Source organism: Stenotrophomonas sp. BR163 (assembly GCF_047520985.2).
GTDB lineage: Bacteria > Pseudomonadota > Gammaproteobacteria > Xanthomonadales > Xanthomonadaceae > Stenotrophomonas > Stenotrophomonas sepilia.
Window position 1 is genome coordinate 1 of sequence record NZ_JAXBRE020000001.1, and the last position, 56,261, is coordinate 56,261.

At 64.1% G+C, this 56,261-nt stretch carries 53 protein-coding genes, 1 tRNA gene and 1 pseudogene (1 of these 55 running past the window's edge); 21 read left to right on the forward strand and 34 right to left on the reverse strand.

The window, feature by feature from the left end:
• Positions 1–48 precede the first annotated feature (48 nt).
• The 5 genes from ACM0PY_RS00005 to ppsR form a co-directional block, all read right to left on the reverse strand.
• Positions 49–1,410 (reverse strand): MATE family efflux transporter, encoded by a 1,362-nt coding sequence (locus ACM0PY_RS00005; RefSeq protein ID WP_088496175.1) that lies wholly within the window; start codon positions 1,408–1,410, stop codon positions 49–51.
• Between the two features lie 117 nt (positions 1,411–1,527).
• Positions 1,528–2,142 (reverse strand): DUF2239 family protein, encoded by a 615-nt coding sequence (locus tag ACM0PY_RS00010; RefSeq protein ID WP_134972108.1) that lies wholly within the window; start codon positions 2,140–2,142, stop codon positions 1,528–1,530.
• 143 nt (positions 2,143–2,285) lie between these two features.
• Entirely contained in the window at positions 2,286–2,774 is a 489-nt protein-coding gene (locus ACM0PY_RS00015) for an NUDIX hydrolase (protein WP_088496173.1), read from the reverse strand.
• Between the two features lie 42 nt (positions 2,775–2,816).
• Entirely contained in the window at positions 2,817–3,326 is a 510-nt protein-coding gene (locus ACM0PY_RS00020) for a DUF1249 domain-containing protein (RefSeq protein WP_180883981.1), read from the reverse strand.
• A gap of 177 nt (positions 3,327–3,503) precedes the next feature.
• Positions 3,504–4,325: a posphoenolpyruvate synthetase regulatory kinase/phosphorylase PpsR gene (gene ppsR / locus ACM0PY_RS00025; protein WP_005417170.1), complete on the reverse strand. Its 822-nt coding sequence runs from the start codon at positions 4,323–4,325 to the stop codon at positions 3,504–3,506.
• Between the two features lie 144 nt (positions 4,326–4,469).
• Here ppsR and ppsA point away from each other — a divergent pair, with 144 nt between their 5' ends.
• On the forward strand, positions 4,470–6,848 hold the full coding sequence (ppsA, locus tag ACM0PY_RS00030; RefSeq protein ID WP_134972106.1) for a phosphoenolpyruvate synthase: 2,379 nt from the start codon (positions 4,470–4,472) through the stop codon (positions 6,846–6,848).
• A gap of 142 nt (positions 6,849–6,990) precedes the next feature.
• Positions 6,991–7,890 carry a mechanosensitive ion channel family protein gene (locus ACM0PY_RS00035; protein ID WP_180883979.1) on the forward strand — a complete coding sequence of 300 codons (900 nt, stop codon included), beginning with the start codon at positions 6,991–6,993 and terminating at the stop codon, positions 7,888–7,890.
• A 130-nt stretch (positions 7,891–8,020) separates the two neighbouring features.
• Here the strand turns inward: ACM0PY_RS00035 and ACM0PY_RS00040 are convergent, their stop codons facing one another.
• From ACM0PY_RS00040 to tadA, 4 genes are all read right to left on the reverse strand, one after another.
• Positions 8,021–9,136: an alkene reductase gene (locus ACM0PY_RS00040; RefSeq protein ID WP_180883977.1), complete on the reverse strand. Its 1,116-nt coding sequence runs from the start codon at positions 9,134–9,136 to the stop codon at positions 8,021–8,023.
• Between the two features lie 139 nt (positions 9,137–9,275).
• The gene (locus ACM0PY_RS00045) at positions 9,276–10,151 is read right to left on the reverse strand and encodes an EcsC family protein (protein ID WP_180883975.1); all 876 of its coding nucleotides are present in this window, start codon (positions 10,149–10,151) and stop codon (positions 9,276–9,278) included.
• A gap of 143 nt (positions 10,152–10,294) precedes the next feature.
• Positions 10,295–10,867 (reverse strand): oligoribonuclease, encoded by a 573-nt coding sequence (gene orn, locus ACM0PY_RS00050; RefSeq protein ID WP_053499815.1) that lies wholly within the window; start codon positions 10,865–10,867, stop codon positions 10,295–10,297.
• A gap of 75 nt (positions 10,868–10,942) precedes the next feature.
• A complete protein-coding gene (gene tadA / locus ACM0PY_RS00055) occupies positions 10,943–11,467 on the reverse strand; it encodes a tRNA adenosine(34) deaminase TadA (protein WP_180883973.1) in 525 nt (174 codons plus the stop codon).
• A gap of 184 nt (positions 11,468–11,651) precedes the next feature.
• On the opposite strand from tadA, the gene ACM0PY_RS00060 reads away from it, so the two are divergent.
• Positions 11,652–12,089: an acetyltransferase gene (locus tag ACM0PY_RS00060; protein ID WP_180883971.1), complete on the forward strand. Its 438-nt coding sequence runs from the start codon at positions 11,652–11,654 to the stop codon at positions 12,087–12,089.
• A 34-nt stretch (positions 12,090–12,123) separates the two neighbouring features.
• Here ACM0PY_RS00060 and ACM0PY_RS00065 read toward each other — a convergent pair whose 3' ends face one another.
• A complete protein-coding gene (locus tag ACM0PY_RS00065) occupies positions 12,124–12,630 on the reverse strand; it encodes a GNAT family N-acetyltransferase (RefSeq protein WP_180883969.1) in 507 nt (168 codons plus the stop codon).
• A gap of 259 nt (positions 12,631–12,889) precedes the next feature.
• On the opposite strand from ACM0PY_RS00065, the gene ACM0PY_RS00070 reads away from it, so the two are divergent.
• Genes ACM0PY_RS00070 through ACM0PY_RS00080 form a run of 3 tightly spaced genes read left to right on the forward strand, consistent with a single transcriptional unit; the run spans position 12,890 to position 15,568 of the window.
• On the forward strand, positions 12,890–13,546 hold the full coding sequence (locus ACM0PY_RS00070) for a hypothetical protein (RefSeq protein WP_065196162.1): 657 nt from the start codon (positions 12,890–12,892) through the stop codon (positions 13,544–13,546).
• A gap of 43 nt (positions 13,547–13,589) precedes the next feature.
• Entirely contained in the window at positions 13,590–14,243 is a 654-nt protein-coding gene (locus tag ACM0PY_RS00075; protein WP_065196095.1) for a hypothetical protein, read from the forward strand.
• The gene (locus ACM0PY_RS00080; RefSeq protein ID WP_180883967.1) at positions 14,240–15,568 is read left to right on the forward strand and encodes an XVIPCD domain-containing protein; all 1,329 of its coding nucleotides are present in this window, start codon (positions 14,240–14,242) and stop codon (positions 15,566–15,568) included. The genes ACM0PY_RS00075 and ACM0PY_RS00080 overlap by 4 nt, the downstream gene beginning before the upstream one ends.
• A 52-nt stretch (positions 15,569–15,620) precedes the next feature.
• On the opposite strand, the gene ACM0PY_RS00085 is transcribed toward ACM0PY_RS00080, so the two are convergent.
• The 17 genes and pseudogenes from ACM0PY_RS00085 to ACM0PY_RS00165 form a co-directional block, all read right to left on the reverse strand.
• Positions 15,621–16,889, reverse strand: a complete 1,269-nt coding sequence (locus tag ACM0PY_RS00085; RefSeq protein ID WP_235646692.1) for a hypothetical protein — start codon at positions 16,887–16,889, stop codon at positions 15,621–15,623.
• 97 nt (positions 16,890–16,986) lie between these two features.
• Positions 16,987–17,994 (reverse strand): XVIPCD domain-containing protein, encoded by a 1,008-nt coding sequence (locus tag ACM0PY_RS00090; protein ID WP_180883963.1) that lies wholly within the window; start codon positions 17,992–17,994, stop codon positions 16,987–16,989.
• Positions 17,995–18,051: 57 nt separating this feature from the next.
• On the reverse strand, positions 18,052–18,588 hold the full coding sequence (locus ACM0PY_RS00095) for a hypothetical protein (protein ID WP_180883961.1): 537 nt from the start codon (positions 18,586–18,588) through the stop codon (positions 18,052–18,054).
• Positions 18,589–19,104: 516 nt separating this feature from the next.
• Positions 19,105–19,644 carry a DUF4189 domain-containing protein gene (locus ACM0PY_RS00100; protein WP_180883959.1) on the reverse strand — a complete coding sequence of 180 codons (540 nt, stop codon included), beginning with the start codon at positions 19,642–19,644 and terminating at the stop codon, positions 19,105–19,107.
• 40 nt (positions 19,645–19,684) lie between these two features.
• The gene (locus ACM0PY_RS00105; RefSeq protein ID WP_414609386.1) at positions 19,685–20,833 is read right to left on the reverse strand and encodes a TrbL/VirB6 family protein; all 1,149 of its coding nucleotides are present in this window, start codon (positions 20,831–20,833) and stop codon (positions 19,685–19,687) included.
• A 71-nt stretch (positions 20,834–20,904) separates the two neighbouring features.
• Complete coding sequence (locus ACM0PY_RS00110) at positions 20,905–21,750, reverse strand: hypothetical protein (protein WP_180883957.1); 846 nt, start codon at positions 21,748–21,750, stop codon at positions 20,905–20,907.
• Entirely contained in the window at positions 21,747–24,191 is a 2,445-nt protein-coding gene (locus tag ACM0PY_RS00115) for a VirB4 family type IV secretion/conjugal transfer ATPase (RefSeq protein ID WP_180895419.1), read from the reverse strand. The genes ACM0PY_RS00110 and ACM0PY_RS00115 overlap by 4 nt, the downstream gene beginning before the upstream one ends.
• A gap of 81 nt (positions 24,192–24,272) precedes the next feature.
• Complete coding sequence (locus ACM0PY_RS00120) at positions 24,273–24,581, reverse strand: VirB3 family type IV secretion system protein (RefSeq protein WP_019660289.1); 309 nt, start codon at positions 24,579–24,581, stop codon at positions 24,273–24,275.
• Positions 24,574–24,981, reverse strand: coding sequence for a TrbC/VirB2 family protein (locus ACM0PY_RS00125; RefSeq protein WP_046431329.1), 408 nt, complete (start codon positions 24,979–24,981; stop codon positions 24,574–24,576). The genes ACM0PY_RS00120 and ACM0PY_RS00125 overlap by 8 nt, the downstream gene beginning before the upstream one ends.
• 567 nt (positions 24,982–25,548) lie before the next feature.
• Positions 25,549–26,026 (reverse strand): annotated as a pseudogene (locus ACM0PY_RS00130) (lytic transglycosylase domain-containing protein); the annotation flags it as partial.
• A 3-nt stretch (positions 26,027–26,029) separates the two neighbouring features.
• Positions 26,030–27,073 (reverse strand): P-type DNA transfer ATPase VirB11, encoded by a 1,044-nt coding sequence (gene virB11, locus ACM0PY_RS00135; protein WP_021202793.1) that lies wholly within the window; start codon positions 27,071–27,073, stop codon positions 26,030–26,032.
• A gap of 14 nt (positions 27,074–27,087) precedes the next feature.
• Positions 27,088–28,341: a TrbI/VirB10 family protein gene (locus ACM0PY_RS00140; RefSeq protein WP_180883952.1), complete on the reverse strand. Its 1,254-nt coding sequence runs from the start codon at positions 28,339–28,341 to the stop codon at positions 27,088–27,090.
• The gene (locus ACM0PY_RS00145; RefSeq protein ID WP_014037652.1) at positions 28,338–29,117 is read right to left on the reverse strand and encodes a TrbG/VirB9 family P-type conjugative transfer protein; all 780 of its coding nucleotides are present in this window, start codon (positions 29,115–29,117) and stop codon (positions 28,338–28,340) included. The genes ACM0PY_RS00140 and ACM0PY_RS00145 overlap by 4 nt, the downstream gene beginning before the upstream one ends.
• Complete coding sequence (locus ACM0PY_RS00150; protein ID WP_111127294.1) at positions 29,114–30,169, reverse strand: VirB8 family type IV secretion system protein; 1,056 nt, start codon at positions 30,167–30,169, stop codon at positions 29,114–29,116. Before ACM0PY_RS00150 ends, ACM0PY_RS00145 begins: the two co-directional genes overlap by 4 nt.
• An 89-nt stretch (positions 30,170–30,258) precedes the next feature.
• Positions 30,259–30,705, reverse strand: coding sequence for a hypothetical protein (locus ACM0PY_RS00155; protein WP_180883991.1), 447 nt, complete (start codon positions 30,703–30,705; stop codon positions 30,259–30,261).
• Between the two features lie 424 nt (positions 30,706–31,129).
• Positions 31,130–32,809 carry a type IV secretory system conjugative DNA transfer family protein gene (locus ACM0PY_RS00160; protein ID WP_061480696.1) on the reverse strand — a complete coding sequence of 560 codons (1,680 nt, stop codon included), beginning with the start codon at positions 32,807–32,809 and terminating at the stop codon, positions 31,130–31,132.
• 35 nt (positions 32,810–32,844) lie between these two features.
• The gene (locus tag ACM0PY_RS00165) at positions 32,845–33,102 is read right to left on the reverse strand and encodes a hypothetical protein (protein WP_414609385.1); all 258 of its coding nucleotides are present in this window, start codon (positions 33,100–33,102) and stop codon (positions 32,845–32,847) included.
• 130 nt (positions 33,103–33,232) lie between these two features.
• Here ACM0PY_RS00165 and ACM0PY_RS00170 point away from each other — a divergent pair, with 130 nt between their 5' ends.
• The 7 genes from ACM0PY_RS00170 to ACM0PY_RS00200 all read left to right on the forward strand — a co-directional run bounded on the left by ACM0PY_RS00170 (position 33,233) and on the right by ACM0PY_RS00200 (position 38,218).
• A complete protein-coding gene (locus ACM0PY_RS00170) occupies positions 33,233–33,652 on the forward strand; it encodes an HD domain-containing protein (protein ID WP_005417250.1) in 420 nt (139 codons plus the stop codon).
• Positions 33,653–33,779: 127 nt separating this feature from the next.
• A complete protein-coding gene (locus ACM0PY_RS00175; RefSeq protein WP_180883950.1) occupies positions 33,780–34,991 on the forward strand; it encodes an MFS transporter in 1,212 nt (403 codons plus the stop codon).
• A gap of 143 nt (positions 34,992–35,134) precedes the next feature.
• Positions 35,135–35,404: a hypothetical protein gene (locus tag ACM0PY_RS00180; protein ID WP_072168098.1), complete on the forward strand. Its 270-nt coding sequence runs from the start codon at positions 35,135–35,137 to the stop codon at positions 35,402–35,404.
• Between the two features lie 124 nt (positions 35,405–35,528).
• Positions 35,529–35,774: a hypothetical protein gene (locus ACM0PY_RS00185; RefSeq protein WP_414609384.1), complete on the forward strand. Its 246-nt coding sequence runs from the start codon at positions 35,529–35,531 to the stop codon at positions 35,772–35,774.
• A 113-nt stretch (positions 35,775–35,887) separates the two neighbouring features.
• Positions 35,888–36,136 (forward strand): hypothetical protein, encoded by a 249-nt coding sequence (locus ACM0PY_RS00190; protein WP_005417258.1) that lies wholly within the window; start codon positions 35,888–35,890, stop codon positions 36,134–36,136.
• Positions 36,137–36,152: 16 nt separating this feature from the next.
• Complete coding sequence (locus ACM0PY_RS00195) at positions 36,153–36,329, forward strand: hypothetical protein (RefSeq protein ID WP_005417260.1); 177 nt, start codon at positions 36,153–36,155, stop codon at positions 36,327–36,329.
• 185 nt (positions 36,330–36,514) lie between these two features.
• Positions 36,515–38,218, forward strand: coding sequence for an ATP-binding protein (locus ACM0PY_RS00200; RefSeq protein ID WP_180883947.1), 1,704 nt, complete (start codon positions 36,515–36,517; stop codon positions 38,216–38,218).
• An 8-nt stretch (positions 38,219–38,226) separates the two neighbouring features.
• Here the strand turns inward: ACM0PY_RS00200 and ACM0PY_RS00205 are convergent, their stop codons facing one another.
• Positions 38,227–39,750, reverse strand: coding sequence for an FAD-dependent monooxygenase (locus ACM0PY_RS00205; RefSeq protein ID WP_180883945.1), 1,524 nt, complete (start codon positions 39,748–39,750; stop codon positions 38,227–38,229).
• A gap of 79 nt (positions 39,751–39,829) precedes the next feature.
• Here ACM0PY_RS00205 and ACM0PY_RS00210 point away from each other — a divergent pair, with 79 nt between their 5' ends.
• Positions 39,830–40,474: a TetR/AcrR family transcriptional regulator gene (locus ACM0PY_RS00210; RefSeq protein WP_134970666.1), complete on the forward strand. Its 645-nt coding sequence runs from the start codon at positions 39,830–39,832 to the stop codon at positions 40,472–40,474.
• Positions 40,475–40,546: 72 nt separating this feature from the next.
• The gene (locus ACM0PY_RS00215; RefSeq protein WP_180883943.1) at positions 40,547–42,688 is read left to right on the forward strand and encodes a TonB-dependent siderophore receptor; all 2,142 of its coding nucleotides are present in this window, start codon (positions 40,547–40,549) and stop codon (positions 42,686–42,688) included.
• A 49-nt stretch (positions 42,689–42,737) separates the two neighbouring features.
• Here ACM0PY_RS00215 and ACM0PY_RS00220 read toward each other — a convergent pair whose 3' ends face one another.
• From ACM0PY_RS00220 to ACM0PY_RS00230, 3 genes are all read right to left on the reverse strand, one after another.
• The gene (locus ACM0PY_RS00220) at positions 42,738–44,060 is read right to left on the reverse strand and encodes a Smlt3024 family type IV secretion system effector (protein WP_180883942.1); all 1,323 of its coding nucleotides are present in this window, start codon (positions 44,058–44,060) and stop codon (positions 42,738–42,740) included.
• A gap of 31 nt (positions 44,061–44,091) precedes the next feature.
• Positions 44,092–44,955, reverse strand: a complete 864-nt coding sequence (locus ACM0PY_RS00225) for a Smlt3025 familytype IV secretion system inhibitor (RefSeq protein WP_180883940.1) — start codon at positions 44,953–44,955, stop codon at positions 44,092–44,094.
• Positions 44,956–45,031: 76 nt separating this feature from the next.
• Positions 45,032–45,364, reverse strand: coding sequence for a hypothetical protein (locus ACM0PY_RS00230; RefSeq protein ID WP_495493226.1), 333 nt, complete (start codon positions 45,362–45,364; stop codon positions 45,032–45,034).
• Between the two features lie 710 nt (positions 45,365–46,074).
• Here ACM0PY_RS00230 and ACM0PY_RS00235 point away from each other — a divergent pair.
• Entirely contained in the window at positions 46,075–46,524 is a 450-nt protein-coding gene (locus ACM0PY_RS00235; protein WP_180883939.1) for a DUF3592 domain-containing protein, read from the forward strand.
• Between the two features lie 69 nt (positions 46,525–46,593).
• Here ACM0PY_RS00235 and ACM0PY_RS00240 read toward each other — a convergent pair whose 3' ends face one another.
• Positions 46,594–46,941 (reverse strand): winged helix-turn-helix transcriptional regulator, encoded by a 348-nt coding sequence (locus ACM0PY_RS00240; protein ID WP_072168105.1) that lies wholly within the window; start codon positions 46,939–46,941, stop codon positions 46,594–46,596.
• Between the two features lie 101 nt (positions 46,942–47,042).
• Between ACM0PY_RS00240 and acuI the strand changes: the two genes are divergently transcribed.
• From acuI to ACM0PY_RS00260, 4 genes are all read left to right on the forward strand, one after another.
• On the forward strand, positions 47,043–48,032 hold the full coding sequence (gene acuI / locus ACM0PY_RS00245) for an acrylyl-CoA reductase (NADPH) (RefSeq protein WP_180883937.1): 990 nt from the start codon (positions 47,043–47,045) through the stop codon (positions 48,030–48,032).
• A gap of 151 nt (positions 48,033–48,183) precedes the next feature.
• Positions 48,184–50,937, forward strand: coding sequence for a UvrD-helicase domain-containing protein (locus ACM0PY_RS00250; RefSeq protein WP_180883935.1), 2,754 nt, complete (start codon positions 48,184–48,186; stop codon positions 50,935–50,937).
• A gap of 441 nt (positions 50,938–51,378) precedes the next feature.
• Complete coding sequence (locus ACM0PY_RS00255; protein ID WP_180883933.1) at positions 51,379–52,416, forward strand: Fic family protein; 1,038 nt, start codon at positions 51,379–51,381, stop codon at positions 52,414–52,416.
• An 854-nt stretch (positions 52,417–53,270) separates the two neighbouring features.
• Complete coding sequence (locus tag ACM0PY_RS00260) at positions 53,271–54,020, forward strand: hypothetical protein (protein WP_180883931.1); 750 nt, start codon at positions 53,271–53,273, stop codon at positions 54,018–54,020.
• 166 nt (positions 54,021–54,186) lie between these two features.
• Here the strand turns inward: ACM0PY_RS00260 and ACM0PY_RS00265 are convergent.
• Positions 54,187–54,276: transfer RNA gene (locus ACM0PY_RS00265), tRNA-Ser, on the reverse strand.
• Positions 54,277–54,400: 124 nt separating this feature from the next.
• Between ACM0PY_RS00265 and ACM0PY_RS00270 the strand changes: the two genes are divergently transcribed.
• Positions 54,401–55,474, forward strand: a complete 1,074-nt coding sequence (locus tag ACM0PY_RS00270; protein WP_180883929.1) for a DUF4241 domain-containing protein — start codon at positions 54,401–54,403, stop codon at positions 55,472–55,474.
• Positions 55,475–55,529: 55 nt separating this feature from the next.
• Here ACM0PY_RS00270 and ACM0PY_RS00275 read toward each other — a convergent pair whose 3' ends face one another.
• Positions 55,530–56,261 carry the 3' portion of a LysR family transcriptional regulator gene (locus ACM0PY_RS00275; RefSeq protein WP_005410175.1) on the reverse strand. It continues 261 nt past the right edge of the window, so only the last 732 of its 993 coding nucleotides appear in the window; its start codon lies off the right edge, out of view; its stop codon occupies positions 55,530–55,532.

Genomic DNA, 56,261 nt, shown 5'->3' on the forward strand with positions numbered 1-56,261 from the left:
GCTGGCCGGCACTCCGGAATGGCAGGGGCAGCCGGCCAGCGGCCGGCACTACCCAGCCTGCACCCGCCGCCAACGCGCGAAGCACAACACCTGCATCACCAGCATGGCCAGCAACCCCAGCGGCCACGCCCACCACACGCCGGCCAGCCCGTGCTGCGCCTGCATCCATATCGCCAGCGGCAGTTCCACCAGCAGCACCGCTGCCATACCCAGCAACGCTGGCAACCATACCGTGCCGCTGCCGCGCATCACCCCGACAAGCACCGCGCTGATTCCCATCGCCAGCACGCCCCACACCACAGTGCGCAGCTGCAACGCAGCCAGCTCGCGCACGTCGGCTGCCGCCAGGATCAGCCCGGTCAGCCCGCGCGCCAGCGCCACAACCAGCACCACCACCACGCTCAGCGTCGCCAGCGCCACCAGCACACCCGTCCGGGCGATGGCCGGCAGCCGTGCTGTACGCCCGGCGCCCATCGCATGCGCCGCGAGGATGGTGGCGGTGATCCCCAACGACATTGCCGGCAACTGCACCCAGTTCATCAGCTGGTTGACCGCACCGTAGGCGGCCGTAGCGGTGTAGCCGTAACGGTTGATCCAGCCCAGCAACACGATTTCGGCGACGGCCAGGCTGAGCATCTGCAGCGAGGAGGGTATGCCGATGCGGAGCATCGATCGGATGATCGCGCCATCGAAACGAATGGCATGCAACAACTCAGGGCCCGGTGCCAAGGGATGTCCTGCCCGATGCCAACGCAACAACAGCCAGCCCAGGGCCAACAGCGAGGCAAACGCCGCCGACACCGCCGCACTGGCCGATCCCAGCCGCGGCAGGCCGGCCCAGCCCAGAATCAGCAGCGGCGTGCACAGCAGGCCCACCGCCGTGGCCAGCAGCAGCGCATGCAGCGGCGTCTTCGCATCGCCTACTGCGCGGCTCACGGCAGTGGCCAGCCACAGCAGGAAGAACGCCGGCGCCGCCAGCAGCAGCACGCGCGCGTAGACGATGGACTCACCGAGGATCGGTGCCGGTGTACCCAGTGACATCAGAAGCTGTGGTGCGAAACCGCTCCCCAGAGCCATCACCAGCACCGACAGCACAAGGATCAGCGCCACCGCACTGCCAGCCACCGCGCGCACCTGCTGCGGCCGACCCGCGCCCCAGGCGTGCCCGATCAGCACCATCGCGCCGGTCGCCAGGCCCATCACCAGGGCCAGCAGCAGGAAGAAGACCGGGAAGAACGCAGCGGCCACGGCCACCGCCTGGGTACCGAGCAGATGGCCGAGGTAGATGTTGTCCAGCGTGCCTGCGGCCAGCTGCAGCGCATTGGTCAGCAGCATCGGCAGCAGCAGGGCCAGGTAGGTGCGCCACAGAGGCGGCGCGACCAGGGGCGTGGGATGTACAGGGGAGTTCATGGGGTTCTCTGGGCAAGGCGCTGCCCTGCCCGGCGTTTCCACCAGCAAAGCAAGCACAGGGGACCGGGCCGCAGCCCGCGATCAGGTGGCGCCGCCGCTCAACGACGGCGCGATGGTTCAGCCGTCAGCGCTGTCGAACGCCAGACGCAGGGCGTGGTCGCGCACATCCCTGGGCCAGGAATGCAGCACCGCTTCAAGGCCCGTACGGTCGTGCGCGAACAGCACGCGGATGGCCTCCTCGAAGCCCGGCAGGTCACCGGCGATGGTCTGCAGGAAGAGATAGGCGCGCTCGGCATCGCGACGCCGGCGGTCCTTGTCCGCACCGGCGCGGCTGGCCGCCTCCACCAGTTTTCGCAATGCCACCGAGGCGCCGCCCGGCTGCTCGGCCAGCCAGGCCCAATGGCGCGGCAGCAAGGTCACTTCACGGGCGACCACGCCCAGCTTGGGGCGGCCACGGCCACGCGGGGTCGCAGCGTCTTCGGCAGTGATTTCGGCATCCGCCTCGCCAGAGGGGGAAAACGCTTCGGTTACCCGCGCCAGCAGTTCCTCGTCACTGCCGCGCGTATCGAAATCGCGGGTGCGACCGGTGGCGTTGTCGAACACCAGCAATGGGCCGGCAGCGTTGTCGGCGCGCAGCCGCTTGAGCGCCAGTGCCGCCACTTCCGGGCTGCCGCAGGCAACGAGGCGATGGCCGTCGAAACAACTGAAGGGAGGGAGTCGGGACGCAGGCATGGCAATGGCATCAGAGGTGATGCGCAAATATTGCCCGGGTAATTTATGGTCGTCAATATCGCCCGGGTATTAATTGACCGAAAGAGCCTGCCAACCCGGGTTGGCACCCACCGGAATGGTTGGCACCTCCCCGATTCGCCGGGTCACAGCCGGCTGTAGGACCAACTGACCATGCGCCCGTCCTTGTACGGCATCACGCCGTGGAACGGGCGCGGGTCGGCGTCGAACACCAGCGGCAGGAAGTTGCGGTCGCCTTCCCACATCGGCAGCGTGTCCAGCTTGTCCAGATCTACCCACTCCAGCGTACCTTCGTGGTTGCCGCCGTGCGGGGTACCTTCGAAGCTGTCGATGACGAACACGAAGCCCAGCCAGTCTTCGCCGTGCCTGCCGAAACCGGGCCAGCTGAGAGTGCCGCGCAGGCGCATGCCGGTGCAGTCGATGCCGGCTTCCTCGGCAATCTCGCGGCGCATGCTGGCCGCCACGTCCTCGTCCGCTTCGATCTTGCCACCCAGGCCATTGTACTTGCCGAGGTGATGGTCACCGGGGCGCGTATTGCGATGGATCATCAGCACCTGGCGACGATCGGGCGACAGTACATAGCCCAGCGTGGCGACGATCGGGGTGTACGGCATGGGGCGGTATCCAGCGGCAGGTCAGCCCTGGATTATGGCCGATCAGCGCACCAGCGACAGGCGGCGCTCGGCAGGTGCACCGGCGCCATCGGGGTCACGGCGCAGCGTTGCGACGCCGTGGCCGCGCTCGGCCAGGTATTCCAGCCACTTGCCGAGGAAGGTGTTCATCCGCATGCGATGGCTGATCAATTCCGCCGGTGGCGGGTACAGGCCCATGGTGTCCTGCCAGCGGCGGCCGACGTAGCAATGGGTGGTCTCGGCCTGGCGCGCGTCACGGTACAGGCGAACATAGGCCGAAGGATCCGGCTCGCCGGTGACCGGGTCGGCCAGGTCGTAGGTCAGCCGCAGTTCCACCGTGTAGCGGTGGCACTCGATCACGTCCAGGCGGATATCCAGGCCGTCGCCGATCGAGGAAATGTAGCTGCCCGCCGCCAGTCCCGCCGGTTCGAACAGGCGCACCAGATGGCGGTAGTTCTCCGCGTACAGGCCCATCAGCCAGCTCAGCCGGCTCAGGCGGGGAATGCGTTCGGTACGGGGCAAGGCTCGGGCCATGGGTCGATCCTACACGTTGGTGCTTCAACGTGGGGGCGCCTCAAGCCACAGCCAACCCGACGACGACGATCCCCCTGCAGGGCCGAGACCACGCTCGGCTGCGCTTCGGCCAGAACCCGGTGGCCCAGCCGAGCGTGGGCTCGGCTCTACGGGCGCAGCCAGGCGCGCCGGAAAGGATCAATACAGCTCGCGCTGCAGCCCCAATGTGGCCAGCACCTTGCTGGAAATCTCCTCGATCGAGGTGTGGGTGGTGCTCAGGGTCGGGATCCGCTCCATGCGGAACATGGTCTCGGCCGCGGCCACCTCGCGCTTGCAGGTGTCCAGGTTCGCGTAGCGCGAGTTCGGACGGCGCTCCTGGCGGATCTGCTGCAGGCGGTCCGGATCGATGGTCAACCCGAACAGCTTGCGCCGGTAGTTGCGCAGGCGCGGCGGCAGGCGGTCGCTTTCCAGGTCTTCGTCGGTCAACGGGTAGTTGGCCGCGCGCACCCCGTAATGCAGAGCCAGGTAGATGCAGGTGGGCGTCTTGCCGGCGCGCGACACCGCCACCAGGATCACGTCGGCATCGTCATAGTTCACCGCGATGCCGTCGTCATGGGTCAGGGCGAAGTTCATCGCGTTGATGCGGCGGTGGTACGTGTCGAAATCGACCATGCCGTGGGCCTGTCCGACCCGGGCCAGGCGCGGGCTGGCCAGTTCGCGCTCCAGCGGCTCGATGAACGGCGCGAACACATCCAACATCAGGGCACCGCTGTCGGCCAGAATCAGGCTCAGGCTCTGGTCCACGCAGGAGTTCACCACGATCGGCCGGACCTGGTACCGCTCCCCCGCCGCCTGGATCCGGGCGCAGGCTTCACGCGCTTTTTCAGGGTCGTCGACAAACGACATCCGATCGGTAATGAAGCTGAACCCGGAGAACTGGGTCAGCAGGCTATGCCCAATGGTTTCAGCGGTGATACCGGTTCCATCGGAAACGTAGAACACCGGACGGATGGTCGACATGCGCGCTTTTACCCCCTACGAAGCTTAAAAAGGCCGCCAGCACAAGCTTGTGCCGACGGTGCTCTGCCCGGCATCATATCGGCTTCTTCCTACGGACGCGGCCACTCAGCCCGCCTCGGGCGATGGCCAAACGGAGCATCGCGCTTGAACGAGAACATCCTGTGGTTGCACGAACTGCGTCTGGCCGATCTGGCCCGCGTAGGCGGCAAGAATTCGTCCCTGGGCGAGATGATCGGCAACCTGGCCGGTCTGGGCGTTTCGGTGCCGGGCGGTTATGCCACCACCGCTGAAGCCTTCAAGGACTTCATCGCGCACAACGACCTGTCCAAGCGCATCTTCGACAGGCTGGCCACGCTGGACGTCGAGGACGTCAATGCGCTGACCGCCGCCGGCAAGGAAATCCGCGGCTGGGTAATCGACGCCCCGCTGCAGCCGCAGTTGGACCAGGACATCCGCACCGCCTACGCCAAGCTGAGCGCCGAGAATGGCGGCGGCGACGTTGCCGTGGCCGTGCGTTCGTCTGCCACCGCCGAGGATCTGCCGGATGCGTCCTTCGCCGGCCAGCAGGAAACCTTCCTCAACGTGACCGGTGCCGACGACGTCGTGCACAAGGTCAAGGAAGTGTTCGCCTCGCTGTACAACGACCGCGCCATCGCCTACCGCGTGCACCACGGTTTCAAGCATGAGGACGTGTTCCTGTCCGCCGGCGTGCAGCTGATGGTGCGTTCGGGCGTCGGCTCCTCCGGCGTGCTGTTCACCCTGGACACCGAGTCCGGCTTCCGCGACGTGGTGTTCGTCACCTCCTCGTTCGGCCTGGGCGAGATGGTCGTGCAGGGCGCGGTCAATCCGGACGAATACTACGTCTACAAGCCCACCCTGCAGGCCGGCAAGCCGGCGATCCTGCGCCGCTCGCTCGGCAGCAAGGCGATCCGCATGGTGTATTCGGATGTCCCCGGTGAGCGCGTCCGTATTGAAGACACTCCGGCCGAACTGCGCACCACCTTCTCGATCAGCGACGAGGACGTGCAGGAACTGGCCAAGCAGGCGCTGGTCATCGAAAAGCACTACGGCCGCCCGATGGACATCGAGTGGGCCAAGGACGGTGTCAGCGGCAAGCTGTTCATCGTGCAGGCGCGCCCGGAAACGGTGAAGTCGCGCAGCCACGCCACCCAGATCGAGCGCTTCGCGCTGACGGAGAAGGGCGGCAAGGTGCTGGCCGAGGGCCGTGCCGTCGGCGCCAAGATCGGTTCGGGCGTGGCCCGCGTGGTGAAGACGCTGGACGACATGAACCGCGTGCAGCCGGGCGACGTGCTGATCGCCGACATGACCGATCCCGATTGGGAACCGGTGATGAAGCGCGCCTCGGCCATCGTCACCAACCGCGGTGGCCGCACCTGCCACGCCGCGATCATCGCGCGCGAGCTGGGCGTGCCAGCCGTGGTCGGTTCGGGCAACGCCACCCAGGTCATCGAGGATGGCCAGCTGGTCACCGTCAGCTGCGCTGAAGGCGATACCGGCTTCATCTACGAAGGCAAGCTCGGCTTCGAACGCACCACGACCGATCTGGGCAACATGCCGCCGGCCCCGCTGAAGATCATGATGAACGTGGCCAACCCGGAACGTGCCTTCGACTTCGGCCAGCTGCCGAACGCCGGCATCGGCCTGGCCCGCCTGGAAATGATCATCGCCAGCCACATCGGCATCCATCCGAACGCGCTGCTGGAATACGACCGCCAGGACGCGGCAACGAAGAAGAAGATCGACGAGAAGATCGCCGGCTACGGTGATCCGGTCAGCTTCTACGTCGACCGCCTGGCCGAAGGCATCGCCACCCTCACCGCCTCGGTTGCACCGAACCCGGTGATCGTGCGCCTGTCGGACTTCAAGTCCAACGAGTACGCCAACCTGATCGGCGGCAGCAACTACGAGCCGCACGAAGAGAATCCGATGATCGGCTTCCGCGGCGCCAGCCGTTACGTCGACCCGAGCTTCTCGGCCGCCTTCGCGCTGGAGTGCAAGGCCGTGCTGCGCGTGCGCAACCAAATGGGCCTGGACAACCTGTGGGTCATGATTCCGTTCGTACGCACCCTGGAAGAAGGCCGCAAGGTCATCGAGGTGCTGGAACAGAACGGCCTGAAGCAGGGCGAGAACGGCCTGAAGATCATCATGATGTGCGAAGTGCCGTCCAACGCACTGCTCGCCGATGAGTTCCTGGAGATCTTCGACGGCTTCTCGATCGGCTCCAACGACCTGACCCAGCTGAGCCTGGGCCTGGACCGCGACTCGTCGATCGTCGCGCACCTGTTCGACGAACGGAACCCGGCAGTGAAGAAGCTGCTGTCGATGGCGATCAAGGCAGCACGTGCCAAGGGCAAGTACGTTGGCATCTGCGGCCAGGGCCCGTCCGATCACCCGGATCTGGCCGAATGGCTGATGCAGGAAGGCATCGAGTCGGTGTCGCTGAACCCGGACACCGTGGTCGATACCTGGTTGCGCCTGGCCAAGCTGAAAGCCAACGGCTGATGCCGTGATGGGCTGACGTCGCTTTCATCGACGTCCGCCCATACTGCTGCACGCAAGCCCCGCCTCTGCGGGGCTTGCTGTTTCTGGCGTCCACGCACGCCCGGCCCCACGCAGACATCGCTACGCAGCAAAGGACTTCCGCATGATCGCCGCCGCACCTCCCACCCCCGCCCCCGCCGCAACGCCCTGGTTCCACTCGCTCAACTGGGAGCGCCTGCTGGAAACCTATGGTGTGCCGTTACTGGCCGCCATCGTGGTGCTGCTGGTGGGCCTGTGGGTGGCGCGTCGCCTGTCCAACGCGATGCCGCGCGCCACAGCGCGCATGGGCGTGGACCCGATGCTGGGCAGCTTCCTGCGCAACGTGGTGTACGCCGCATCGCTGGTGATCGTGGTGGTGCTGTCCATCGGCACGCTGGGCGTGCAGATCACGCCGCTGCTGGCCGTGCTCGGCACCGCCGGCCTGGCCGTTGGCCTTGCCCTGAAGGATTCGCTGTCCAACATCGCCTCGGGCGTGATGCTGGTGACACTGCGGCCGTTCCGCGTCGGCGATGTGGTGACCGTGGCCGGGCAGACCGGCACGGTGCGCGAAGTGCGCATCTTCCAGACCGTCATCACCGGTGCCGACAACCAGCACACCACCATTCCGAACACGCTGATCACCGCCGCACCGATCATCAACCTGACGGCCGAGCCGACCCGCCGCGTCGAACTGGTGATCGGCATCGGCTACGAGGACAACATCCAGCTGGCACGCGACACCGCGCTGGCGCTGATGAAGGCGGACCCGCGCGTGCTGCAGACGCCGGCACCGGACGTGGTGGTGTACGAGTTGGGGGCGCACGCGATCAACCTCGGCATCCGCTGCTACGTGAAGTCGGCCGACTGGTTCGGCACCAAGGTCACGCTGCTGGAGCAGCTGAAGCTGGGCTTTGACAGGGCCGGCATCAACATCCCGTATCCGCAGCAGGACATGCACCTGTACCTGCATGGGAAGGATGGCGGTGTGGTCGAGGCGGACGCGCTGGTGCGCGACAAGCCTTGATCCATGCCGGTAGTGCCGACCAACGGTCGGCCCCCATCCATCGGCGATACGACATTGAAATGCCGGCCAGCGGCCGGCACTACCCCTCGCCCGCTGGGTAGGTGCCGACCGTTGGTCGGCACTGGCGCATTCAGGCCTCGGCAACCTCTTCCAGCGCCGGGTAATCAGTGAAACCCTCTGCACCACCGCCAAAGAACGTCGCCCGATCCGGCGGGTTCAATTCCGCCCCCAGTCGCAGGCGCTCAGGCAGATCCGGGTTGGCGATGAACGGCCGGCCGAAGCCAATCAGGTCAGCCCAGCCTTCGGCCAGTGCCTGCTCGGCACGCTCGGCGGTGTACTTGCCGGCATAGATCAGCGTACCCGGGTAGACCATGCGCAGCGCCTGCTTGAACGCCACCGGCATCAGCGGTGCATCGTCCCAGTCGGCTTCGGCGATGTGCAGGTAGCCCACGCCCAGCTCACCCAGCAGGTGCGCCGCGGCCAGATAGGTCGCCTGTGGCGTATCGTCCACCGCGCCCTGCAACGTCGTCAGCGGCGCCAGACGGACACCGACGCGGTCACCACCGGCTACGGCCGTCACCGCCTGCACGACCTCGCGCAGGAAACGCAGCCGGTTCTGCAACGCGCCGCCATAGCCGTCGGTGCGCTGGTTGGCCTGCGAGTCGATAAACTGGTTGATCAGGTAGCCATTGGCCCCGTGCAGTTCGACGCCGTCGAAGCCTGCGTCCAGCGCGTTGCGTGCCGCCTGGGCGTAGTCGGCGACGATGCCCGGAATCTCGTCTTCGCGCAGCGCGCGCGGCATCGAATGCTGGATCATTTCGCCCACCCCGGCTTCGGGACCTGCCCCGGTCGGGTCGACGAACACCTTCACGCCTTCCGCCAACAACGCCGACGACGACACCGGCGCGGCGCCACCCGGCTGCAGCGCCACGTGCGAGACCCGGCCGACATGCCACAGCTGGGCGTAGATGCGACCACCGGCAGCGTGCACGGCATCGGTCACCTGCCGCCAGCCCTGCACCTGCTCGGCGCTGTGGATGCCCGGGGTCCAGGCATAGCCCTGGCCCTGCGGGCTGATCTGGGTGCCCTCGCTGACGATCAGGCCGGCACTGGCGCGTTGGGCGTAGTAGGCGGCCATGTCCGCGGTGGCGACGTTGCCGTCGGCGGCACGCGAGCGGGTCATCGGCGGCATCACGATGCGGTTGGGCAGGGTCAAGGCGCCCAAGCGGTGGGGAGTGAACAACATGGCGGCGATCTCTTGCGGGGGGACTGCCGCAAAGGATGGGGATGCCAGCTGCAAGGCAACAGGCATGCACTGGCAAAACAATTGTTCCCCGAAGGCAAGGATCACCCCGTACGAGGGCTCATCCACGCATGGCGTGGATCTACTCCACCCTTGGCTCGATCTTTACCGCACCGTGTGCCACGCAGTCATAGCAGGTGCGCACCACATCTTCCCCGTACTTCAACTCCAGCCGGCGCACGATGAAGTGACCACGCGCCATGTCCTGGTAGTAGTCGGTGAACATGGTGTTCAGCGTTGCACCCGCGGCGGCACCAACGATCGGCACCGCCTGCGCGGCGAACTTCTCGGTAACGACCACGCCAAAGCGCGCCGCCACCTTCTCCACCATCTTCGCCAGCAGCTTGCCGGCTTCCTTCGGCGCCACGCCCAGGGTCAGGTCGCGGCCGGTCACCACCCGCCCGGCCAGCTCGGCCGACAGGTGGCGCATCACATCGGTGGTGAAGCCGCGGGCCAGGTAATAGCCTGTCTCGCTGGCGTCATCACGCGGCGAGTTGCCGCCCAGCGCGAACACCTCCAGGCACGCCTGGCGGGTGCTGAACTCGGACAGGTCAAACCCCTCGCTGCGGGCGACGTCGGCCACCGCACGCATCATGATCGTGGTCGACACCGGCAACTCGATGAGCAAGGCGGCAAAGCCGAAGGCGCCGCCGACCGCACCGGAGGTGGCTGCCGCCAATTTGTGCCAGCGGGTCGACGCTCCCTTGCCGGGCGAGTTGTCCATGCTCCACAGGGCTGCCTGCGCCGACTTGGACAGTGCCGCCTGCACCGCACCGTGGATGCGGTTGGAGACCGAACTGGGCAGCGCCTTCACCGCGAACTCCAGCGGCGTACCGACCAGGTTCGCCATGCGCGCGGTCAGGGTCGGCGCTTCCAGCAGCGCCACCGCGCGCTGCAGGTCGGACCAGTCGCGGGCGTCATGGGCGATGTCGCGGGGAAGCAGGATGGGCTCGTTCATGGCGCCGATGTTAGCGCCCGGAAGTTGAACGGTTCGTCGTGGGTCACGACAGAAGGCGCGGATCCGGCGCCTTGCCGGCCAGCGGCCGGCACTACCCGTTGGTGTGTCACCCGGTAGCGCCGGGCCATGCCCGACGGCGTCGTTCAGGCAGCCGGCAGGCCCGACAGCGCACCCATGAACTGGCGGTAGTGACGCAGCTCGGCGATTGAATCGTGTACATCGCTCAGCGCGGTATGGTTGCTGTTCTTGCCGACGCCGGCGGCCACGCTCGGCGCCCAGCGCTTGGCCAGTTCCTTCACCGTGGACACGTCCAGGTTGCGGTAGTGGAAGTACTTCTCCAGCCTCGGCATCTGGCGGTGCAGGAAGCGGCGATCCTGGCAGATCGAGTTGCCGCACATCGGCGAAAGGCCGGCCGGAATCCACTGCGCCAGGAAGTTCACCGTCTGCGCTTCGGCCTGGCCCAAGGTGGTGGTGCTGTCCACCACACGCTGCCACAGGCCCGAACGACGGTGCTGGTTGCGGTTCCACTCATCCATCGCCTCCAGCGTTTCCAGCGGATGGTGGATGGCAAACTCGGGGCCTTCAGCCAGCACATTGAGCTGGGCATCGGTGACCACCGTAGCGATCTCGATGATCGAATCGTTGTCGGTATCCAACCCGGTCATCTCCAGGTCGATCCAGATCAGTCGCTCGTTGGCCGCGCCGGTGTCCGCCATTGTGTCGCCTCGTTGCTGGGCAGGCGCGCGGCCTACCGGTAAAGGAAAGAGGCGCCCATCATACCCGTTCGCCCCTCAGCCCTCGCCCGCATGGTCTTCCAGCAGCAACGGCGGCTTGCCGCGCTTGGCGCGGAAATAATTGGTCAGGCGCATGCTGGCCTCCTTGGCCAGCACCCCACCGTGGATCTCCACCCGGTGATTGTGCCGGGCATCACCCAGCAGGTCGAACACGCTGCCGCAGGCGCCGGTCTTGGGGTCGCTGGCGCCGTAGACCAGGCGGGCAACGCGTGCATGCACGATCGCCATCGCGCACATCGCGCAGGGTTCGAGGGTCACGTACAGGGTGCTGCCGAGCAGCCGATGATTGGCCAGCCGCGTGCCGCCGGCGCGCATGGCCACGATCTCGGCATGCGCACTGGGATCGTGCGAGGCGATGTTGAGGTTCCAGCCCTCACCCAGCAGCTGGCCATCGGCGCCCACCAGTACCGCACCGACCGGAATCTCGTTGAACTCGCGCTGCGCACGCTCGGCCAACGCCAGCGCATGGCGCATCCAGTGTTCATCGGCGTCGTGCACCGGTACACCCAGGGCATCGGTCATGGCGGTTCTCGCGTGTCTGCAGGGCCAGGATGGCCGCCGGGGCCGCATTGTACGCCTGCAGCCGTACAGGCGGCGCGGGTATCGGCGGTGCCATTGCGCGCGACCGGCGGTTCAAGCAGCGAGTGCGCTGAAGCCAGTCTGCAGGCCTCATACTGCGCCTTTCCGCAAGCACCTTGGTGAACCCATGACCACCCTTCGCCCCTCGCGTGCCGACGACGGCGCCGCCCTCATCGATGTCTGGCGCCGCGCCGTCGATGCCACCCATGACTTTCTCAGCGCCGAAGACCGCCAGGCCATCGATGCCGAAGTCGCCAGCTTCCTGCCGCAGGCACCGATGACCGTTGCGGTCGATGCACAGGATCGGCCACTGGGCTTCATGCTGATCGACGGCACGCACATGGAAGCGCTGTTCATCGATCCGGACGTGCGCGGCACTGGTATCGGCCGGCAACTGCTGCAGCACGCGCTGGCCCAGCATCCGCAGCTGAGTACCGACGTCAATGAGCAGAACGCACAGGCCGTTGGCTTCTACCTGCGCATGGGCTTCGTTGAAACCGGACGTTCACCGCTGGATTCGCAGGGCCGCCCGTATCCGCTGATCCATCTCCGGCACAACGGCTGACATTCGACGGATGTTCGAGGCCCGCCCCCGATCATCAGGCCGTGGTTTCGAATGCCGGTGAGTACTGCACCTCTCCCTGCGCCATCGACGGCCTCAGGTGCAGCGCCTGGAAGTACTCTGGCGGCACACCCGGCAGCACCAGGCCGGGCTCGGCGCAGAATCCGAATCGACCGTAATACGCGGGTTCTCCCAGCAATACGCAGCCCTGCGCCCCCTGCTCACGCAGTGCATCAAGCGCCGCATGCATCAGCGCCGCGCCGACACCCTGCCCCTGCCATCCGGGCAGCACCGAGATTGGTCCCAGGCCAAACCAGCCCGTACTGCCATCGCTGATCGTCACCGGCGACAAGGCAACATGCCCGACGACCTGCCCGTCCCTCTCGGCGACCAGCGAGAGACTCAGCTCTCCACGCGAACGCAGTGCATCCACAATGAACTGCTCGGTATGGCTGCTGTGCGGGGCTTCGCGGAAGGCTGCCTCGGTGAGTGCGTGGATGACAGCACGGTCTTCGCGGTTTTCAGGGCGGATCATGCAGTTCAAGGAAAGCCTTCTATAAAGTGATGGACATGTGAATGATTGATTTCGGTCACGGATTCAGCCGCAGACATGTCTCCGGCAGCAATGCCAACGTGACGATCGCGAGCCTTTTGCGGCAAGCGATCCGCCCGGGCAATGCTTCCCCGGGGCGTCAAAAATCCGTCTCCAAGGGTGGCACAGCGCTCCCGGCACGTTCCATAATCGAGATACCTGCCACCCAGGAAGGATAGATGGACATGGACGCACGATGCAGGCTCGCGCCATGGGTGTAGCTCGCCCCGAACCCAGGGGGCGGCCGCTCCTGGCATTGCTCGCCCTCGTCCCGCTGGCGGCATGTTCGCCCTACGCCGATGCCGAGCGCGACGTCGCCGCGGGTGGACGCGGCCTGGCCAAACTCAACCCGGCGCCGAAGCAGGCCTACGAACTGGTGCTGACACTGAAGGACGCGCCGGGCCCGTTCGCGATCGTGGAGGGCGTGGCCCAGTACGACGTCAGCAACTACGAAGACTGCGGGCGGATACTGCCTGCAACAGGCACTGCGGGCCGCATCACCAGCCAAGAGCCCGTCACCCTGCACAAGGTCAGCGAGAACGAGTACCGCGGTACGTTCTACCTGGACCGCATGCTGGATGAGGACTACTACGGGCGCGGCGCCTGCGTTTGGACGCTGACGGGCGTCGGTGCGATGTTGCGCGCCACGACCAGCAAGGCGGATACGCGATTCCTGACGTTCGTCGACAAGAAGCGCATGGAGAACGACTCGCCTCTGACGCTTTATTACCCGAACCTTGTCTATCCGCGCGCCGACACTGTCGCCAATTTTGGTGCCAGTGGCGAGGAAGCTCCGTCGGGGTACAGCGAAGATCTGCGCGACGCGCTGTTCTCAACCACCACTACTGTGCAGAAGCTCACGCCATGAGCTGCCAGTGCCTCATTCACCCGTATCCCCAAGGAGGCCGACATTGCGCCACAAGATGATTCCGTGCCTTGCTCTGCTTCTGTTGACCGCCTGCCATCCGGAGACCGCCATGAACCAGGAACGTGCCGCTGCTGAAGCCGATGTCGCCCAGGGTGGGCGCGGGCTCGCAAAGCTCAACCCCAGCCCGCGCAAGGCCTATGAACTGGTGCTGCGCCTGAAGGACGCCCCGGGTGATTTCGCTGTGGTTGAAGGCGTGGCCCAGTACGACGTCACCAACGAAGACCAGTGCGGCCACATCGAGCCGGCCACCGGCACGGCCGCGCGCATCACCAGCCAGGAGCCGGTGGAACTGCGCAAGGTCGCTGATGGCGAGTACCGCGGCACGCTGTATGTGGACCGCATGCTGGACGAGGACTACTACGGCCGCGGCGTGTGCCATTGGGAGTTCACTGGCGCTGGGGCGATGTTGAAGGCGACGGGCGCTGAAGGCGAGACGCGCTTCCTGTCATTTATTGAAGCCTCGGCCCTTATCGAAGGCCACGTCGAGACCCGCCACTATCCGCGTGCCGACTATCCCCGAGTCAGCGAGATTCCGGACTACGGTGCAAGTGGCCAAAAGGATCCGACAAAGTTTCGCCCTGAACTGCGGAATGCGCTGTTCTCCGCTTCGCTTGAAGCCAGCGAGGTCCGCCAATGAGCCTCAACAGCCAAGACTACGCTGCGCTATCCGAAGATGCATACAAGGATTACGCGGTCGGTCGTCGAGCACCGGGCCAAGAAGAAATCGTTCCAATCAACGGGCACAAGTACAAGATCCTAGAGCACGTTGATAATCGGCTGAACGGTTATCAGGGAACGATCTACCAGCGAGTCGACACCAATGAAATTGTCGTCGCACATCGCGGAACCGAACAAATCGCACGCGATGCGATTCTGACCGATGGTGGCATGGTCGTCGCCCGTACCAATGTGCAGGCGCCAGACGCAATCGCGCTGACCCAACGCGCCCTCGCTTACGCCAAGAAGGAGGGGCAGGATCTCGGCCAACGTCCGCCGGAGGTCACCGTCACCGGTCACTCCCTCGGCGGCGCGCTGGCGCAGATCACCTCGCACCATTTCAACGTCAAGGGCGAAACCTTCAACGCCTATGGCGCGGTCAGCCTCAGCTACCGCATCCCGGAAGGCGGCAACACCATGATCAACCATGTCATGGCCTCCGATCCGGTCAGCGCAGCGTCGCCGCACTTCGGCCAGGTGCGCATCTACGCCAGGCCGAATGAAATCAGCACGCTCGCCGCGAACGGTTTCAGCAATCACTCGTTGCGCGCCCTTATCCCCGACCGGCCGATCATCGCCGCAGGCAGCTCGTTCGGCGCGCACAAGCTGGGCAACTTCCTCGGTGACGGCTCGGTGCTGCAGCACCCGGAAACGCAGAAGCTGGCAAAAGACAACGCCAGGATGATCGAGGAGTACCGCGACGACGTTGAATCACTGCGCCGTGGTGTCACCCGCGCGGCACGCGGCATCCCGGGCGGCGCCGTCGACCTGTACGACCACATCCGCGGCCCGCTGCAGCCCGGTGAGCCGGCACGCCGCGAAGCGGAGAAGAACGGCCATCACACCAGCATGCTGCGAATGGACGATGCCAACCATGTGGGCAACCCACTGTTCAACGACGCGATCCGTGGCGTGCACGCGCAGGATGTCCGCGTCGGCCGGGTACCAGACGTGATGAGCACGCAACTGGCAGGCAGCCTGGCCGCCGAAATGCACGCAGCAGGCGGCAAGCGCATCGACGAAGTGGTCATGAATGCCGATGCCTCGCGCAGCTTCGCCGTGCAGGGCCAGGGCGGTGACCCCGCCCACCTTCGTGTGTCGGTGGATACGGCAGTGGCGATGAACACCCCGCTGGAACAGAGCAGCCAGCGCATCGACCAGCAGGCCGCCGACCAGCGCGTTGCGCTGGAGGGCGACCAGCAGCTGGAACAGCAGCGGAACCAGACCCGCAGCCTGCAGGCCTGATGCAGCGCGGGAGCCGGTCAGCCCGGCTCCCGCATCACTTCGAGACTCCGGCTCAGGGGCTGGACGCTGTCATTGGCACGGATGCTGCGGCCGTCACGAACAGATCGGGCCCGGAATCCGGGAATCCGCCACAGGCGCGATCGCCGGGTGCCACCGGGTCACAGGGCCACTGCGCGCGCGCGACCTTCTCGCGCAGCTCGAAGCGATCACCGGTCCAGACCACGAACGCGATGTGCTCACGGTTCCAGTCGCTGTAGGCGCGCGGACCACCCTTCTGCGCCGACTCCGGGTATTGCACGAACCAGCGCATCGCCGGGCCATACTGCAGTTTGCTGTGGTCCAGGCTGATCCGTCCCTCACGCGACAGCTGCCGCGCACGATCCGCTTCCGTCTGCTGCGGCATGATCGGCATGGCATCAGCGGTCACATCCCGCGGCGCCGCATCCCCGCGGACCTGGTACACACGCTGGGCCACATAAGCCTCGCGGCAATCACCTGCGGGCACGCGGACCGGCTCCGCGCCGTACTCATCACGGTTGGCGACCTGGTCGCTGCAGGTGAACGGCGCCGACACCAGATAGAACGTGCTGTCGGCGTCGCGCCCTTCCAGCGAACGCACCCAGATGTCGCCCATCCGCACGATGAAGTCCGGGCGCTGGCCATAGCCCGGCACAGCCTTGAACCAGGCCTTCTGCCGCACCTCACGCTCGCGCCAGCTGCGCGGCAGGTGGATGTCCTGCGCGGGCAGCGCGACCAGCAACGCGGCCAGATGCGCCGGCATGGTGCCCTGGCAGGCGCCAATCAGCATGTCGCCCTGGGTCGCCAGCCGCCCGGCCAGATCCACCGGGCAGCGGGCACCGAGCGCCCGCTCGGTCGCCTGCTCGGGCGGCAACGGCACGATCGCCAATGCGGGCGGAGCGGGGGCTACCGCGGGAACGGTTGGCTCGACGGAGGCGGGCGGTGCAGCCACAGGGGCCGCCGCTGCGGGCGCAACGGGCGCCGGCGCCGGATCCGCAGTCAGCACCGGCTGCGCGTCCACCACGGGTGCCGCAGGGGGTATCACGGCAGCCGACACCTCGGGCGTCGGCGCCGCGACAACGGCGTCGGCCGCCACGGGCGCTGCAACGGGCGCCGCCTCCGCAGGCGCCTCAACGGTAGCCTGGGCAGCGGGGGCCGTCTCCACCACAGGTCCCGCTGCCTCCTGAGCCTGTGCTGCCCCCGCGACAAGTCCAAGTGACAACAGCCAGACCGGCGGCAGGCCGCGCACGGATGCATTGCAGCGGGCAGCGGCGTGCCGGGCATTCGGGGGAACGATTCGCATGTTGTTTCCTTACGAGTGGGTTTCCATGTCGGCGCCACAGGGCGCCACGCGTCGTACGTAAAGCGCCTGCGGGCACTCTGCCCGCCGGCATCAGGTGCTACAGGGATCGAGAGCGCTGCTCCTGCTCGCGGGCGATCGCGGCCGCGGGGTCCTGCTGGGCGACACTGGCGGCCAACTGCTGGCTGCTCTGCGCCAGCGGCTGCTGCGCCGCCTGTTCGCGCTCGACCGAAGCGCGCAGCATGGCCGGGTCACCCAGCGCGCCCTGCACGGCAAACAACGTGCGGCCGTCGTTGCCAGCCAGGAGATGATCGATGCGCGACATCCCCGCCTTCTGCGCGCTCAGTGCCAGTGCGCCGGCAGCATTGTCCAGTTCCTGCACGCTGCGCAGACCGCTTTGCGGTCCCATCTGCTGCAGATGGTGGCGGGCGCCCTGGAACAGGGCATGCCCCGGCGCGCCAGGCTGCGACATGTCGCGCACGGTGGCCTGCTGGGCCGGCGCCCCGACTTCGCCCCGCTCCAGCCGTGCCATCACATCAGGCGTCAGCTTCTGCTGCCACACCTCGAATCGCTGCTGGCGGGCCTCGATGCCGTTCAGGCCACCATTGATCGCGCGCGTCGCTTCGCGCACGTCCTCGCGCGCCGCTTCCGGCACCCGCGTCTGCCACTGCCACACGGCAATGCGGCCTGCGTGCTCGGGCTGCGCGGCCAGTTCCGGGTGATTCACCAGGTCCAGATCCAGCGCCTTGCCGGCACGCTCGTAATTCTCCTTGCCGACCAGAGGCAGATAGCCACGGCCGTGATACTTCAGCGCATCGCCAGGCGCGTCATTGCCCATACGCCCGCCATACATCAGTTCGGCCAGGTTCTCCGGCCGCCCACGCAGCGCCTCCTGGCGCGCGCTCTCAAGCGCACCATTGCCATTGCGCCACGCTGCTTCCACCGGGATCTGCGAGATACCCCGGGTGAAGTTGAAACTTTCATTGAGCCGGCTCAGGCCACGGGACTCGTGCCCGGCCTGCGCCATGAAGTTGGCCAGTTCCCGGGACGAGGTCATGCCGGCCTCCGTGGCCTGCCGCAACAGCTGCGACTCTCTATCCTGCGACACTGTGAAACTCCTGCTCGATCATCGTTGGGTACTCCCGCCTCCTCACCGGCATGGCACTCAGGGCAAGCTGACGTCGGCGACGACGGACGGATCGAAATCCTCGAACCGCACCCGGCCAAGTTCGGCGGCCGAGAAGTCACGCGTATGGGTGGCTTCGGTCTCGCTGTCGACCACCCTGCGCTGCACGCCATGCACCCAGCACGCCTGCTCGGCAGGTGCATACCGGAACGTGTAGACGCTGCTCCAGCGTTCGCGACTGCCGCCGTTGGTGATCACACTGAACGCACCATCCTCGATGGTCACGTACGCGAAGGGATCGCCGGCAATGCCTCCCCGGGTGGAACACGGCACCAGCTTGTCGTTGCGCGCCGCCAACTGCCATCGGCCCGTGGCGTCGCCCAGCAGCAGCAACAGCACCCGGTTGGGACCGTGCTCGCCAGGCAGCAAGCCCTCCGGAGGAGGTTGGTCGATCACCAGCAGCTGGTCCTGGAAACCATTGCCCGTCAGATCACCGCGCACGGCTTCCAGCAGGTTCGCGCCGGACGGAACGAACGCCAAGGCATTGTCCATGTGTACGCCACTCCCCTTCTCCATCCCCTGCAACTCCTTCAATCCCGTCTTGCCAGTTCCCGAGCGGAGGCCGGAAACGGGGCGATGCCTCGCACGTGCCCTGCGGCCGCCATGGCGGATGATAGCCCCGAGCCCACGGCAACCGCGATGGTGGCAAGCGTCACCCGCACCGCGGGGGGACACAGTCCTCATGGACGGAAAAGCTCCTGCGTTCGATGGCACCGGCGCGCCGGGATTTTGACGCGCACGCAGCTTACTTCGAGGAGGCGGGGCTCGTCGAAGGGGGCTCGGGATGAAAAGCGCACTTGATCACAGAAAAAGCGCGGCTAACGTGAATGAATGCCCACTCAGCAAAACGGGTCAACGTAGGTGTCCTGCAGAGATTGCAGATCGGAGAATGCTCTCGTGCCGTATAGCAGAAGTACGCTCTGAAATTCAGCCGCCGCGAGATATGTCCTGCGGTCTCTAGCGATAAAGGATCATCGGACTCAAGCGCGCCCTGCTAGACAAGACGAAATGACCTCTGACTGCTACGAAGCATCAATAGGCACGAAATTCCGGCAAGCTGCAGGCTGAGTACACAACTTCGCAAGCTTGATTGCGATCCCCGCGACATTCACGCAGCGCATTGCGTTTGGCCAAATCTACTGTTTCTGCACGCCACGAAACAGTGATCGCTCCAGGATTCAGCGCCCCGACCGGATCAGCCATCGCGACGCATTGGTTATAGTACGAGATAGTAATTCGACAACTGCCACCTCCAGCTTTCCTGCACGCGTCCAACGCGACAGACTGAGCCAGACTCTCGGTTCTCTGGGAAACCGCTGTGCCCGTTGGCTTGCTCCCTCCCTGTGAGGAAACCGCGCCCTCGGCTATAGCTCCCCATCGCTTCTCCCACTCACCTTTTGGAGCCTGCCTTGGGGCTTGTGAGGGAGGGACTGACGCCGCAGCCCCAGGAATCGGTGCACAACCTTGAACACCCTGTCCTCCAATCGGGTAGAAGCCAGGCGGGCAGTTCCCCTCAGCGAATGCTGCTGCGGGGAAGACAATTAGCCCCAGAAGGAGTGTCCAATTACGCATGCAGAGCCTCAAAATTAAAGTGTGCCTAGTCTCGTCGGAATCATTTCGAAGGTGCGTTCCCGTATTTTCCCGAGGTCATTCCATCACCAACTGGGGCCGCACTCCCTCCTTCCACTATCGTACGACTACTCTGATGTTGAACAGCCTGGGTCACACCTTGTGACCCGGAGTTGACTGGCGATCCGCCACTCATGCCCTGTCCCGAGGCATAGCTTCCAGGCGGCTGCCCTTGCGGACCTGGCTGCGCTGCTGGCGAACCGCCAATCTGCGAATAGGCCATGAAGCTACCCAAGGTGCCTTGGAAGAACATCGCAGCCATCGGCGGCGAAGTGAGAATCAGCGTCGTCAGAATCAAACCCATACCGCCCTGCTGCAAGGCCATGCTGGACATGCCTTCGGTGAAGTTCTCACCCATCAGGCTGCCGAGCAGTGTCGAACCCCAGAAGGCAAGCGCAACTTTTGCAACCATCTTCATCGCGATCGCGGTCATAGCAGCCAACACCGCCATCGAAAACATCGTGCCTATGCCATACATCAGCCACTTCTGGAAAAGTTGCTTGGTCTGATCAAATAACAGACAAAGAATGAACAATGGCCCAAGGCCAATGAACAGGGCCAATGCAACCTCGTAGAGAAGCAACATGGAGCCCGCTGTCACTGCAGGTCCGCCGGTTCCCATGCCGATGAACCACATGGCCCGCGTCTTGGCGTTGTCCAAGGTCACATCCCCGACCACATCCAACGTGTCCACTGAAGCCAAGGCAAGCTGCATATAGCCAAGATTCTCATCGATGAGATCCTCCGGAGAGTCCTTCTTGCCTGTAATGACCTGAGTAATCTCGTTCTTCACATCCTTATTCAGGAACGTATGAAGGTCGCGACCGAACATGGCCATGGTAGTAGCTACCGACACAATCAACGCTGCCCTCGCCATATTGGTGACAAGGATCATCATCGAGTCCCGGCTGCGACCCGTCGCTATCCGGAAGCCTTGGATCAGAACCCAAAGCGTCATGAGCGTCAGCGCGATGGCCCCAACCCACTTCATCATTCTCCCGAGCAATGCGATACCGAAATCCGCAATCTCCTTGTGGAGATAATCGAGGATCAGACGAAAGAACATGAAGTCGCCAACCGACGACGTCACGTGCAGGTTTTGCAGCATATCCAGCGCACTTGAACCAAACATGCCGCCCACCATCCCTAGACTCATGACTTCACCCAATAATTGAATACGACCCCGGAAGGCCGACTTCGGCATTACAGCGACAGTGCACCCTTGAGGGCCGCAGCCTTTACCACAGTTCCAAGCGGAGAGCGGGTACCCTTCAGTGCTCGTTCCGTCAGAAACTGCTGTTGGCTCTCCAGCGCGGAGATCTGGCGGTCATACATCTTTATCTGGGTTTCCCAGGCCGCAAAATCCGCTTTCATGTAGGCATCGGATACCTGGGTATTCGCCATTGTCTCGGTCATCCCACCTTCAGTGGATGTCAGATTCCGGATGTCCTTGATCTGGTCGAGCACGGAACGCATCTGCGGCAGCGTATCCTGAACAACAGCAATGGTTTCATTGTACTTTTTGTTTTCAATCATCTGGATCGCTGCACATATCTGCTTCTGCTGCGCAGCGATGTCCCCCTTGGGGTTCAGCTTCATCGCCGAAAGCAGATCGCCGATGCCACCGACAACCCCCAGACCGCATCGCTCAGCCACATTCCAATCCGCCTCAACAGGCGTCAACTTGATGCCACCGGGCATATTCGGAGACGCAATGATCTGCTGGAACTTGGCAAGCTTCTGCAGCCAGTTCTGAGTGGTCTCGTAGAAGCGTTGGTACTGGAGGCCATACTCGGCGAATGCCTCTGCCTGCGCCGCAAGGGTATGAACCTCCGTCATCGTGCCATTGAAGAGATTCATACCGATCTCGACAACTGGAAGTGTGTAGGCCTGAACCGGAACAGCCATCATTCCGGTCAGTGACAGCGCCAGCATCGTATTCCTGACGCGGTTGGTGGCACTCGATGTTTTTTTTATACGAATGGCGGCCATGTTCTTCTCCATGGAATTCAAGGAATTCGCGCTTTTCACACCGTCGGCTGCACTCATGCCGCCACCTCACTGTTGTTCGTTGACTTCCCCGAACCCTTCCGGTTCTTATAGAAGTCTTCCAGCCACTGTTCCGGCGTGAGCTCGTCCACGGCGATCCGGTTGCGGACTGCAGCGGTCTGCAACACCCGGTGCATGATGTCGATGTTGTCGGTCGAGGCCGAGATCACTGACAGGATGTCGTCCATGCCGCGCAGGTTGAGCTGGCACACGCTGGACGCGTGACCCTGCTTGACCAGGAAGCAGCGCGAGCGCTCGTCCAGGGCGGTAACCACCCTGAACTCGGCCTCGGTCAGCTTCAGGCCGTCCATGTAATCGCTCTTGCTGGCGTTCGGGTTGGGCAGAAGGATCAGCGTGGCGGTCTGTTCAATCAGCGCGGCGGAGATGTCACTCTTCAGTGCATCTTCCGGGCTCTGCGTTGCGAAGATGCCCAGACCGTTCTGCTTACGGATGGTCTTCTGCTTGTTCTTCGCGAATTCCTTCAGGCCACCCTCGCCGTCCAGGATCTTCCAGAATTCGTCCATCACGTAGATCAGCGGACGACCATCGATCAGCGACTCCAGGCGGTGCAGCAGGTAATTGATGACCGGCACGCGCACTTCGGGGTTGTCGATGATGTCGGTGTAGTCGAAGCCGATGATGTTGGCCTTGCTCAGATCAACGGTGTCGACCGGATTGTCGAAGACCCAGCCCAGCGAATTGCCCGAGGTCCAGCGGCGCATGCGCGCGTACAGCCCATCGTCGCCCATGTTGGGCAGGCTCTTCTGGAAGTTGGTCATGCTGCGCAGGTGCATCGGCGTATCGAGCATGCTTTCCACTGCGCGGTAGATGTCCTCTTCCTCGCGCGCACTGTACTCACGCTTGCCGGCCAGCACCTTGATCAGGTCGGCCAGGAACTGGACGTTGGCTTCATTGTTCTCGCACTGGAACGGGTTGAAGCCGGTTGGCGCACCGTTCTCCAGGGCCAGATAGTTACCACCGCAGGCGCGCACGAAAATCTCCGCACCACGGTCCTTGTCGAAGAAGAAGATGGTCGGTGACGGCTCGTACTTCTGAACCTGGCTGAGCAGGAAGTTGATCAGCGCGGTCTTACCGGTACCGGACTTACCAATCACCATGGTATTGGCGATCGCCTTCTCGCCCAGCGAGTTCTCTGACGGATGGGTCGCGTGGAAATTGAAGTAGTACGGCTGGCCGTTGGTGGTCTGCAGCGTGGTGACGCAATCGCCCCACGGGTTGTTGTGCTGCTTGCCGGTCGCGAAGTTATGCAGCGGCGACAGGCCCAGGAAGTTCAGCGAGCTGACATTGGCCAGGCGGGTGCGGTAGCGCCAGTTGGCCGGCAGCTGGGAGTAGAAAGATGAGGTAACCGCCAGATCTTCCTTGGTCGACACAAAACCGGCATTGGACAGCTCGGCGCGCGTCGTGGCCACGTTCTGCGACAGCTTGGCCTGGCTGTCGCCGTAGACTGCCATGATGAAGTGATACTCGCCGAGCACGAAATTACCCGACGAGAGCTGATCCATCGCCTGGTCCAGCTCGACGATCTGGCTGACTGCCTTGTCGCCGGAGGAGATCATCATGCCCTTGGTGCGGTCGAGCACCTTGAGCGCGTCCTGACGCCCCATCGGGCTGAACGAATGGGTGATGACGTACTCGTAGTCCAGGTACTTCAGGCCGTTGAGAATGCCCGGGTAAGTTCCCTCGGCATACTCCTTGATGTTCAGGATGGCGCCGAAGTGGTTGGCACCATTGGGGGTATTGATGACGAAGTCACCGGTCTTGGCCGAGAACATATGACGGCTGACCGGCAGGTAATCCTTGATTGGCGCCGACAGCACCGGCACCGGCTCGTCGATGCGATTGATCAGGTAACCGAACAGCTCCAGCGTTTCCGAGAACACCACGCCATTCTTGGCCTCGTACATGCCCAGGCGGTATGGCGCGTAGTCGCGGATCACGGCCTCGACGTTGCCGGCCAGTTCCATCAGCTTTTCGACTGCCTGCTCCTGCTCCGCGCGCAGCTTGTCCACGTTCGCCGACTTCTCGACGAAGCGCTTACCCGCCACCACGGGGCGATAGATCATGGTCAGGTACAGTTCGTTCTGCATGATGCGCTGCGAGGACAGCATGCCCATGTACTGGTCGGACACGTCCTGGTTGAAGCGCTGCTTGTAGTTGCTCTTGCCCTTCAGCGTGCGGCGACGACGGATGTCGTGCACCCAGAAGGCGACGTTGACGAAATCCGGCGCGCGCAGCGTCTGCAGCAGGCGGTTGAACGTGTTGTGGCGATGTTCGAGCTCCCACTCCTCGCGGCCGACGAACGGCAGCCCTTCCAGATGCCAGGTCAGCAGGTAATCGCCGCCCGTGGTCTTGACCACGTTCGGAGCGACATGCGACGACAACGGAATGAACTCACTGATGGAGGTGTCAGGGCTGAACATACGACTGCTTCCAAAGAGGTAGTGCCAAGGAGTTACAAAAGACCCGGCGGGCGCGGACGCCCGCCAGGCCGGATCCGGACCTCAATCCATTCGGGCCGGCTTGTCGCGGTAATGATTGGGGTTGAATACCCACATGCCATCGTGTTCCTGCACGTTGCGGACTTTCAGCTTGAACATCAGGCGCAGGCCCAACAGGCGGAAGATCATTTCGTCACGCTTGGCCATCTGCCGCATGATGAAGACCGCCACCGGAATGGTGAGCAGGAACCAGAAGTTCGTGTACATGCTGAGCAGCAGCAACCCACCTGCCACCATGAAAAATGGCAGGTAGGGGACGCCCAGGAACATCGCTGGGCGCGTGCAGCCGCGGAACACGACGTTCTTATGCACTGTAGTACTGAATCACGTGGTTGATCAGGTAGGAGGTGCTGGTGCCACCACCGCACTTGCCGTCGCTACCCTCGCCCAGCAGCATGCGCGCAATCTGGCCGGCGGCACCGATCAGCACGCCACCGATCAGGATCGGCGCGACGTCACCGATGCGCTTGTGCGCGAAGGCGATCTGGTAGCCGGCGAAGATCACCGCAATGGTCACGACGGCGATCGAGGCCATGTTCAGAAGGCCGTTGATGTTGGAGAAGAAACCGCAGACCTTCTTGTCGGTGCCGCCGAAGTCGGTGCCGGTTGCGAACACCTGCGGGGCGAACAGTGCGCCAACGAAGATCGTGGCCATCAGCAGGGTCTTCAGCGTGCGCTGGGCCTGGACGAGGTCGAGATTGGATCGCTTCATGGATTGATTTCCTTGTTGATGGACTAACACAACTGAATCGGCCAGCCGGGGGACTGGCCGCACCACGACTTCGTCAGAACACGAAGGCCGCATCCCCTGCGGGAATCTGCTGCACCGGTGCGGCCTGCACCGGCGCGTTGTACGAATTGTCGGTACCGGCCACAGGCTGGTTACGCTCGCTCCAGGGGCGCAACATCACCGGCCCTTCGTTGCCGACGCCAGCCGCACCCGGCAATTGCTGCGGCATGGCCATCGCCTGTGCGGGGCCCTGCTGCGGCATGCCGCCGGCCTGCTGCTGCGGATAGGCGCCCGCCTGGGCCGGCTGCGCCTGCGGCTGCATCATCCGATCCACCGAACCCAGTACCACCTTGGACAGCGCCTGGTCGGCGATGTTCAGCAGGCTGCCCCGCGCCATCGCCCCGGTGGACGGGTACACGACATAGGCGCGTGCGGGATCTTCCGACGGCACGTACACGGGGCCATTGGATTGAGCAACGATGCGCGCCTGCGCCGGCGAAACCAGCTGCGGGTGATGCTCGACCTTCACCGCGCGGCGCTCCCCCCGACTGACCACGTCGATCGGTGCGACACCATTGCCGGCAACCTGCTGGCCGCGGCGGATCGAGTCGTAGATCTTCTGCACGTAGCCGTGACGGAAGCCGGTTTCGAAGTTGCCCGAGTAGTAACAGCTGAACGACTTGCCCCAGTCACCACCGGAGCGCTTGTAGCACTCGGCGAGGATGCGCGAACCGGCCTGCAGGTTCGGGCACTGCTGGAAGGCCTTCTCGTAGGAATCCAGCCCGTATTTGCCCAGGTTGTAGCGATTGACCTGGGCCAGCCCGATCGAGAAGTTGTAGCCCTTCTCTTCCAGCATGCGCACCGTCGCCAGCGCTTCATCCAAGGCCTTGGGCTGGCGCACCAGTGCACCGCCGACCACGCCGATGGCGTAGGGATTGCGCGACGATTCGACGTTGATGACGTGCTGCATCACATCCATCGACACGGCCATCTCCGGGCACGCCATCATTTCCAGTCCTGGCAGCATCCCTCAGCCCTCCTGCCCCTGGGCACGCCCAGGATTGAAGTCGATGCCGGTGATGTAGCGCGAGCCGGCATGCGCCTTGATATGCACGACGATGTCGATGGTCATCATCAACAGCCGCTTGATCACGTTGAACTCCAGGCCCGAACCCTCGGCCGAAGCCTTCACCATCAGCGCCAGCTGGTCCCAGGTCTGCTCCGGGCTGCCGGCATGACAGCTGGTGATCGAGCCCGGGTGGCCGGACGCGCAGTTGCGGATGAAGTAGAACGCCTCGTCACCGCGCAGCTCGGCCAGGATGATGCGTTCGGGCTTCATGCGCAGGCAGGCTTCCATGCAGCTCTTTGCCGTGACATTGCTGGTGCTCTGCCCGCCCTTGGAATACAACAGGTGCACGACGTTGGGCTGGGTCAGGAACAGCTCGCGTGCGTCCTCGATGGTGACCAGGCGCTCGTTGTCCGGGATATGGTTGACCAGCGCCTTCATGAAGGTGGTCTTGCCGCTGCCGGTCGCGCCGGATACCACGATGTTCTTGCGGTACATCACCGCACGCCGGAAGAATTCGGCGTATTCGCGCGAATGGCGCAGCTCCAGCAGCTCGCGATCCTGCTCGCTGATGCTGCCATCAGATTCCAGGATCTGATTGAAGAAGCCGTCTTCGTGATACTGCGTGAGCGACTTGGTGTGCTTGGACGGCAGACGGATGGTGATCGACACCTTGCCAGCGTCACACGCGGGCGGAATGACGAACTGTGCACGCTGGCCGGTGGGGAACGTGAGCGACACGACCGGATCGGCATCGGTGATGCGCTGGCCGGTGTTGCTCTCGTTCACCACCGCCGTGCAGAACTGCCGGGCCCGCTCGAAGGTCAGGCTCGGCACGTCCACCCGCTGCCACCCCGCCCGGGTTTCCAGGTACAGCTCACCGGGACGGTTGATGCAGATTTCCGTCACTTCCGGGGAAGTCATGTACTCGGCGATGCCCAGCACTTCGTACTGATAGCGCAGGAAATCGCTGGAGACGAGGGCGAGGGGTGACACTTCGGCGTCCATGATCGTTCGTTGGGTTACCGGCGGGGGTGCAGCACGTTGGTGAAGTCGACGTCCTTTGCAACGTAGACGTTCACGATCGTGCCCTGGTTGATGGTGACGGTCGGCGGACGACGGTTGCTGCTGAGAGCCTCATTGGCCAGGCGCTCCATCGTGCGTGCGGTCGCACTCTCATAGGGCGACTGCACCGTCATGCCGTTGTTGGCGATGGTGGTCGTCTCCGGACCGTGTTCGGCGGCCGCGTACTTGAAGGCGTCGGAAATCAGGCTGATCATCAGCGCCGAGGCGATACGGCTGCCCCAGTGTGCGCTGTATTGGCCCGGATGACCGGCGCCACCCAGCTGATCCACGCCCGGGCTGGACATCGCAACGTCGATTCCGTTCGGAGTAGTGATGCGATCCCAGATCACTTCCACGCGCTTGCCTATCGGACCGCCGCCGTAGGCGCCATAGATCTTGGAGCCCTTCGGCAACAGCAGGTTGCGACCATTGATCGAGTACACAGGCTCGGTCAGCAGGCACGAGGTATAGCCAGCGAGATCGGTGATGATGCGGGTTTCCAGCACGCAACGCAGGTAGGTGCCACGCACCAGCAGCGCATCGGGGCTCTGGATGTAGGTCGCACTGGAGACGTCTTCCACGTCCGGCCCACGACGGATCTTCTGCTGCCCCTGCTGGTTGGGCATCATGTTCGCAAGGAGGGCTTGACGGGTCTGCTCGTCAATTGCACTGCGCTGAGGCTGTGCGCGGTTCCCTGCCGCAAGCGCAGCGTCATCCACACCTGCCATGCGGCGTTCAAGCAGCGTCGGCCCACGAGGCTCCGCTACTTCCGGACGGGAAGCGACGGGCACCAGTTTCGGGCCATCATCCTGCGGCATCGGCGGGAGCATGGGAATCGGTTCGGCGGCAGCCGGCGGCGCTTGGGGCGGAGGCGCAACGTCCGGCAGCGCCGGCGTGCTGGCACGTGCGACATCCGGCACCTTCTGCGCGGCGTCATCACCATCCTGGCCCTTGCGGAACAGCAGGAAGCCCATGGCCACAAGCAGCAGCACGATACCGCCGAGGAACAGCAGCGCCTTGCGGTTCAACCGCTGCTCTTCGGCAGAGCGCAGCTGCGGCGCGGCCGCATCCAGATCCGGCGCAGGCTCGGCCTGGGTCGTGCCGAAGTAGGGATTCGACGGCGCGTCCGCGGCACCCTGTGCGCCGTACGGGCTCTGGCTCTCGTCGCGTCCGTTGTTCGGGTCGTTTCCGGGAGTGTTCTGCTGGCTCATTTCTTCACGTTCCTTCGCAGGCCGACGACGAAGTCGCCGTGGCGGATGACCAGGTACGGGTGCGTCCCGTGCACGATCAGCGTATTGCCTTCAACCGTGGTGTTGACCACGAAGTCTTCACCGTATTCCGTTTCACGACCGAACACCGCCGGGAAGATGCCGGTCTTGTACTCCGGCGAATTCGGCAGTTTCAGGTAGGTGAAACGACCATCGTCGTAGGCGTTGACCGGGATCAGCCACCCCATCTTCTTCGCCTTGCTGGTCGAATAGGAGTAGTTGAAGTTGTACTGCCGGTCCTTGGCCAGTTCCGAGCTCAACAACGGCTTGGCCTCTTCTTCGACCGCTTCCTGGGCGACGCCGAACACCGTGTCATTGGGATAGACGAAGGCGATCTTGTACTGCACGCCCGCGCGGCGGGCCTGCTCCAGCTGGCGCCAGTCGGTGGCCACCACCTTCAGTTCGAAGATGTAGGAATGGGTCTCGGTGCGCACCATCATGTTGGTGTCGACGTCGACGTTCTTCGGCTTGAGGTAGAACACGTTCTCGCGGCGGGTCAGTTCCCAGCCGCTGCTGAAGCCGGTGCTGTAGTCGAGGATCTTCTCGTTCGGGCTCAACTCGATCTGGGTGGTCAGACCCAGGCCGGTTCGAACCGGATAGATGCGGTCCTTCTCGTACTCGTAGTGGTCAACCGCCTGCGCCATCGCCGCTGCTGAGAACAGCAACGACAACATCGACAGCAGCGCCAGCGCGCTTCCCCTGATATTTCGACTACTCATCGGTTGCTTGCTCCATCAGCAGTTCCGGTGGAATTGTTCTGCGCCGGCCTCATGGCCGGCTGTCCGGGCATGGCCTGCCCCGGCATTGCTTGCCCCTGCACCGGCTGACCCGGCATCGGTTGGCCCTGTACAGGCTGTCCCGGCATTGCCTGGCCCGGTACCTGACCGTTGGCTGGCACCGCGACCGGCTGGCCGGTGGCCGGGTCGATCATGGTGGCTGCGGCCGGATTGTTGGGATCGTAGGCGCCCTGCCCCTGCTGCGCCGCCTGAGCGGCCTGCTGCGCCTGCGCCTGCATGGCGCCGTCATCCGGTACCGGCACACCACGCGAGTAGTCGTTGTCGACGCGGTACTCGGTGACCTGGAACGCCAGCGGGTTGAGGATGCGATCCTGCTCGGACAACGCCAGGTTCTGGTTGTACTCGAAGCGCATCGTCACCAGCTGGTTGTCCAGGTAGGTAGAGACGCCGGTGCGCTTGTCCAGCAGGCTGCGCTGGATGCGCACCGAAGCGCCGCGGAAGCTGCCGTTCGGCTCGGCCCCCAGTGGCGTGATGCTGAGGATCTTGACCCGGATGGCGCGCTCGCGACCGTACATCACGAACGGGTTCTGCGGATTGTTGCCGGCATAGCGGACACGCATGGACTGCGCCACCGGATCGGTGGACATCACGAACACCAGTTCCCAGTCACGCAGCCCCATCACCGCCGAGTCGTACGATTCGCGCGCGAGCACGTACTGGGCGACGTTGCTGCGATTGATCGCTTCGTTGGTGGTGATCGTCTCGCCCTGGAACGTGCCACTCAGGCGCGCGACGGTCGCGGTACCCGTGTAGGCATCGGCCATCACCAGGAACGGCACCTTCTCCTTCAGCGGCAGCATGTAGTAGTAGCCCCCCGCCAGCGCGAGCGACATCAGCAACGAGCCCGTGGCGACCCACCACGCGCGCCGCTCGCTGCGGCGCGCCATGTCGGCCACGGTGATCTCGTAGCTGACCGCCTTGGCGACCGACTGCTCGACCTTGGGACTATTGCCGGGATCCTTCTTGCGGAACATGGATTCTTCCGTACTGCTGAAACATCAATGGGCGTGGCACCCCTGCGACAGGCGCGGGGAGCGGCACGTTCGATGATTTCGAGGTGGACTCAGGTGCCGCTGTTGGAATCAGCGCCCTGCGCCGACGCGGTCGGCGTCGAGCCAGCGCTCTGCACAAGGATCTGGTTGCCGACAATGGAGACGGAGATGCCCTGCGCCGCATAGGCTGCGGTCAGATCGATCACGGCCTGCTGTGCGTTGGTGGTGTCGATGTTCGAGACCGCGCCATACAGGGTGAAATCCGAGCTGAGGCGGTAGTCCAGCGTGCGCCCGGAATCCTTGGCCCAACGCTCGAGCATGGCTTTGAGCGTGCCATCCATCGGCGAGGCCTGGTAGACGTAGCTGGAGTACAGCGGAATTTCGGTCGTCGTCGCAGCAAAGCGGTTGACCGGCTTCCAGCGGCCTCCGAAATCCGGAGCGGACTTGGTGGCGCAACCGGCCACCATCAGCGCCGCCACTGCGGCGATGGACATTTTCGCGATAAACGCCTGATTCATACGGGCTTCACTTTGACGTACGAAAAAGCAGTCCCGAGCATTGGTCCCCTGGTCGTCCGGCGCTGCATCGCGCACGCCGGAATCGGAGGGACACGCTGTGTGCAGCGCACCCACTCCGGCTCCCCTGCAGCCCAAAGGCTGCCAACCAGGTCGCGGGGCCATCGGCGCAGCCGACAACACATCCGCATACCTCACCAACGTCGAAACCATCCTTGTTTCCATGGCACAAACTCCTGGCCACCCTGCTGCTACATCTTTGACATCCAGCACACACTTCTGGACGACAGACACAGGGTCGCACAACCACGCGTCAATTCCATGTCAGACAAGTCTGAAAATCCATGAACAAATGCCAAATTCTTGACCGAAATCACGAATTCACATTCTTAACTTCGAATCAAATTCACAAATTAAGCGTCGTGAATTAGACGTTCAGCATCGGAACATCCACCTTCGGCAGCAGCCTCGAGGTGAAGTAGCGGTCCTTGTAGTAGCGGATCTTGTCGCACTTCACCGGATGCGGTATGCCCTCATACAGGAACACCTCCATGTCCGGCCCCATCGCCTTCAGCTCCTGCGGCAGCATCAGCGCGCGCCGTTCCTCGGTGAAGTTGTGGGTCTTCTCGCGGGCATGGGTGACGTTCTTCTTGCGCACCGTGGTGTAGCCCAGCATGTCCGAATAGTCATTGGCATCCTGCTGCTCACGCGGCGCGTACAGGATCTGCAGGGCATGGTTGGTGATGATGGTGCGTGACACTTCCCGGCCGTAGGTGGCGTCGAGCTGGGACATGCTCTGGATGATCGGCAGCAGGCGGATGTTGTAGCCGGCCATGTAGGACACCGCCGAGGCGATGATCTCGACTTTGCCGATCGAGGTGAATTCGTCCATCAGCAGCAGGCACTGGTACTTCAGGTCCGGGTTGGACTTGGGCAGTTCCTTGGTGTTGAGGTTGATCAGCTGGCTGAAGAACAGGTTGATGATCAGCCGGCTCTCGGCCAGCTTGTTCGGTTGGATGCCGATATAGATGGTCATCTTCTTCTTGCGGACATCGGTCAGCAGGAAGTCGTTGCAGCTGGTGGCCTTGTCCAGCACCGGATTGATCCAGGGATTGAGCGGTTCCTTGAAGGTGCCCAGGATTGAGGCGAAAGTCTCGTCAGCCTGGGACAGCATGTTGGCGAATGCCGAACGTGCGTTGGCGCTGAGGAACGGCCGCTCCGACAGGGTCTTGAGGTACTTCTTCAGGTCGGTGCCGTCGCCGGAGGACAGACGGTACACCGCACCGAGCGTGGGCGTGCCGGCGCCGCCCGGGAAACCGCTGCTGCGCTCATCGTCCCAGTTCTCGAACAGGTACAGGGTGAAGGCCATGAACGCGTTGCGCGCCTGGCTGACCCAGAATTTCTGGTCCTCGGCCCCGTCCGGATACAGCATCGCGGCGATGCTCATCAGGTCCGAGACGCGGAAGGCCGGATCATCGGAGACGTAGCTGAGCGGGTTCCAGCGGTGCGTGCGCCGGTCCTCGGCGAAGGGATTGAACAGATAGATTTCCTGGCCCTGGCTGGCGCGCCAGCCACTGGTCAGGTCGAAGTTCTCCTGCTTGATGTCCAGCACCACCAGCGATTCGCCGTACTCCAGCAGGTTCGGGATGACCACGCCCACACCCTTGCCCGAGCGGGTCGGCGCGGCCAGGATCACGAACTGCTGGCCATCCAGGCGCACCAGCTTGCCGCCATGGCTGCCGACCACGATGCTCTGGCCGGTCTTCTTGAACATGCCGTGCTTGGCCAGGTCGGCGCCGGTGGCGAAGCGCGCATCGCCGTGCAGCGAGCGCTTGTCCTTCTTCAGCAGCAGCACCAGGCCGGCCACCAGCAGCACCAGCAGGGGCAGGCCGAAGCCCACGTAGCCAGCCCATTTGATCTTGCCCACGAAGGGCGCGACCTGCGGTTGGCCGATGGCGTGGACGTACTGGTAGTAGGTGTTCCAGGTGAACAGCTGGGTGTCCAGCCCCAGGAACAGCAGGGTCAGATAGCCGGAAAACACGAAACCGAGCAGCAGGGTCGCCAGCGTGATGATGGCGATGAGCAGATACTTCTTACTGGGCAACACCCGAATCCTCCATGATGCGCACGCGGCGCGACGGCCTAGCGGTGGCGCCAGCGCGACGCCTTCTTCCGCAGGTGGTTCTCGTTTTCCAGCCCGGGCTCCTCGCCCTCTTCACGCATCAGTTGCAGCAAGCGTTGGCGCGCTTCGGCCAGTGATATCAGGTCGGTCAGACGATCCCCATCGTCGGCGACGACCGCATGGCCGACCACATCGCCGGGAGCGTACACCGGCTCGTGGGACACCGCTACCAGCTGATAGCGCCCACGGGTTTCCAGCACATGCCTGAATTCCTGCATCTCACTCCTCCTTGTCGGGGCAACACTGCGTCCCCTGCCTCGCCATCATGCCCGTGGCAGCGTCATGGGCGCATCCACAACCGCTGCGGCTCTTGCGCGAAACTGTGCGCGGATATCCAAGGAGACTGCAATGGACTGGGTAGCACTTGCCCGTACGCTGGCCACCGAGGCCCACGCGGGGCAGTTCGACAAGGCCGGCCAGCCTTATATCGGCCATGTGGCGCGGGTGGCGGCCGCCGTGCGCGGCGACGATGACGCCGAAGTGGTGGCCTGGCTGCATGACGTGGCCGAGGACTGCCCGGCGTTTGCCGCGCGGATCGAGGTATTTCCAGCGCCGCTGCGCGAGGCGGTGCAACTGCTCAACCGCGATGCAGCTCCTGACGCGGACAGCTACTACGCGCGCATTGCCGCCCACCCGCTTGCATTGAAAGTGAAGCGCGCCGATCTGGATGACAACGCCGATCCACAGCGGCTGGCGATGCTGGACGGGACCACGGCAGGGCGCCTTCGCGACAAATACGCTCATGCCCGGGCGGCGCTGGGCATCTGAGCCCGCCGCGAGGCGGCGCGGAGGGCCGGCGTGTCACCGATCAAACGCTGATTTACCCTGAGTGCTGCTGCTCCTGTTGCAGTGCAGCAGTACAATGGACGGCTCCCCCGCCCCATCGCGCCTCCGCATGAGCCCCAACTCTTCCCTGGCTGCGCGTCTGACGCCCCGCCAGCGCACCCTGATCATCCTCGCCCTGTCGCTGGGTGGATTTGCCATCGGCACCAGCGAATTCGCCAGCATGGGGCTGATGCTGGAGATCAGCCGCGGCCTGTCGATTTCCGAAACCCAGGTCGGGCACCTGATCAGCGCCTACGCCATCGGCGTGGTGGTCGGTGCCCCGATCCTCGCCTTCGTGGGTGCCAGCTTCCCGCGCCGCAAGCTGCTGTTGGCGCTGATGGGCTTCTACGCGATCGGCAACCTGGCCAGCGCGCTGGCACCGAATTACGGCACGATGCTGGTGGCACGCTTCGTCGCCGGCCTGCCGCATGGCGCCTACTTCGGCGTTGCGATGCTGGTGGCCGCTGCGATCAGCCCTGCCGGCCAGCGCGGCCAGGCGATGTCGCGGGTGCTGCTGGGCCTGTCGATCGCGATCCTGGTCGGCAATCCGTTGACCACCTGGCTGGGCCAGCAGTTGAGCTGGCGCACCGCCTTTGCCCTGGTCAGCGTGCTGGCCATTGCCACGGTGGCGATGATCGCGCGCTTCCTGCTGCCGGACCCGGACGAAGTGCGTACCTCGCCGATGCGCGAACTGCGCGCCTTCAACACTCCCCAGGTGTGGCTGGCGCTGGCGATCGGTGCGGTCGGCTTCGCCGGCATGTTCTGCGTGTTCACCTACCTCGCACCCACCCTCGTGCAGGTCACCGGCGTGGCCGAATCGTGGATGCCGCTGGCAGTGGGCGTGTTCGGCATCGGCGCGATCATCGGCAACATCGCCGGTGGCTGGCTGGTGGACAGGTTCCATTTCAAGGCCGCCGCCGTGGTGCTGCTGTGGTCGATCGTGATGCTGCTGCTGTATCCGCTGGCCGCACAGTCGGTGTGGACCATCGGCCCGATGATCATCACGGTCGGCACCATGGGTGCGCTGGCGGCGGTGCTGCAGACGCGCCTGATGGACGTGGCCGGCGAAGCGCAGACGCTGGCGGCGGCCTCCAATCACGCCGCCTTCAATACCGCCAACGCACTCGGCCCGTGGCTGGGCGGCATGGCGATCAGCGCCGGCTTCAGCCCGGCCAGTACCGGCTATGTCGGTGCAGCCACCGCGATCGGCGGCCTGCTGCTGTGGTGCGTGGCGGTGATGCTGGACAGGAAGCGCAAGACCGTCGCCGCCGGCAACCACTGAAGAACGGACGACCGCATCCACAGGTCAACCGTTCGACTGAGCCGGCTTCGTCGCGCTCCTGACGCGCGATGAACACATTTCGTGGATGTGCATTTGGGCACAGTGCAGCCGACGCCGTTTCCTCGGCCTGCACCGGACCCGCAATGCACCACCCTCGCGCCCCTGCCCGCCACGATGCCATCGCCTTGCAGGCCGGCATGCTGGGCAGCGTGCTGGGGGTGGCGTTGTCCAAGGCCATTGCCTTGTCCGCGTTGGCAGCCGGTTCGATGATGGGGATCGGGCTGTGGGTGGTGGCCTGTGCACTGCTGGCTGCGTGGGCGCTCGCAGCCTATCTCGCCTGCCTGGCGCTGAGCCGTCGTGTGTTCGTGCTGATGGTGGCGCTGTGCATGGTGCTGATGATCTGCATCGCCTGACCCAGCAGGGGCCGGACTATCGCGCATTTGTTACAGAATAACAAGTGCAACGGGTCCGATTGTGCATGCCCGGCGTCACGGATTTGAATTCCATGGCCATCCTGGCATTACCCGAGGCCATCCCATGAACCTGCAGCCTTCATTCCACGCCACCCTCACTGCCATCGCTCTGGCGTCGCTCAGCGCCTGCGCCACCTACGACGACAGTGCCATGCATCCGGCCTGCCAGGAGCCACCCCATCTGAAGGATCTGCCACGCGAGGTCGCTGCCCGCGAGAGCCGTTGCACCAAGGATGTGGAAGTGTGGTCGAGCGAGCGCGGCGGCAGTGACAAGCCGCTGGACCTGAGCGGAAAGAAAAAGGATCTCTGAAATGGAGCGCTGCCGGTTGCCGCGGCTGTCTTGATCATGTCCATGCACCTGGCTGACTGGCCCATCACAACCGGCGCGCGACGATGAGGTCTCCCCACCCTGTCGAGATTCAGATGCCGGACACTGCCCACCCTGTCATTCGCGCGTTCGAGGCCGTGTTCGATCTGTCAGGGGGCGTGCAGCGCATCACCGCGCTCACGGTCACTTGCCGGCATTGCACATCGACCAGTTCGGCCAGTGAGGACAATCTGGTGCACTTGCCAGGTGGAGCATTGTTCCGCTGCGACGGGTGCGGCTGCCATCAACCGGTCAGCCATGCCCGGCTGTCGGACTGGCAACCGGCGTCGTTGCTGGGTATCTGAGGACCGCGACGTGGTAATGACTGTGGAACAGCGGAAAATACTCCAGGCCATCGCCGCTGCAGAACCGGTGCGCGGTGATGCCGCAACGTGGGCGGTGACCGCCGGATGGGCTGTACAGGCAGAGGACGGGGATATCGATCTCACCGAGGCTGGCCGGGATGCGCTCACCGCGCAGGCAGGTCGTGAGGGCTAGACCCGCCGCTCAGGCCAGCGTCGCCTCCCTTCGCGCTGCGTCGCGATAGCGGCAACCTGCGGAACAATGGGTGCATCCCTGCCACGTCGGCGGCGAAGTGGCGAGGCCTTTCATGTCGGCGGTGTGCAGAGCGTCATGACATGCGCTCGGCTATGCTGCGCCACCTTCCTGCGCCAATGGCGGCCATGCATCCTTTTCCCCTGCCAGTCTCTGCACCTGATCAGCTCGCCTACCGACTGCTGCAGGACAGTGACTGGGCCCGCTCGGCCACTGCCGCAAGCGCACCCGCCGAACTTCGCACGTTACTGGCGATGATCCTGGATTCGCCAGAACCCCTGTGGCTTGCCTGGGGCAAGGAAGACAAGGCGTTCTTCTTCAATGATGCGTACCTGCCCATGCTGGGGGAAAAACTGCACGGCGCGATGGGCAATCGCCTGGAGGATGTCTGGGCGGACGTATGGCCGAACGTGGTGCAGGCCGTCAACGATGCCTTCGCCGGCACCAGCCGCAGCTTCAAGAACCTCCCGTTGATGATGGATCGCGACGGCACGCTGCGTGAAACATTCTGGACGTTCTCCTATTCGCCGCTGCGCGTCGGCTGCGGCAGCGTGGCCGGCATCCTGTGCGTGGTCAGCGAACAGACCGAACGGGTGATCGAGCGCGACCTGCACAGCCGCCAGGTCGCGGCGATCACCGAGCAGGCGCGGGAGGCCCATCTGGAACTGGTGCGCGCCCGCGAGCAGCTGCGGCAGTCGCAGAAGCTGGAGGCGATCGGCCAGCTCACCGGCGGGGTGGCCCACGACTTCAACAACCTGCTGCAGGTCATCACCGGTTCGGTAGACATGCTCCTGCACACGTGGCCGGCAGACGACACCCGGCGCCGCTACATCCAGGCCATTGCAACAGCGTCGGACCGCGCCACCAAGCTGACCGCGCAACTGCTTGCATTCTCGCGTCGCCAGAGCCTGTCGCCGGAGGTCTTCGACCTCTGCGAAAGCGTGCACGCGCTCTCGGATATCATCACCACGGTACTTGGCGCGCGCATCCAGGTGTCGTTGACATTGCCCGATACACCGATGCCGGTACTGCTGGACCGGACCCAGCTGGACACCGCATTGATCAACATCGCGGTCAATGCCCGCGACGCGATCGAGGGACACGGCCGGGTGACCATCGAAGTGGAACGGGTAACCGCCGTGCCTTCGGTGCGCTTCGCCGCGCCGATGAAGGGCGACTTTGCCGCGATCAGTGTGACCGACACCGGAGCGGGCATCGACCCTGCGGTGGTTGACCGCATTTTCGAGCCCTTCTTCACCACCAAGAGCGTGGGCGCCGGGACCGGGCTCGGTCTCAGCCAGGTATTCGGCTTCGTCAAGCAGTCAGAAGGTGAGGTGGACGTGCAGAGCCAGGCCGGCGCCGGTACCCGCTTTACGCTGTACCTGCCGCTGGCGCAGGCAGGAGAAACGACGGAACGGCCGGCGGCGCAATCGGGGCTGCAGCATGGGCATGGCGTCTGCGTGCTGGTGGTGGAAGACAACGTCGACGTGGCCGAATTTGCGGTGGGCGCCCTGCGCGAACTCGACTACAGCGTGGTCCTTGCACGCAATGCGGACGAGGCCCTGGCCGAGCTGGAACGGGATGCCGCGCGCTTCCATGTGGTGTTCAGCGACGTGGTAATGCCGGGCATGAACGGCCTGGATCTGGCCCGTGCCATCCGCGCCCGCTTTCCGGAGCTTCCGGTGATCCTCACCAGCGGCTACAGCGAATTGCTGGCGCGGGATCCTGGCCATGGCTTCACCCTGCTGCGCAAGCCGTACTCATTGAAGCAGCTGGCCTCGGTGATGACCGAGACCGCGCGGCGCGCGCTGGCTGTGGTGGCATCCCCCTAGCGCGCCGTTCACCACGGCAAACCGAACCAGCGTTCCAGCGAAGACTCCAGCCCCGACGTGTCGCGGCCAGCATCGCAGGCCCAGGCCACAATACCGTCAGGGCGGACCAGCAACGCACCCAGTCCCATCGCATCGCGCGCCGTGGATATCACGCAGGTAACGGAGGGTTGCCAGCGCGCAAAGATCGGGCCGAGTGAAACGCCGGTATCTAGCCCCAGCAGCACGCCCTTCCCTGCGCGCAGCAGCTCCCCCATGCGATCGCCATTGGCCAGCTGGACGTCAGGCACGCTTTGGCCAACCCACGGATGCTCGCCGTTGAACACCGGTGGTTGTGCCACGCCCCACAACCGCTCAGCGAGATAGGTGGCGCCGTCGCGGGTCGCGGCCAGGTCGGCGAAGACCGCCGCCAGCGCGCGCTGCCCTGGGCCTGGTCGCATCAACGCCACCTGCGCACGCGACCAGTCGAGCACCCGCGCGCCGATCGGATGGCGCTCCGCCTGATAGCTGTCCAGCAGCGTCTCGGCGGCGTCGCCTCGCGCCACGGCGGCCAGCTTCCACCCCAGGTTCATCGCATCGCCGATGCCGAGATTCAGGCCCTGCCCTCCCAGCGGCGAATGCATGTGCGCCGCATCACCAGCCAACAGCACGCGGCCGCTGCGATAGGCCGTGGCCTGGCGCGCGGCATCGGTCCATGTGGTGGCCAGATGCAACGCGGTGATCGTTGCCTGGCGCCCGGACACCCGCCGCAGCAACGCCTGGGCGGCGTGCAGGTCCAGTGGCCCGCGGTGGCCTGCGCCACCGTCGAAATCGGCCAGCGCCAGCACGCCCGGCGGGTTGAAATTGCACATGCCGTATTCGGTGAACTGACGCCCCGGGGTGAGCACCGACGGATCGGCCAGTTCAACCTGCAGCGTGTACCCGGTGAACTCGGGCGCCGTCCCTGCGAACTCGAAGCCGGAGTGCTTGCGTACCGTGCTGCGGGCGCCATCGCAACCGACCAGCCATCGGCCCCGCATCAGCCCGCGACCGGTCTGCACCTGCATCTGTGCGTCGTGTGCCTGCACTGCCTGCACCGAACAGCCACGCTCGATCTGCACACCCAGCGACACTGCGCGCTCGGCCAGCACCGTCTCCAGCGACTGCAGCTCCACCGCCATCTGGGTGGGTACCGGGGTCGGCAGGCGATCACGCCAGCGCCCGCTGTCCACGTCATCCAGCGCGAACGGAATGCCGGCGAAGTGGCCTCCCAGCGGCCGCGGTTGTGCCAACCAATGGGCGGTGCCGGGCGGCGGTGCGCCCTTGTCCGGCTTCAGCACCTGGCGGGCTGCGACCGCGTCCAGCAGGCCGCGCCGATCCAGCGCTTCCAACGTGGGCGCGTTCAAGCCGCGCAGGCCAAATGGCAGGCGCTTCAGGGCTGAATCGGGCGACTCAGCCTGCTCCAGCAGCAGGACCGAACAGCCGGCCTGGGCCAGCTCGCAGGACAGGAACAAGCCGACCGGGCCGGCCCCGGCAATGACAACGTCGTACAGCATCAGGTTCCCCCCTGCGCCGGCCCGGCGCTCTGGTGCGCACAATGTTACACTCGGTGTACGTTTACACAAGCCAACCACCATGACCCCGCCCCAAGGCCGTCGCGAGCAACGCAAGGCACAGACCCGACAGGCAATTTCCGATGTCGCCACCGCGCTGATCATCCGGCGTGGCTTCGAGGCGGTGTCGATGTCCGAGATCGCCGAGGCCGCCGGAGTCTCGCGCAAGACGGTCTTCAACTATTTCGCCAGCAAGGAGGACCTGGTATTCGACCGCGACGAGGAGGCGCGGGCGTTGCTGCGCGAGGGCATGGCGGCGCGCCGCGGCATGACGCCGCTGGCCGCCTTCCAGTCGCTGGTGAGGGAGCTGCTCGACAGCGGCCACCCCCTGTTGCGGATCAACCCCGGTGCGGCGACCTTCTGGGCCACGGTGGCCGGCAGCCCAGCATTGGTGGCACACGCACGACGGCTGCAGGCACAGCTGGCCGACGACCTCACGCAGTTGATGGCAAGCGCGGTCGGGCGGCCAGCGGATGATGCCGAGGCACGCCTGGGTGCGGCGATGCTGCTGGCGTCGATGGTGGCGGCCTATCAGGGAGGACTGGCCAGCCAGCAGGAGGGTGAGGATCCGCGCCAGGCGATGCTGCAGCTGATCGTGCGCGGCGGGACCGGCGTGCTGGTGGCCCTGGCCGGCACTCCGTATACCGACCCGGGCCCGCGTCCATAGTGCATCCGGGAGATAGGCCTCGAAGCGCTGCAAATGCTAATCTTTCTCATTTGCAGCCCAGCCTCGTCCCTCATGCCCCTCCCAACCCCGCTCAAGCACGCCCTCTGCCTGGCGCTGCCTCTTGCCCTGGCTACACCTGCACTGGCTTCCGAGACCTCCGCTGACGCCCCGAAGGACCTGGACAAAGTGGAAGTCCGTGGCCGCGCGCAGACCCTGTATCGCACCAACGATGCGGCCGTCGGCACCCGCACCGATACCCCGCTGGAACTGGTACCGCAGTCGATCCAGGTCGTGCCGCGCGAGCTGATCGACGACCAGGCGGCGCGCCAGGTCACCGATCTTTACCGCAGCATCAGCGGCATCAGCTTCTTCAGCTATGCCGGCGTCACGCTGCGCGGTTTCCGCCAGGAGAACGTGCTCTACGACGGTCTGCGCGGCGATCCGTATGCAGGCTTCTCGGTGCCGCAGCTGTTCAACATCGAACGCGTGGAAGTGCTGAAGGGCCCGGCCGGTGCGCTGTACGGCGGTGGTGATGCGGGCGGCATCATCAACTATGTGACGCGCAAGCCCAAGGCGCGCGCCGAACACCGCATCGAGCTGCAGGCAGGCGACAAGGACTTCCGCGCCGGGTCGATCGAAGGCACCGGCCCGCTGAATGCCAGCGGCAGCATTCGCTATCGCGCCGGCCTCTATGCCGACAGCGAGCAGGGCGTACGCTGGAATTCCGACAGCGAAAGCGTGATCGGCGATACATCGCTGGCCTTCGACGTTGGCCAGACCGGCGAACTGGTGCTGCAGTTCACCGACATCACCCAGAACCTGGGCGGCAACCGCCTGCGCGGTGTGCCAGTGAACGATGCCGGCACCTTCCTGACCGACCGGCGATGGAACCACAACGAGGCCAGTGATTTCCTCGACATGCGCGCCAGGGTTGCATTGGCGCAGTATCGCTTCGCACCGCTCGATACGCTGGACGTGGACATTGCTGCGCGCTGGTTCAGCAACAACGAGCACCAGATGTACCACGAGCCGATGGGGCTGATTGATCGTGACCGCGACGGCGTGGCCGAGTGGATGACGCGCCAGCTGCGCAACCAGATCCGCGACAACGAGGCCTTCACCGCCAGCGGCAATGCCGTATGGCGGATCAATACCGGCCGCGTCGAACACAAGGTGCTGTTCGGCGCCGACATGTACCAGCTCGACGCCGACTTCACGGCGCAGACCGCCAACAGTGCCGACCTGGCACGCGGCACCGGCCCGGTGCGCGGCATCGACCTGTTCAACCCGGTCTATGGCGCGAGCACCTGGCATGACTACAACCTGGCCGCCCTGCCCTGGCGCAGCACCGCCACCCGCAGCAAGCGCTACGGCGGCTATCTGCAGGATGAGCTGGCGCTGGGCACGCGCTGGCACGTGTTGGCCGGACTGCGCTGGGATGGCTTCAAGGATGAGGACCGCATGGGTGGCGGCAGCGTGGATGGCAACGATCTCAGCTGGCGCCTGGGCAGTACCTTTACCGTCCGGGACGGCGTGAACCTGTATGCCAACATCGCCAGCGGCTTCGTGCCGCAGAGTGCCACCAACCAGAACCCGGCGGCCGGCGGACCGTTCGACGCGGAGCGCAGCAGGCAATGGGAAGTCGGCCTGAAGTCCCTGCTGGCCGACCGTGTGACCCTGAACATGGCGGCCTACCGCATCGACCGCAGCAACATCGTGCAGGCCACCGGCGAGGTGATCGGCGGGGTAAACCAACTCGCTGCACTGGGCCTGGTACGCAGCACGGGCATGGAACTGGACCTGCTGGCCGACGTGACCGAGCGCTGGGTGGTGAACCTGACCTACGCCTACAACGACGCACGGGTGAAGGACGCCGGACCGAACGGCATCACCAATGCCTCCGGCGACCGCTTCGCAAATGCGCCACGCAACAAGCTCGGCCTGTGGACGCGCTACGACCTGCCGTCGATCAACTCGGCCATCGGCTTCGGCGCCGACCACGTGGGCGAGCGTGTCAGCCTGGATGGGCAGACGGTCAAGGCTTACACGGTATTCGACATGAGCTGGAAGACCACGTGGAAGCAGTGGCAGTTCCAGGCCAACGTCAAGAATCTGTTCGACAAGGTGTACGCAGCCAGTGGCTTCATCGAACGCAACGGGCATTTCCCGGGCGAGCCGCGGCGGGTGTATGTGCAGGCGGCCTACCGCTTCTGAGAAGGCCTTCCGGCAGAGCCGGGCGCCCGCTCGGCTCTGCTGCGTAACCTCAGCCCACCCGCATCGCAGGGTTGTCACGCGCGTGGACGTCGTTGTCCTGCTGGCGCTGCATGGCCGCCTGCTGTCGCTCCAGGCTGGCGGCTTCGATCTGCCGCAACGAGTGTTCGACCGGCGTCTGCACTGCCGTGTCCGTAGGCATGACGGCTCGCAGATGCGCGGGATCGCTCATCTCGCCCTGCACCACGAACACGTTGCGGCCGGCCGGATGCTCGGCGGTCTGCGCGCTCAGCAGGACATGGTCCGCCCGTTCAAGCTGGTTGCGACGGGCCAATGCCATCACGCTCGCCACCAAGCGCTCGCTGTTCTCATCGTGGGTACGTCCCGCGCTGGCATCGATCGCGGCCACGCCTTCGCGCACCTGCTGCATCAGTGCGTAGTCGCGGTGGCCCGGACCAATGTCGGCCAGGCGGGTCGGTGCCTGCGAGGGATCCGGCACGTCGTCCACGGCTGCGGTCAGCGGGCTGCGGGTGATGGTCCGGTACGGGTCGTCCGGGTGGAACTGGGTGCGTTTTTCCTGGCGCTCCAGACGGACCTCGCGCGTGTCGTTGAGTTCGGCGATGCGTGCGGGGTCGGTGATCTCCCGCATCGAGATGTGGCCGCCGCCCGCGCTGACACTGGCCCACTTCCTGTCCGCTTCGAAGTACATCGCGTAGTAGCTGTTGCCACCGATGACGTTCGGATCGACTGCTGAGCGGCCCTCCAGCGCCTGGGTGGCTTCCAGCACGCTCAACCGGGTGAGGTACTGGCCGCCCTTCACCCATCCCATCTGGCTGACGGCATCGACACTGGTGTTGCCTACGCGCGGGCCTCCGGCGTAGTCATTGTTGAGCATGTTGGTCCAGATCTGTTCCAGCTTCTCGGGGCCGCTCTTCTGCTCAGCCGCTTGCAGCAACACGCGCGGCGTCCAGCAGTTAGGATCAAGTTCATGCCGTTCAAATGCCCGGTCGTGAGCCAGCATTACATCCTTGCCGGGGAGATTCAGTGCCAGGTCTGGACGGCGCTCGTTCATCCACTGCTGCCGCAACTCAAGATCTCTTTCGAGCAGGGTCTGCCCAAAGGACTCCCATTGCCGCTCCGTCAACTGTGCATTTGAAAACCGGGATCCCTCGTCCTGCTGGGTCTTTGCGTAGCTTTGTGCATACGCGTTCGCGACGCGTCCCGGCAGGCTGTCATTGCGTACAACACCCAGTGCCAGTGTCCCGTATCCATCGGCTCCCGGCAGTTGCGACAGGTAGTTCCAGTAAAGCTCGCGGTTGCCGTCTCTGGCATAGCTGCCAAGGACGCTCAGATCGCGTTCTGTCAATCCACTCATACCCTGCCCCTTCTCTTCCTTGAATCACCGATCACTTGGACCGGGTGCGCGCGATGACGTCCCTGACGGCCTCTTCCATGCGCTTCCAGTCTTTCAGAAACGCTCTCTTGTAGTCCAGGCTGACGGACAGCTTGTTGTCGATGTCCACGAAGTAATGAACGCAGCCCGCGGCCACTTCCCCTGGCTCACTGATCACCTCGCGCCCCTCCAGCCGCACGCCGTCGCCTCGGAATTCCTCGCCGTCACATTTGATGAATGAGCTGATCCGGCCGTCGCTCTGACGTGCGATGTACCAGTCTCTTTCGTAGGCGGGATTGCGCACAGGCGGCTTCCCGTACCGCGCCGCATACTTCTTCGCGTACACCACCATCTTCGCTTCATCGATTGCATGGGGCGTCAGGCCCAAGGTTTCCGGCTGCGCAACGCGTTGATCGAGACGGTCCCTGGGATCCTCCCTTTCCACAGAGCCCTCCTCCGTGATGGCTTCATTTGACGACAGCCTTGAAAGCAGTGTTTCAACGGGAACGCGATCAACATAGTTGATCCGGATGGGAATCTCCTTCCGGAAATCATTCGTACGCGGATTGGCCCGCGCACCCGGCGCCGTCGGCGTCATGTCCGGCCACTCGATGACCAGCGTCACGCCCTCGCCCGGCCACGGTGCGATCTGGCTGTCCAGGTAGTTGGCCGGGATGCGGAAAGTGTTCGGCCCCAGCTTCACGTCCACGGGGGCATCGGTATAGGTGTGACCGTTGATCGTGCGGCCGGTCTGCGTTGCGCCGGACATGGCGGAATTCCTTTCGTGTTCGGTGGACGGCGGCCGCGCACACGCGCCGGCACTCACCGCGACGGCAAGTGCAAGCGTCAGGCAACGGCTCGGGGACATCACGTGCATGGGCATTCCATTGCAGGGTTCCAGCGCCACTATAAGGAGCCGGGCGTCAACGGAACAGGAGCCGCATCGCAGCCCTTCATGGAACCAGGCAGCGCTCTACCTGCAGTGACAGCACTTGGCAGGCGTTGAACAGGCCCTCGATCACGGCTGCCGAGGGACAGCAGGCGGGATCGTCGCTCTCCCGCGCCACATGCGCAGCGTGCAGCACCGCAGTCAACGCCGTGATGCCCGAAATGCTTCGGGTCGCCAGGGCCATGTCGAAGGCGCGGCCGGGGCTCAGGCACATTTCACTCCAGGCCTCGCCATCGGCACGCAGGTTCCTGCCGTGGCCTTTCAGGTGTGCAAAGAATGCCGATGGGGTGACGAACTCGGCGGATTCGCGGAGCGCGTCCTCCAGCGTTTCGGCCAAGGCAGCGGGAAGATCAAGTACAGCGGCACCCAGCAGCGCGTGCAGGCGGGGATGGTCGGGAAGACGTTCGGGTATGACGGCAACCTCACGTTGTGGCCACCTGCAGATGCAAGGTGGCGGACGGTGCGGGTTGGCGTGCCGGATACATGATGCAAGAAGCCGGCGGATCGAGAGATCCCCACGCACCGTCCGCCATGAACTGACAGGCGATGCATTGTCACGGTTGCAACTCTGGCTGCAACCGTGACGCCGCGCATCATGTAAGTTCGGGACGCCAATCCCGGCCAGGGCGAGTGCCTTGGCGCGGCGATGATGGGCGCACTCCATCGCCGATGCAAAGTAGGAAAAGTCCGCGCTGACGCGCTCATGCGCCGGTTGCGTCAGGGGATGGCGAACCGCCCACCGACTGACGCGCTTCGTTGGTACATCGCGCCTGCCTGCGCGTGCGACCCAACGATCACTTCGAGCCGAACACGACATACCGGCCATGGCGGTCGCGCAGAAAGTCGCAATACGCACGGCCTGCCCTTCCAGCTCGAACACCATCGGCCCGCACTGCAGACACACCGGAAACACTTGCATGGAAGCGCCCACAGATATATTCGAGCGCGAGATCAGACCACAACGGAATGTGCGCACCGCGCCATTTTCATACGAGATCCGCGAGCTGATGACTATAGTCGCCGACCTCAATGGATCAGGAGCTCATCATGGAATTCACTTCCTGGCGCAACATCCTTGTTGCCGCTGGTATAGCTGTCGCACTTTCCGTGGCCGCCTACAACGATCATCATCGTCATGCGCTTACTGATGGCGCTGAAGGGCGCGATGCGGTGGGCCTCGTCACCGAGGTGCATTGGGATGAGAAGAGGGGCAGAAAGAGCAACTTCGTCCTGAATGTCGAGTTCGAAACTGAAGACGGCCAATCACGCGTTGAGAAGATCGCGGTCTCCAACGACCTTGGTAATCGGATGCGTGCCACCGACGAGGCGGAGGAAATTGATATCCGCTACAACGCCAAAGACCCGTCCGTGGCGATGGCCATTGGCGAAGCGGACAACTCCCTGCTGTTGTTGTGGCTGGCAATCGCCTCCGGGCTGGTCACCCTGGCACTGCTGGCCACCCGGGTGGTGCAGGGCCGGAAAGCGCAGCCGGCCTGACCCATCATCCATTGCGAGCGCATGCAGCATGCGCTCGCGTAGCGGAGCGAGTGCAACGCTCCTCAGCTTTCAGCTATCGCCTTGGGTGCTCTGATAGCCGCGGTAGGTCTCGCCCCACTCGCGCATGGCCAGCAGCACCGGCACCAGCGTGCGACCGAACTCGGACAGCTCGTATTCCACCTTTGGCGGCACTTCCGGATACACGTGGCGGATCACCACGCCATCGGCTTCCAGTTCACGGAGCTGGCTGGTGAGCATGGACTGGGTGGCGTTGGGCACCCGCCGGGTCAATTCCATGAATCGTCGCTTGCGGGTCATCAGGTGAAACAGAATGATCGGCTTCCACACGCCACCGATCACGGACAGCGTGACCTCCACCGCACACCCGCTCTTGCCATCCCAACGCCTGCTACGCATGCATACTCCGGAAAACCATAGTACCTACGGAAAATCATCGTTCTTGTTGCAATAGTGGCACGAGCCTAGCATGGCCCCATTCCATCAATGTGAGGCCATCCATGACGTTCAAAGCCCTGCTGACCGGCAAGACGAACAACCAGCTTTCGACCGAGCTGGTCGATTTCGACGAGGCGGACCTGATGGACGGCGATGTCCTGGTGCAGGTCGAGTACTCCACGCTCAACTACAAGGATGCGCTTGCGCTCACCGGCAAGAGTCCGATCATCCGGAGATTCCCGCTCATTCCCGGCATCGATCTGGCAGGCGTGGTGCTGGAATCCAGCAGGGCCGACTTCAAGCCAGGCGACCGCGTCGTGCTCAATGGCTGGGACCTGAGCATGGGCCACCACGGCGGCCTGGCACAGCGCGCCCGCGTACGCGGCGAATGGCTCAACCGGATTCCCGGCAACCTGAGCACCCGCGATGCCATGGCCGTCGGCACCGCTGGCTATACCGCGATGCTGTGCGTGCTGGCCCTGGAACATGCCGGGGTGACGCCCGAGAAGGGCGATGTGCTGGTGACTGGCGCCAACGGTGGCGTCGGCTCGATTGCGGTGGCGATCCTGTCGAAGCTGGGCTATCGCGTGGTAGCCGCCACCGGACGCCCGGAGCATGCTGAGTATCTGCACAACCTGGGTGCGGCCGAGATCATCGATCGTGCGCAGCTCTCGGAGCCGCGCGAGCGGCCGGTGAGTGCCGAACGCTGGGCCGGCGTGGTGGATGTGGCCGGCGGCCCTACCCTGGTCAACGCCATCGCCGAGACGAAGTATCGCGGTGCCGTGGCCGCGTGCGGCCTGGCGCAGAGCGACGCTCTGCACGGCTCGGTATTGCCCTTCATCCTACGCAACGTGACCCTGGCCGGCGTGGATTCGGTGAATGCCCCACAAGAGGTTCGCCAGCGCGCCTGGGATCGGCTCGCGACCGACCTGGACCCGCAGAAGCTGGAAAGCACCGTGCAGCAGATCGGCCTCGCCGAGGTGCTGGATGTCTATGAGCAGATCATCCCCGGCAAGGTGCGCGGCCGCATCGTCGTGGATGTGAACGCCTGACGCCTGTCGCGCTGGCGAGGGTGCAATGCCATCGCTGGCTCACGCGCGCGACTGACCGGAAAACGCAGCGTGCCACGCCAAGCCGCCTTATCATGGGGCGGCAAGGGCGCTATACGCCCGGTGACGTACGCAAGGCAGTATCTGGATGTCTATGGAATGGCGCCCCTCGGTCTGGGGCCAGCGTGTGACCCGCTCGCCGGACTGGCAGTTGCGGCTGGATGGCGAACAGCTCGCGCTTTTGATCGACGGCAGGCAATACCACCAGCATGTGGCGAACGAACACAGCGTGCGGGTCGTTCGCGGCGTGCTCTGGTCCAGGGTCGAACTGACGACCGAGCGCGGCGAAGCACTGTCCGTGGATGGGCTGCCGAACAGCCAGGGCTCCCGGCTTGCCGCTGCCGTTCAGCACGTGCTTTTCGCGCGCTCCAGACGAGGGCGCAAGGCACTGTTTGAGCACGTTCTGGCGCAGATCCAGGCGTGGCTGGCCGAGGCAGATGCGCTTACCGACCGAGGCACCACCGGCCGCCGCTGGATCACGTACGAACAGCAGCAGGCGTTGCTGGCCGAGCGCCCGTCCCTGCCCCTCCCGTCAGCCGAGCTGGAGCAGCTGTTCCTCGACGAGGAGGTGCATGACGACCTGCACTCGGACCGCCACCGCATGGCACTGGATGCACTGCACGACTGGCAGCTGGATTGGCCCGCCATGTGGGCGGACGCCAATGAGGCAATGGCGACCCGTGAACTGGGTCTGGCCAAGCCCTTCCTGGACCGGGTCGAGAGCAGGCCGCTGACCGAGGAGCAGGCCCGCGCCGTCATCTGCTTCGACAACCGGGTGCAGGTCGTGGCCGCGGCCGGCTCTGGCAAGACCTCCACGATGGTTGCCAAGGCCGCTTATGCCATCGATCGCGGCTTTTTCCAGCCCGAACGGATTGTGATGCTCGCCTTCAACAAGGACGCCGCTCAGGAGCTGGAAGAGCGCGCGCAGCGATGCTTCGACCGGCTCGGCATGGGCGACACCATGGTGGAAGCCTGGACCTTCCACGCCCTGGGCCTGTCCCTCATCGCCAAGGCCACAGGGCGCAAGCCCGATATCCCGGAATGGGCGGTCGACGCAACGCTGGGCTTCAACAAGCTGGCCGAACTGGTGGACGACCTGAAGGACCGTTCGACCCACTTCCGCACCCAGTGGGACATGTTCCGCCTGGTGTTCGGGCGCGATCTTCCGCCGTTCGGCGCCGACATGATGGCCGATGGTTACGACCGCGATGGCACGCCCTACATGCGTACCCTGCAGGGTGAGCGGGTGAAGAGCCTGGAAGAGTGCGTCATCGCCGACTGGCTGTTCTACAACGGCGTGGCGTACGACTACGAGCGGCGCTACGAATTCGATACCGCGACGGACACCCACCGCCAGTATCGTCCGGACTTCTACTATCCGTACGCCCAGCTGTATCACGAGCACTTTGCGCTGGATGCCGATGGCCAGCCGCCAAAGCACTTTGCCAACTACAGCGAAGGGATGCACTGGAAGCGGCAGCAGCATGCGGCGCACAGCACCGCACTGGTGGAAACGACGTCGTTCGGCCTGCGCAGTGGACAGGCCCTGCAGGATCTAGCCGAGCGGCTGCGTGCGGCTGGTGTCGAACTCGACCCGAACCCGGACCGCGAGCTGCCCGACCAGGGCGCCAAGCCGATGCCGGATGCAGACCTGATCGGCCTGATGCGCACCTTCATTGCGCATGCCAAGAGCAACTGCCTGACGCTGGATGACATGGCCGCACGCCTGCGGCAGATGCCTGAGGATCAGTTCAAGGAACGCTACCGGCGCTTCCTGGAGATCGCCGGGCCGGTTTTCCAGGCCTGGGACAACGCACTGGCTGACGAGCGCAGCATCGACTTCGAAGACATGCTCAACATGGCCGCCGGGCTGCTGGAACAGGGCCACTATGAGTCGCCCTACGAACTGGTGATGGCCGACGAATTCCAGGACGCATCGCGCGCCCGTGCGCGCCTCTGCCGTGCCCTGGTCAGCCAACCGGGCCGCCATCTGTTTGCGGTGGGCGATGACTGGCAATCGATCAATCGCTTCGCTGGCGCCGACGTTTCGGTGATGACCGGATTCCGCGAATGGATGGGCCATGGCCAGGTGCTGAAACTGAAGCAGACGTTCCGCTGCCCGCAGGCACTGTGTGATGTATCCAGTCGCTTCATCAGCCGCAACCCCGAGCAGATCGCCAAGACCGTGCGCTCGGCTACGCCGGCAGTGGGGCCGGTGCTGCAGGCGTTCCAGATGAACCAGCGTGAGGAGGTGCAGGATGGCGTTCGCCAATACCTTGCGAAGCTGCACCAGCAACTGTTGTCAGGCACGGTGCCGCAGGGACGCAACGGGCGCGTGACGGTCTTTGTTCTGGGGCGGTATCGCGCGGACCGCAGCGCGATGCCTTCGGATTGGAAGGCGGCCTTTGGCAGCACGATGGACGTCGAGTTCCTGACCGCACATCGATCGAAGGGGCGCGAGGCGGACTACGTGATCCTGCCGGGCATGATCAACCGCAGCTTCCCGAGCCTGCGCGCGGATGACCCGGTGCTTTCGCTGGCAATGCCGGACGGCGATACCTATCCGCTGAGCGAAGAACGGCGCCTGTTCTATGTCGCGCTGACGCGGGCGCGACGATCGGTTGCGATGTTCACCCTGCAGGGCAGGCACTCACCATTCCTGGATGAGCTGGTGAAGGAAGGCGCAGTGGAAGTGACCACGGTTTCAGGCGCGGCCATCCGCGAAGAGCGCTGCCCGGTGTGCAAGGTGGGCGTGTTCGTGGACCGCAATGGGCCGCATGGGGCGTTCCGGTCGTGCTCGAGTTATCCGTTGTGCCATAACAAGCCGAAGGGCGGGCGTCGGGGATGAGTGCATCTGTCTTCATGCATCGGCGCTCGCCCATCTCACGTGGTGCAAGCTGACCTGATTGTTCGATGGCCGTGTGACGGCTGCGGAGGAAGCAAGAAGGTCCAAGATGGAGGGCTGCAACGTCCCTCCAAGCCAATGACGACGCTGCACCAGATTCGCTCGTACTTGCCGCATATCAATGACGACAAGGGTGGCCTCGCACACCAAGCCAGCAAACGACACCTCATTGGAAGTCCAGCACCGTCCAGGCAGCCGGCCAGCCGCACCAGCGCCGGCCAAGATTTTCTGCTACGGCTTACGCACCATCACGATAGTTGTTCTGCGGCTGGGGAAAAATCTTCCCAAACCAATGGGGGAGATCAGGCCCGTCCAACGTTAGTGGATATCAGGGGGCTGAAGCGCTCCCCATGTACTTAGTCCACTACCGGGAATCATGAAAAGATGCCGTCGGCCCTTCAAGTCCATCCAGGCTGCCTGTTCAGGCCGCTGCCGTTGATCAAAGAAGCGGCCGACCCTCGCATCTGGGAGGACCACGCGGTCGTTGTCTCCAGCCCCCAGCCGCTGTCGGGGCGCATATTCTCTTCAATCTCATTTACTGACTGGAGGATGGACGAAGCAAGGCTAAGGCCGCTTCTACTCATCACAGCAAGGCTCAGTCGTGTCCACAGGCTCAAAGCGGTCAAGAGCCATTCCCTTGCTCCCATCGCCGCAGACCGCATCGTTCAAAGTCTTCGTCCGCTGGCAACCAGCGACCTTCGGGAATGGAAGCGCTTCTTGGAGCAGCTCACCCATTGCTCCGGAGTTGCGCATTTTCAACTTCGATCGGATCGCTCTTGGGTCGGAGCTACATCACCCTTGGAAGCAAGCCTGGTCTGCCCGTCGACAGCCAGGATGCCGCAGCAGATAGAAGATTTGATGTCATTCCTCGCGGAGCATCTCGATAGCCCGAATGAGCAGGTGGACGAAGCTGCAGCATTTCAGTTCTTGTCGATCCATCCGTTGCACGACGGCAACGGCAGAGCAGTGCGAACCCTGTTGATCAGAATGGCATCCAGGAAACAGAGCTTGTATCCGCTCTATGTCGCATGGCGGCTGATGTTCGACAAAACTGGGCTGATGAGGTCATGGCGAGATAGTTCTCTCGATGGTGCCATCGCATTCGATGTGAACCACTACATCCAGTGGCGCCACTCCGGCACCAGCATAGGAAACGCCTATCTCGATGCTGCCGCAGCAGGCTGCGACACCCGCGCCCTGGACTGCCTGACAGCTTTCGGAGAGCTCTCTGCAGCTGGGATCTGTGCACTGAACAGCACGGCCAGCCCAGCGCTTTGCGCAAAAATAATCTCTAAACACAAGGAATGCAAAAGCACCGGACTCTATAGCAGCACGCTTCACGCCCTTGTCCAAAGAATTTGCAAGGACAGTACTTCGGGTGAAGAAATTCCTTTTCAAACGATACAAATACAAGGACGGTAAAATGGAACACGCGCACCGCTCGAACCCCGCTACGGCGCGGACCTCGGACCTTGGGGTAGCAGTACGACTCAGCATCAGATTGAGCATGGTTGTTGCTGGATGCTTCTTTGCGGTTCAGCCTGGCCTCGCAGACACCTCGACGGATAGGGGCACAACCAATCTCCCACCCGTGGACGCGCCCCCTCCCCCTTATGTCCCTCCATACACTCCTCCGATGGAGCCGCCCACCCGCCCTCCTGATCTGGGATACGATCCGGGCGATTCAGATGGCGGAGGCGGAGGCGGAGCCGGAAGTGACCCGCAGCAATCCTGCGCCCTCCTGATTGCCACCCGGCCTGCCGCTTGTCCCAACCCTATCCCCATGCCTACAAATCCGCTACATGGAGATGACCGAGTACCCGCGGGGCAGCGCTCTTCCATGCGAATGGCTCATTCGTTCGTCAATGGTAAGGCCTACTGGGAAGGAGTACCGATCCAGATGGACTCCGGAGCCATCTGGTTCCTCCAGGCGGCATTGCAGGATCAGGTCAACAGTTTCGCCTCAGGCGCAAGTCTTGTTGACACCAATGCTCGCATGCGCATCCATCTTGGTCTTACATGCGACATGCAGATCAATGCGTCAAGTCAGTATCGCGTAGGGGGACGTTGACCAAACCAGAGCAGTACTGCATCCAGATGCTGAAAGCGTTCGACGCAGAGGCCAATGACAATCAGAATTTCATGATCTGGTTCATTGAGCATCAACGCGCAGTAGGCGTGCCCCTCGAAAACTACGTTCCGTACGGGATCATCGATCTCATTGACACGCGAAATTCGATCGGCGAGAAATGGCGCTCAGTGACGGAAGATGCGTCATGTTCCAAGTGGTGGATCCAGGTCCAGAACAATATGTGTGGGGTACAATAATGCACACCAGATCGATCCTGTTTGCAGCCATTTTTGTGGTCACCGCAACTGCCTGCTCAGAACAAACGGCCTCTGACCAGAGCAGTATGTCAACGACGGCAGAACGAGCCGTTTCGCGGACCGCCAACCCGGATCAGGCACCACGCGCCATCGCGTCGCAGCAATCAAACGTTGGCGGACCCAATGACTCCAATGCAGTTGCACAGCGCCTATGCACTGGAGACTGCAGAGACGCCGGACCGTTGCAGGCAAAGTCGCAAGAAGAAGCTGAGTGGCTGATCCGCCACAAATATCCATCGCAAATTGAACTCGAGCGACTGCGTTCAGAGTCGATGGATGTACTGCAACAAAAAGCGTCAGCGGGTGACCCCACTGCCTCTGCGGTGCTGGGAAAACGGATTGCCATGGAGAAAAATTTCATGGACGGCCAGGTGCTACTCCGAAATCAGGTGCTATCAGGCAACTTCTACGCGCTATACGCGATCTCGGAGTCGTACCGCGAATCGAAAGTGCCAAACGCGGTGGATGGTGCAGCCTACCTCCGTTTGGCCTACATCCTGGGCGATCACAAGGCAGCGATTGAGATTGCGAAGATGCGCCTCAGCTCAGCCGAGCTGGCGGCTGCCGATAGCAGGGCATCTCTGCTTTACAAGGGATTCGCAGGCGACCAAGTGCCTGATCCACGCCCTCAGGGGTAGGCTCACTACAAGCCATAGAGCGCCCTTTTGAGGGCGCTCTTACTTCACCGGTTGGATTGCATGACCTACTGCAGAAGCGCAATCGGGGCGCGCCATGGCCCATGTCATGCCAGCGATGCATCCTTCAACAAAAAAGCCCCTGCAAGAACAGGGGCTTCTTTAATCCTGGCGGAGAGAGTGGGATTCGAACCCACGGAAGGTTTAACCCTTCGCCGGTTTTCAAGACCGGTGCCTTAAACCGCTCGGCCATCTCTCCAATCGGGTCCCGGTCGCCCGGGCAGCGACGTATTCTCGCACGTGAAGGGCATTTGCCCAAGTCCACCTTGCCCCTGCCCTTTGCATCCGGCACGGTGGGAGCCTTCACCGCACTCGGAGCCGCCATGGCCCATCTCGATCTGGCCAACCTGCGCACCTGCCTGCTGGACGATACACAGCTGGCCGCTGTGGCCCTGCACCGCACCTTCGCCGGCCATCTGCCGGTCAGCAGCGGGGAGCTGGTGGTCTGCGATCCACTGGTGCAAGCGGAGGCGCCAGCGCTGGCCGACTACACCGCCCCGCTGGGGCGGCATCCGGTCGAGATCATCGTGCACAGCGGCCGCCCGGCGTTGGCCGTGGTCTGGTTCAAGCCACGCGAAGCTCTCACCGCGACCGCCCTGCACTGGCAGATGGCGCGCTGGACCACGCAGGACCTGACCGGCCTGGATGAGGACAGCTTCATCGGCTACCCGGTCGACGCCGGCATCGGTTGTTTCATGGACGCCGACACCCAGCAGGCGCTGCTGGCCCTGATCGAACAGGCCGATGGCGACGAAGAGAGTGAATGGTCGGATGCACTGATCGACCATGATGGCCTGGATGAAGGCGCCGAGTACCGCCCCTGGGGCGAGGACTCGCCGCACGGCCTGGTGGTCTTCACCAGCGGCTGGGGCGACGGTGTCTATCCCAGCTACTGGGCGCTGGACACGTCCGGCATTCCGGTCGCCCTGGTCACCGATTTCCTGTGCATCCAGGGCGGCGATGGGCGCGACGAGCGCGAGATTGCCGACCAGGCCTATCGCGACAACCTGCCAGCTGCAGAAGCCGAGGCGCTGGCACGACTGGTGGCTGCCGTCGAACGAGACGACACTGAGGCATTACAGGACCTGCTGAAAGATGCGCCGCAGCGCGCCAACCAGATCGAACCAGGCTGCGGCGGCACCGCCCTGTACGAGGCGATCCGCCTGGACCGCCCGCAGGCGTTGCGGGTGCTGCTAGAGGGTGGCGAGCTACCGGCAATGCCCGAGCGCCTGCACATGAGCAAGGTGACCGGCTATCTGGACTATGCTCGCTTCCTGAAGAAGCCGCGCAGCGCGGAGTTGATGGCGGTGCTGGAAGCGCCCGTCGTTGCGGCCGAACCGCCACCGGCCGCAGCGCGACGCCGCAGCTTCTGGGACCGGCTGTTCGGCCGGAACTGATCAGCGCTGGAAAACAGCAACGCCGGGCATGGCCCGGCGCTACCACTCAGCTCTCTCAGCCGGCATCCACCGCCAGCGCACCCAGCGCACTGGCCTTGATCCGCTCCTTGGCCTTCTCACAGGCGCCACCGCAATCCAGGCGCGAGGCCTCCAGCTGCGGCGGCAGATGTTCGGCCAGGAAGTCGATGAACACGCGCACCGCTGGCAACAGCCCGCGGCGCGAGGCGAACACGGCGTGGCACACGCCCTGCGGCAACGACCAGTCCGGCAGCACCACTTCCAGCTCGCCATTGCGCACGGCGTCGGCGCAGACGGTTTCCGGCAGCATGGTGATGCCGAAACCGTCCTTCACCATGCTCTGCAGCAGCGGGAAGTCGAAGCCGGCCACGCGCGGCTGCAGGTCGACCCGGCGCACTTCGCCTTCTGGCCCGTGCAGCTCCCAGCGCTGGCGGGCTTCGTCTTCGCTGATGCTGAGGGTGACGTGCTGGGTCAGCTCTTCCGGGTCCTTCGGGCGGCCAGCGCGGTCCAGGTACTTCGGGCTGGCCACCAGCAGTTCCTGCACCTGTCCGAAGCTGCGCATCACCAGGCTGCCGTCGTCATCCAGGCGCGAACGCACGCGCAGGGCGACGTCGTAGCCTTCATTGATGATATCCACGCGGCGGTTGCTGATGTTCAGCTGCAGCCGCACCTTCGGGTACTGCTCAAGGAACTTGGGCAGCAGCTTGGGAAGCTGCATCTGCGCCAGTGACACCGGCACGCTGGCGCGCACCACGCCGCGCGGCTCCGC

What these genes read in the sequence shown, in the direction of transcription:
- ACM0PY_RS00005 (WP_088496175.1), bottom strand. Translation starts at nt 1,410, where the DNA reads ATGAACTCCCCTGTACATCCCACGCCCCTGGTCGCGCCGCCTCTGTGG.
- ACM0PY_RS00010 (WP_134972108.1), bottom strand. Translation starts at nt 2,142, where the DNA reads ATGCCTGCGTCCCGACTCCCTCCCTTCAGTTGTTTCGACGGCCATCGC.
- ACM0PY_RS00015 (WP_088496173.1), bottom strand. Translation starts at nt 2,774, where the DNA reads ATGCCGTACACCCCGATCGTCGCCACGCTGGGCTATGTACTGTCGCCC.
- ACM0PY_RS00020 (WP_180883981.1), bottom strand. Translation starts at nt 3,326, where the DNA reads ATGGCCCGAGCCTTGCCCCGTACCGAACGCATTCCCCGCCTGAGCCGG.
- ppsR (WP_005417170.1), bottom strand. Translation starts at nt 4,325, where the DNA reads ATGTCGACCATCCGTCCGGTGTTCTACGTTTCCGATGGAACCGGTATC.
- ACM0PY_RS00035 (WP_180883979.1), top strand. Translation starts at nt 6,991, where the DNA reads ATGATCGCCGCCGCACCTCCCACCCCCGCCCCCGCCGCAACGCCCTGG.
- ACM0PY_RS00040 (WP_180883977.1), bottom strand. Translation starts at nt 9,136, where the DNA reads ATGTTGTTCACTCCCCACCGCTTGGGCGCCTTGACCCTGCCCAACCGC.
- ACM0PY_RS00045 (WP_180883975.1), bottom strand. Translation starts at nt 10,151, where the DNA reads ATGAACGAGCCCATCCTGCTTCCCCGCGACATCGCCCATGACGCCCGC.
- orn (WP_053499815.1), bottom strand. Translation starts at nt 10,867, where the DNA reads ATGGCGGACACCGGCGCGGCCAACGAGCGACTGATCTGGATCGACCTG.
- tadA (WP_180883973.1), bottom strand. Translation starts at nt 11,467, where the DNA reads ATGACCGATGCCCTGGGTGTACCGGTGCACGACGCCGATGAACACTGG.
- ACM0PY_RS00060 (WP_180883971.1), top strand. Translation starts at nt 11,652, where the DNA reads ATGACCACCCTTCGCCCCTCGCGTGCCGACGACGGCGCCGCCCTCATC.
- ACM0PY_RS00070 (WP_065196162.1), top strand. Translation starts at nt 12,890, where the DNA reads ATGGGTGTAGCTCGCCCCGAACCCAGGGGGCGGCCGCTCCTGGCATTG.
- ACM0PY_RS00080 (WP_180883967.1), top strand. Translation starts at nt 14,240, where the DNA reads ATGAGCCTCAACAGCCAAGACTACGCTGCGCTATCCGAAGATGCATAC.
- ACM0PY_RS00085 (WP_235646692.1), bottom strand. Translation starts at nt 16,889, where the DNA reads ATGCGAATCGTTCCCCCGAATGCCCGGCACGCCGCTGCCCGCTGCAAT.
- ACM0PY_RS00095 (WP_180883961.1), bottom strand. Translation starts at nt 18,588, where the DNA reads ATGGAGAAGGGGAGTGGCGTACACATGGACAATGCCTTGGCGTTCGTT.
- ACM0PY_RS00100 (WP_180883959.1), bottom strand. Translation starts at nt 19,644, where the DNA reads ATGCGTAATTGGACACTCCTTCTGGGGCTAATTGTCTTCCCCGCAGCA.
- ACM0PY_RS00105 (WP_414609386.1), bottom strand. Translation starts at nt 20,833, where the DNA reads ATGTTTGGTTCAAGTGCGCTGGATATGCTGCAAAACCTGCACGTGACG.
- ACM0PY_RS00110 (WP_180883957.1), bottom strand. Translation starts at nt 21,750, where the DNA reads ATGAGTGCAGCCGACGGTGTGAAAAGCGCGAATTCCTTGAATTCCATG.
- ACM0PY_RS00115 (WP_180895419.1), bottom strand. Translation starts at nt 24,191, where the DNA reads ATGTTCAGCCCTGACACCTCCATCAGTGAGTTCATTCCGTTGTCGTCG.
- ACM0PY_RS00125 (WP_046431329.1), bottom strand. Translation starts at nt 24,981, where the DNA reads ATGAAGCGATCCAATCTCGACCTCGTCCAGGCCCAGCGCACGCTGAAG.
- virB11 (WP_021202793.1), bottom strand. Translation starts at nt 27,073, where the DNA reads ATGGACGCCGAAGTGTCACCCCTCGCCCTCGTCTCCAGCGATTTCCTG.
- ACM0PY_RS00140 (WP_180883952.1), bottom strand. Translation starts at nt 28,341, where the DNA reads ATGAGCCAGCAGAACACTCCCGGAAACGACCCGAACAACGGACGCGAC.
- ACM0PY_RS00145 (WP_014037652.1), bottom strand. Translation starts at nt 29,117, where the DNA reads ATGAGTAGTCGAAATATCAGGGGAAGCGCGCTGGCGCTGCTGTCGATG.
- ACM0PY_RS00150 (WP_111127294.1), bottom strand. Translation starts at nt 30,169, where the DNA reads ATGTTCCGCAAGAAGGATCCCGGCAATAGTCCCAAGGTCGAGCAGTCG.
- ACM0PY_RS00155 (WP_180883991.1), bottom strand. Translation starts at nt 30,705, where the DNA reads ATGAATCAGGCGTTTATCGCGAAAATGTCCATCGCCGCAGTGGCGGCG.
- ACM0PY_RS00165 (WP_414609385.1), bottom strand. Translation starts at nt 33,102, where the DNA reads ATGCAGGAATTCAGGCATGTGCTGGAAACCCGTGGGCGCTATCAGCTG.
- ACM0PY_RS00170 (WP_005417250.1), top strand. Translation starts at nt 33,233, where the DNA reads ATGGACTGGGTAGCACTTGCCCGTACGCTGGCCACCGAGGCCCACGCG.
- ACM0PY_RS00175 (WP_180883950.1), top strand. Translation starts at nt 33,780, where the DNA reads ATGAGCCCCAACTCTTCCCTGGCTGCGCGTCTGACGCCCCGCCAGCGC.
- ACM0PY_RS00180 (WP_072168098.1), top strand. Translation starts at nt 35,135, where the DNA reads ATGCACCACCCTCGCGCCCCTGCCCGCCACGATGCCATCGCCTTGCAG.
- ACM0PY_RS00185 (WP_414609384.1), top strand. Translation starts at nt 35,529, where the DNA reads ATGAACCTGCAGCCTTCATTCCACGCCACCCTCACTGCCATCGCTCTG.
- ACM0PY_RS00190 (WP_005417258.1), top strand. Translation starts at nt 35,888, where the DNA reads ATGCCGGACACTGCCCACCCTGTCATTCGCGCGTTCGAGGCCGTGTTC.
- ACM0PY_RS00195 (WP_005417260.1), top strand. Translation starts at nt 36,153, where the DNA reads ATGACTGTGGAACAGCGGAAAATACTCCAGGCCATCGCCGCTGCAGAA.
- ACM0PY_RS00200 (WP_180883947.1), top strand. Translation starts at nt 36,515, where the DNA reads ATGCATCCTTTTCCCCTGCCAGTCTCTGCACCTGATCAGCTCGCCTAC.
- ACM0PY_RS00205 (WP_180883945.1), bottom strand. Translation starts at nt 39,750, where the DNA reads ATGCTGTACGACGTTGTCATTGCCGGGGCCGGCCCGGTCGGCTTGTTC.
- ACM0PY_RS00210 (WP_134970666.1), top strand. Translation starts at nt 39,830, where the DNA reads ATGACCCCGCCCCAAGGCCGTCGCGAGCAACGCAAGGCACAGACCCGA.
- ACM0PY_RS00215 (WP_180883943.1), top strand. Translation starts at nt 40,547, where the DNA reads ATGCCCCTCCCAACCCCGCTCAAGCACGCCCTCTGCCTGGCGCTGCCT.
- ACM0PY_RS00220 (WP_180883942.1), bottom strand. Translation starts at nt 44,060, where the DNA reads ATGAGTGGATTGACAGAACGCGATCTGAGCGTCCTTGGCAGCTATGCC.
- ACM0PY_RS00225 (WP_180883940.1), bottom strand. Translation starts at nt 44,955, where the DNA reads ATGCACGTGATGTCCCCGAGCCGTTGCCTGACGCTTGCACTTGCCGTC.
- ACM0PY_RS00235 (WP_180883939.1), top strand. Translation starts at nt 46,075, where the DNA reads ATGGAATTCACTTCCTGGCGCAACATCCTTGTTGCCGCTGGTATAGCT.
- ACM0PY_RS00240 (WP_072168105.1), bottom strand. Translation starts at nt 46,941, where the DNA reads ATGCGTAGCAGGCGTTGGGATGGCAAGAGCGGGTGTGCGGTGGAGGTC.
- acuI (WP_180883937.1), top strand. Translation starts at nt 47,043, where the DNA reads ATGACGTTCAAAGCCCTGCTGACCGGCAAGACGAACAACCAGCTTTCG.
- ACM0PY_RS00250 (WP_180883935.1), top strand. Translation starts at nt 48,184, where the DNA reads ATGGAATGGCGCCCCTCGGTCTGGGGCCAGCGTGTGACCCGCTCGCCG.
- ACM0PY_RS00255 (WP_180883933.1), top strand. Translation starts at nt 51,379, where the DNA reads ATGCCGTCGGCCCTTCAAGTCCATCCAGGCTGCCTGTTCAGGCCGCTG.
- ACM0PY_RS00260 (WP_180883931.1), top strand. Translation starts at nt 53,271, where the DNA reads ATGTTCCAAGTGGTGGATCCAGGTCCAGAACAATATGTGTGGGGTACA.
- ACM0PY_RS00270 (WP_180883929.1), top strand. Translation starts at nt 54,401, where the DNA reads ATGGCCCATCTCGATCTGGCCAACCTGCGCACCTGCCTGCTGGACGAT.